The organism is Amycolatopsis sp. NPDC006125, assembly GCF_040614195.1.
GTDB classification, from domain to species: Bacteria; Actinomycetota; Actinomycetes; order Mycobacteriales; family Pseudonocardiaceae; genus Amycolatopsis_E; species Amycolatopsis_E tucumanensis.
Map to the genome: position 1 here is coordinate 1 of NZ_JBEXTZ010000048.1, position 54,638 is coordinate 54,638.

General features: G+C 73.2%; 54 protein-coding genes and 1 pseudogene (1 of these 55 running past the window's edge). 30 read left to right on the forward strand and 25 right to left on the reverse strand.

What is annotated here, in order from left to right; translation table 11 throughout:
- Positions 1-197: 197 nt before the first annotated feature.
- The 3 genes from ABZ193_RS23685 to ABZ193_RS23695 all read right to left on the reverse strand — a co-directional run bounded on the left by ABZ193_RS23685 (position 198) and on the right by ABZ193_RS23695 (position 5,346).
- Complete coding sequence (locus ABZ193_RS23685) at positions 198-1,235, reverse strand: alpha/beta hydrolase (RefSeq protein ID WP_354711472.1); 1,038 nt, start codon at positions 1,233-1,235, stop codon at positions 198-200.
- A 96-nt stretch (positions 1,236-1,331) separates the two neighbouring features.
- Complete coding sequence (locus ABZ193_RS23690; RefSeq protein WP_354711473.1) at positions 1,332-4,043, reverse strand: AAA family ATPase; 2,712 nt, start codon at positions 4,041-4,043, stop codon at positions 1,332-1,334.
- Between the two features lie 139 nt (positions 4,044-4,182).
- Complete coding sequence (locus ABZ193_RS23695; protein WP_354711474.1) at positions 4,183-5,346, reverse strand: acyl-CoA dehydrogenase family protein; 1,164 nt, start codon at positions 5,344-5,346, stop codon at positions 4,183-4,185.
- A 95-nt stretch (positions 5,347-5,441) separates the two neighbouring features.
- Here ABZ193_RS23695 and ABZ193_RS23700 point away from each other — a divergent pair, with 95 nt between their 5' ends.
- Both ABZ193_RS23700 and ABZ193_RS23705 read left to right on the forward strand, forming a co-directional pair.
- Complete coding sequence (locus ABZ193_RS23700; protein ID WP_020419291.1) at positions 5,442-5,873, forward strand: cupin domain-containing protein; 432 nt, start codon at positions 5,442-5,444, stop codon at positions 5,871-5,873.
- A gap of 74 nt (positions 5,874-5,947) precedes the next feature.
- Positions 5,948-7,570 (forward strand): tannase/feruloyl esterase family alpha/beta hydrolase, encoded by a 1,623-nt coding sequence (locus tag ABZ193_RS23705; RefSeq protein ID WP_354711475.1) that lies wholly within the window; start codon positions 5,948-5,950, stop codon positions 7,568-7,570.
- 108 nt (positions 7,571-7,678) lie between these two features.
- Here ABZ193_RS23705 and ABZ193_RS23710 read toward each other — a convergent pair whose 3' ends face one another.
- The 3 genes from ABZ193_RS23710 to ABZ193_RS23720 are packed head-to-tail and all read right to left on the reverse strand — an operon-like array spanning position 7,679 to position 10,140.
- Positions 7,679-8,569, reverse strand: a complete 891-nt coding sequence (locus ABZ193_RS23710) for a 2-dehydropantoate 2-reductase (RefSeq protein WP_354711476.1) — start codon at positions 8,567-8,569, stop codon at positions 7,679-7,681.
- Between the two features lie 7 nt (positions 8,570-8,576).
- Positions 8,577-9,167, reverse strand: coding sequence for a flavoprotein (locus tag ABZ193_RS23715; protein WP_354711477.1), 591 nt, complete (start codon positions 9,165-9,167; stop codon positions 8,577-8,579).
- A gap of 40 nt (positions 9,168-9,207) precedes the next feature.
- The gene (locus ABZ193_RS23720) at positions 9,208-10,140 is read right to left on the reverse strand and encodes an AraC family transcriptional regulator (protein WP_354711478.1); all 933 of its coding nucleotides are present in this window, start codon (positions 10,138-10,140) and stop codon (positions 9,208-9,210) included.
- A 46-nt stretch (positions 10,141-10,186) separates the two neighbouring features.
- On the opposite strand from ABZ193_RS23720, the gene ABZ193_RS23725 reads away from it, so the two are divergent.
- The 8 genes and pseudogenes from ABZ193_RS23725 to ABZ193_RS23760 all read left to right on the forward strand — a co-directional run bounded on the left by ABZ193_RS23725 (position 10,187) and on the right by ABZ193_RS23760 (position 17,250).
- Entirely contained in the window at positions 10,187-11,224 is a 1,038-nt protein-coding gene (locus ABZ193_RS23725) for a M28 family peptidase (protein ID WP_354711480.1), read from the forward strand.
- Positions 11,221-11,910, forward strand: coding sequence for an alpha/beta hydrolase (locus ABZ193_RS23730; RefSeq protein WP_354711481.1), 690 nt, complete (start codon positions 11,221-11,223; stop codon positions 11,908-11,910). Before ABZ193_RS23725 ends, ABZ193_RS23730 begins: the two co-directional genes overlap by 4 nt.
- A 10-nt stretch (positions 11,911-11,920) precedes the next feature.
- Positions 11,921-12,595, forward strand: coding sequence for a two-component system response regulator CseB (cseB, locus tag ABZ193_RS23735; protein ID WP_039791646.1), 675 nt, complete (start codon positions 11,921-11,923; stop codon positions 12,593-12,595).
- The gene (locus ABZ193_RS23740; RefSeq protein WP_354711483.1) at positions 12,592-13,821 is read left to right on the forward strand and encodes a HAMP domain-containing sensor histidine kinase; all 1,230 of its coding nucleotides are present in this window, start codon (positions 12,592-12,594) and stop codon (positions 13,819-13,821) included. The genes cseB and ABZ193_RS23740 overlap by 4 nt, the downstream gene beginning before the upstream one ends.
- A gap of 69 nt (positions 13,822-13,890) precedes the next feature.
- Positions 13,891-14,808 carry a serine hydrolase gene (locus tag ABZ193_RS23745; protein ID WP_354711484.1) on the forward strand — a complete coding sequence of 306 codons (918 nt, stop codon included), beginning with the start codon at positions 13,891-13,893 and terminating at the stop codon, positions 14,806-14,808.
- Between the two features lie 119 nt (positions 14,809-14,927).
- The gene (locus ABZ193_RS23750) at positions 14,928-15,578 is read left to right on the forward strand and encodes a hypothetical protein (RefSeq protein ID WP_354711486.1); all 651 of its coding nucleotides are present in this window, start codon (positions 14,928-14,930) and stop codon (positions 15,576-15,578) included.
- Between the two features lie 246 nt (positions 15,579-15,824).
- Positions 15,825-16,095 (forward strand): annotated as a pseudogene (locus ABZ193_RS23755) (cytochrome P450); the annotation flags it as partial.
- A 51-nt stretch (positions 16,096-16,146) separates the two neighbouring features.
- Complete coding sequence (locus ABZ193_RS23760; protein WP_354711487.1) at positions 16,147-17,250, forward strand: aldo/keto reductase; 1,104 nt, start codon at positions 16,147-16,149, stop codon at positions 17,248-17,250.
- 10 nt (positions 17,251-17,260) lie between these two features.
- Here the strand turns inward: ABZ193_RS23760 and ABZ193_RS23765 are convergent, their stop codons facing one another.
- On the reverse strand, positions 17,261-17,854 hold the full coding sequence (locus tag ABZ193_RS23765; RefSeq protein ID WP_354711489.1) for a TetR/AcrR family transcriptional regulator: 594 nt from the start codon (positions 17,852-17,854) through the stop codon (positions 17,261-17,263).
- Positions 17,855-18,063: 209 nt separating this feature from the next.
- Between ABZ193_RS23765 and ABZ193_RS23770 the strand changes: the two genes are divergently transcribed.
- The 4 genes from ABZ193_RS23770 to ABZ193_RS23785 all read left to right on the forward strand — a co-directional run bounded on the left by ABZ193_RS23770 (position 18,064) and on the right by ABZ193_RS23785 (position 23,194).
- Complete coding sequence (locus ABZ193_RS23770) at positions 18,064-19,581, forward strand: M1 family metallopeptidase (RefSeq protein WP_354711490.1); 1,518 nt, start codon at positions 18,064-18,066, stop codon at positions 19,579-19,581.
- A gap of 2 nt (positions 19,582-19,583) precedes the next feature.
- On the forward strand, positions 19,584-21,044 hold the full coding sequence (locus ABZ193_RS23775; protein ID WP_354711523.1) for an alpha/beta fold hydrolase: 1,461 nt from the start codon (positions 19,584-19,586) through the stop codon (positions 21,042-21,044).
- 211 nt (positions 21,045-21,255) lie between these two features.
- Positions 21,256-21,711 carry a hypothetical protein gene (locus ABZ193_RS23780; protein WP_354711491.1) on the forward strand — a complete coding sequence of 152 codons (456 nt, stop codon included), beginning with the start codon at positions 21,256-21,258 and terminating at the stop codon, positions 21,709-21,711.
- Positions 21,712-21,820: 109 nt separating this feature from the next.
- The gene (locus ABZ193_RS23785) at positions 21,821-23,194 is read left to right on the forward strand and encodes an FAD-binding oxidoreductase (protein WP_354711492.1); all 1,374 of its coding nucleotides are present in this window, start codon (positions 21,821-21,823) and stop codon (positions 23,192-23,194) included.
- Positions 23,195-23,570: 376 nt separating this feature from the next.
- Here ABZ193_RS23785 and ABZ193_RS23790 read toward each other — a convergent pair whose 3' ends face one another.
- On the reverse strand, positions 23,571-24,518 hold the full coding sequence (locus ABZ193_RS23790; RefSeq protein WP_354711494.1) for an AraC family transcriptional regulator: 948 nt from the start codon (positions 24,516-24,518) through the stop codon (positions 23,571-23,573).
- 81 nt (positions 24,519-24,599) lie between these two features.
- Between ABZ193_RS23790 and ABZ193_RS23795 the strand changes: the two genes are divergently transcribed.
- Positions 24,600-25,031: a nitroreductase family deazaflavin-dependent oxidoreductase gene (locus ABZ193_RS23795; RefSeq protein WP_354711495.1), complete on the forward strand. Its 432-nt coding sequence runs from the start codon at positions 24,600-24,602 to the stop codon at positions 25,029-25,031.
- A 330-nt stretch (positions 25,032-25,361) separates the two neighbouring features.
- On the opposite strand, the gene ABZ193_RS23800 is transcribed toward ABZ193_RS23795, so the two are convergent.
- Genes ABZ193_RS23800 through ABZ193_RS23810 form a run of 3 tightly spaced genes read right to left on the reverse strand, consistent with a single transcriptional unit; the run spans position 25,362 to position 27,769 of the window.
- Entirely contained in the window at positions 25,362-26,000 is a 639-nt protein-coding gene (locus ABZ193_RS23800; RefSeq protein ID WP_354711496.1) for a YigZ family protein, read from the reverse strand.
- Between the two features lie 9 nt (positions 26,001-26,009).
- A complete protein-coding gene (locus tag ABZ193_RS23805; protein WP_354711498.1) occupies positions 26,010-27,116 on the reverse strand; it encodes a HAMP domain-containing sensor histidine kinase in 1,107 nt (368 codons plus the stop codon).
- Positions 27,113-27,769, reverse strand: coding sequence for a response regulator transcription factor (locus ABZ193_RS23810; protein WP_237335453.1), 657 nt, complete (start codon positions 27,767-27,769; stop codon positions 27,113-27,115). Before ABZ193_RS23810 ends, ABZ193_RS23805 begins: the two co-directional genes overlap by 4 nt.
- A 125-nt stretch (positions 27,770-27,894) precedes the next feature.
- Here ABZ193_RS23810 and ABZ193_RS23815 point away from each other — a divergent pair, with 125 nt between their 5' ends.
- The 5 genes from ABZ193_RS23815 to ABZ193_RS23835 all read left to right on the forward strand — a co-directional run bounded on the left by ABZ193_RS23815 (position 27,895) and on the right by ABZ193_RS23835 (position 32,808).
- Complete coding sequence (locus ABZ193_RS23815; RefSeq protein WP_354711499.1) at positions 27,895-28,671, forward strand: cyclase family protein; 777 nt, start codon at positions 27,895-27,897, stop codon at positions 28,669-28,671.
- Positions 28,668-30,296, forward strand: a complete 1,629-nt coding sequence (locus ABZ193_RS23820) for a thiamine pyrophosphate-binding protein (RefSeq protein ID WP_354711500.1) — start codon at positions 28,668-28,670, stop codon at positions 30,294-30,296. Before ABZ193_RS23815 ends, ABZ193_RS23820 begins: the two co-directional genes overlap by 4 nt.
- Positions 30,297-30,392: 96 nt before the next feature.
- Complete coding sequence (locus ABZ193_RS23825) at positions 30,393-31,058, forward strand: DUF4097 family beta strand repeat-containing protein (protein ID WP_354711502.1); 666 nt, start codon at positions 30,393-30,395, stop codon at positions 31,056-31,058.
- A 242-nt stretch (positions 31,059-31,300) separates the two neighbouring features.
- Complete coding sequence (locus ABZ193_RS23830; protein WP_237335450.1) at positions 31,301-32,305, forward strand: TerC/Alx family metal homeostasis membrane protein; 1,005 nt, start codon at positions 31,301-31,303, stop codon at positions 32,303-32,305.
- 122 nt (positions 32,306-32,427) lie between these two features.
- Entirely contained in the window at positions 32,428-32,808 is a 381-nt protein-coding gene (locus ABZ193_RS23835; protein WP_039791641.1) for a nuclear transport factor 2 family protein, read from the forward strand.
- On the opposite strand, the gene ABZ193_RS23840 is transcribed toward ABZ193_RS23835, so the two are convergent.
- Genes ABZ193_RS23840 through ABZ193_RS23860 form a run of 5 tightly spaced genes read right to left on the reverse strand, consistent with a single transcriptional unit; the run spans position 32,793 to position 37,414 of the window.
- A complete protein-coding gene (locus ABZ193_RS23840) occupies positions 32,793-33,539 on the reverse strand; it encodes an aldolase/citrate lyase family protein (protein WP_354711504.1) in 747 nt (248 codons plus the stop codon). The genes ABZ193_RS23835 and ABZ193_RS23840 overlap by 16 nt on opposite strands.
- The gene (locus ABZ193_RS23845; RefSeq protein ID WP_354711505.1) at positions 33,536-34,300 is read right to left on the reverse strand and encodes an SDR family NAD(P)-dependent oxidoreductase; all 765 of its coding nucleotides are present in this window, start codon (positions 34,298-34,300) and stop codon (positions 33,536-33,538) included. The genes ABZ193_RS23840 and ABZ193_RS23845 overlap by 4 nt, the downstream gene beginning before the upstream one ends.
- Positions 34,285-35,586, reverse strand: a complete 1,302-nt coding sequence (hisD, locus tag ABZ193_RS23850; RefSeq protein ID WP_354711506.1) for a histidinol dehydrogenase — start codon at positions 35,584-35,586, stop codon at positions 34,285-34,287. Before hisD (ABZ193_RS23850) ends, ABZ193_RS23845 begins: the two co-directional genes overlap by 16 nt.
- Complete coding sequence (locus ABZ193_RS23855) at positions 35,571-36,260, reverse strand: alpha/beta hydrolase (protein ID WP_020419260.1); 690 nt, start codon at positions 36,258-36,260, stop codon at positions 35,571-35,573. Before ABZ193_RS23855 ends, hisD (ABZ193_RS23850) begins: the two co-directional genes overlap by 16 nt.
- Before the next feature lie 11 nt (positions 36,261-36,271).
- Complete coding sequence (locus tag ABZ193_RS23860; RefSeq protein ID WP_354711507.1) at positions 36,272-37,414, reverse strand: cupin domain-containing protein; 1,143 nt, start codon at positions 37,412-37,414, stop codon at positions 36,272-36,274.
- A 118-nt stretch (positions 37,415-37,532) separates the two neighbouring features.
- On the opposite strand from ABZ193_RS23860, the gene ABZ193_RS23865 reads away from it, so the two are divergent.
- Complete coding sequence (locus ABZ193_RS23865; protein ID WP_020419258.1) at positions 37,533-38,528, forward strand: LacI family DNA-binding transcriptional regulator; 996 nt, start codon at positions 37,533-37,535, stop codon at positions 38,526-38,528.
- Positions 38,529-38,531: 3 nt separating this feature from the next.
- Here ABZ193_RS23865 and ABZ193_RS23870 read toward each other — a convergent pair whose 3' ends face one another.
- Positions 38,532-39,395, reverse strand: coding sequence for a carbon-nitrogen hydrolase family protein (locus tag ABZ193_RS23870; protein WP_020419257.1), 864 nt, complete (start codon positions 39,393-39,395; stop codon positions 38,532-38,534).
- Positions 39,395-40,723 (reverse strand): histidinol dehydrogenase, encoded by a 1,329-nt coding sequence (hisD, locus tag ABZ193_RS23875; RefSeq protein ID WP_354711508.1) that lies wholly within the window; start codon positions 40,721-40,723, stop codon positions 39,395-39,397. Before hisD (ABZ193_RS23875) ends, ABZ193_RS23870 begins: the two co-directional genes overlap by 1 nt.
- Positions 40,724-40,795: 72 nt before the next feature.
- On the opposite strand from hisD (ABZ193_RS23875), the gene ABZ193_RS23880 reads away from it, so the two are divergent.
- Positions 40,796-41,749, forward strand: coding sequence for a LysR family transcriptional regulator (locus ABZ193_RS23880; protein WP_020419255.1), 954 nt, complete (start codon positions 40,796-40,798; stop codon positions 41,747-41,749).
- Positions 41,750-41,755: 6 nt separating this feature from the next.
- On the opposite strand, the gene ABZ193_RS23885 is transcribed toward ABZ193_RS23880, so the two are convergent.
- On the reverse strand, positions 41,756-43,093 hold the full coding sequence (locus ABZ193_RS23885) for an MFS transporter (protein ID WP_020419254.1): 1,338 nt from the start codon (positions 43,091-43,093) through the stop codon (positions 41,756-41,758).
- A 175-nt stretch (positions 43,094-43,268) separates the two neighbouring features.
- Between ABZ193_RS23885 and ABZ193_RS23890 the strand changes: the two genes are divergently transcribed.
- The 3 genes from ABZ193_RS23890 (at position 43,269) to ABZ193_RS23900 (ending at position 46,115) form a co-directional block, all read left to right on the forward strand.
- Positions 43,269-44,261, forward strand: a complete 993-nt coding sequence (locus tag ABZ193_RS23890; RefSeq protein ID WP_237335442.1) for an ester cyclase — start codon at positions 43,269-43,271, stop codon at positions 44,259-44,261.
- 86 nt (positions 44,262-44,347) lie between these two features.
- The gene (locus ABZ193_RS23895; RefSeq protein WP_027936054.1) at positions 44,348-44,785 is read left to right on the forward strand and encodes a DUF4383 domain-containing protein; all 438 of its coding nucleotides are present in this window, start codon (positions 44,348-44,350) and stop codon (positions 44,783-44,785) included.
- Between the two features lie 178 nt (positions 44,786-44,963).
- Positions 44,964-46,115: a metallophosphoesterase gene (locus ABZ193_RS23900; protein WP_020419251.1), complete on the forward strand. Its 1,152-nt coding sequence runs from the start codon at positions 44,964-44,966 to the stop codon at positions 46,113-46,115.
- A gap of 7 nt (positions 46,116-46,122) precedes the next feature.
- On the opposite strand, the gene ABZ193_RS23905 is transcribed toward ABZ193_RS23900, so the two are convergent.
- The 3 genes from ABZ193_RS23905 to ABZ193_RS23915 are packed head-to-tail and all read right to left on the reverse strand — an operon-like array spanning position 46,123 to position 48,491.
- Positions 46,123-46,743, reverse strand: coding sequence for a YwqG family protein (locus ABZ193_RS23905; protein WP_354711509.1), 621 nt, complete (start codon positions 46,741-46,743; stop codon positions 46,123-46,125).
- A 33-nt stretch (positions 46,744-46,776) separates the two neighbouring features.
- Positions 46,777-47,457, reverse strand: a complete 681-nt coding sequence (locus ABZ193_RS23910; RefSeq protein ID WP_354711511.1) for an NAD(P)-binding domain-containing protein — start codon at positions 47,455-47,457, stop codon at positions 46,777-46,779.
- Complete coding sequence (locus ABZ193_RS23915) at positions 47,454-48,491, reverse strand: LLM class flavin-dependent oxidoreductase (protein ID WP_354711513.1); 1,038 nt, start codon at positions 48,489-48,491, stop codon at positions 47,454-47,456. Before ABZ193_RS23915 ends, ABZ193_RS23910 begins: the two co-directional genes overlap by 4 nt.
- A 96-nt stretch (positions 48,492-48,587) precedes the next feature.
- Between ABZ193_RS23915 and ABZ193_RS23920 the strand changes: the two genes are divergently transcribed.
- Both ABZ193_RS23920 and ABZ193_RS23925 read left to right on the forward strand, forming a co-directional pair.
- Entirely contained in the window at positions 48,588-49,073 is a 486-nt protein-coding gene (locus ABZ193_RS23920; RefSeq protein ID WP_354711514.1) for a MarR family transcriptional regulator, read from the forward strand.
- Positions 49,074-49,144: 71 nt separating this feature from the next.
- On the forward strand, positions 49,145-50,242 hold the full coding sequence (locus tag ABZ193_RS23925) for an FAD-dependent monooxygenase (RefSeq protein WP_237335436.1): 1,098 nt from the start codon (positions 49,145-49,147) through the stop codon (positions 50,240-50,242).
- A 28-nt stretch (positions 50,243-50,270) separates the two neighbouring features.
- Here the strand turns inward: ABZ193_RS23925 and ABZ193_RS23930 are convergent, their stop codons facing one another.
- Together ABZ193_RS23930 and ABZ193_RS23935 are read right to left on the reverse strand one after the other, a co-directional pair.
- Positions 50,271-51,095 carry a thioesterase family protein gene (locus ABZ193_RS23930; protein WP_237335435.1) on the reverse strand — a complete coding sequence of 275 codons (825 nt, stop codon included), beginning with the start codon at positions 51,093-51,095 and terminating at the stop codon, positions 50,271-50,273.
- Positions 51,096-51,174: 79 nt separating this feature from the next.
- Positions 51,175-51,387 (reverse strand): hypothetical protein, encoded by a 213-nt coding sequence (locus tag ABZ193_RS23935; RefSeq protein ID WP_020419244.1) that lies wholly within the window; start codon positions 51,385-51,387, stop codon positions 51,175-51,177.
- A gap of 179 nt (positions 51,388-51,566) precedes the next feature.
- Here ABZ193_RS23935 and ABZ193_RS23940 point away from each other — a divergent pair, with 179 nt between their 5' ends.
- Entirely contained in the window at positions 51,567-51,899 is a 333-nt protein-coding gene (locus ABZ193_RS23940) for a metalloregulator ArsR/SmtB family transcription factor (protein WP_020419243.1), read from the forward strand.
- Positions 51,896-52,528, forward strand: coding sequence for a cation transporter (locus ABZ193_RS23945; protein WP_354711517.1), 633 nt, complete (start codon positions 51,896-51,898; stop codon positions 52,526-52,528). The genes ABZ193_RS23940 and ABZ193_RS23945 overlap by 4 nt, the downstream gene beginning before the upstream one ends.
- 1 nt (position 52,529) lies before the next feature.
- Here the strand turns inward: ABZ193_RS23945 and ABZ193_RS23950 are convergent, their stop codons facing one another.
- Positions 52,530-54,041, reverse strand: coding sequence for a helix-turn-helix domain-containing protein (locus tag ABZ193_RS23950; protein WP_020419241.1), 1,512 nt, complete (start codon positions 54,039-54,041; stop codon positions 52,530-52,532).
- A 70-nt stretch (positions 54,042-54,111) separates the two neighbouring features.
- Between ABZ193_RS23950 and ABZ193_RS23955 the strand changes: the two genes are divergently transcribed.
- On the forward strand, positions 54,112-54,638 hold the beginning of the coding sequence (locus tag ABZ193_RS23955) for an FAD-dependent oxidoreductase (RefSeq protein ID WP_051123566.1). Its footprint extends 763 nt past the window's final position; only the first 527 of its 1,290 coding nucleotides appear in the window; it begins with the start codon at positions 54,112-54,114; its stop codon lies off the right edge, out of view.

Sequence of the window (54,638 nt, forward strand, 5' to 3'; positions counted from 1 at the left end):
GCAGGGGTTGTCAAGGCTGGAAAGAGTACCTTGACAACCCCTGATCGGCCGCCGAACTGGGCTGGGGATCGGGGGTGGGGAGGGGCCTGGGCGGGCTGCTGAGGGCGTTGCGTTGGCGGCCGGCGGCGGGGTGCGGGTAAAGAGAAACGCTCGGGGCGTGGCGCCCCGAGCGTCTGTCCTCAGTAGACCGTCCAGCCCTAGAGGTGGTCCGCGTCCACGATCGCTCGCGTGAACGGTTGCGGCGCCTCCTGCGGCACGTTGTGCCCGATGCCGGCGAACACGCGGTGGTCGTACTTGCCCGTGAACTTGCTCCGGTACGCCGTGCCGTCCGCCGCCGCGCCGTCGAAGTCGCTGCCGATCGTGATCGTGGGGACCGTGATCGCCGGCGCGGTCTGCAGCTTCTGCTCGTAGACGTCGTACTGCGGCTCGCCCGGGGCCAGACTGAGCCGCCAGCGGTAGTTGTGCACCACGATCGCCACGTGGTCCGGGTTCTCGAACGCCGCCGCGCTGCGGTCGAACGTCGCGTCGTCGAAGTTCCACGCCGGGGACGCGTTCTTCCAGATCAGCTTGTTGAAGTCGTGCCGGTTCATCGTGTAGCCCAGCACGCCGCGCTCGGTCGCGAAGTAGTACTGGTACCACCAGCCCAGCTCAGCCGCGGGCGCCAGCGGCTGCTGGTTCGCCGCCAGGTTCGTGATCAGGTAGCCGCTCACCGCGACCAGCGCCTTGACCCGCTCCGGCCACAACGCGGCGATGATCGCGGCCGTGCGTGAACCCCAGTCGTAGCCGCCGAAGGCCGCCTTGTCGATCTTGAGCGCGTCCAGCAGGGCGATGACGTCGAGCGCGATCGCCGACTGCTGCCCGTTGCGCACGGTCTGCGCCGAAAGGAACGTGGTGCTGCCGTACCCGCGCAGGAACGGCACGATCACCCGGTAGCCCTGGGCGGCCAGCAGCGGCGCGACGTCGACATAGCTGTACGGGTCGTAGGGCCAGCCGTGCAGCAGCACCACCGGCTGCCCGGTCGCCGGCCCGAACTCGAAGTAACCCATGTCCAGCACCCCGGCGGTGACCTGCTTGACCGGGCCGAGCGAGGTGTGCTCGCCGGAGCCCGTCCGCAGGTCCGCGCCCGTCGCCGGAGCGGGAGCCGCGGCGGGCGCCCCCTTCGGCGAGCACGCGGCCAGCGACGCCGCCGCCGCGCCCGCCGCGATCGTCTGCCCGAACAGTCTCCTGCTGATCATCTCGAAACTCTCCCGTGCGAGGTACCCGTTGACGTCGACGACGCTAGGCACCACGCACGGGGTTCCGCGCCCGTCGGATGACGCTGCGCGTGTACGTCACCCCAGGTTTTCCAGGATCCCGGCCAGGTCGGCGCGGGAGCTCACACCCAGTTTCGGGAAGATCCGGTGCAGGTGGGTGCCGACCGTGCGGTGCGACAGGTACAGCCGCTGCCCGATCTCCCGGTTGGTCAGCCCCTGCGCGGCCAGCTCGGCGATGCTCAGCTCGTGCGGCGTCAGCTTCTCCCGCGCGTCCGGGCCGCGGTTCGGGCTCGACTCCCCCGCGCTGCGCAACTCCCGCCGCGCCCGCTCACCCCACGCGGTCATCCCGAGCGCGTCGAACGTCTCCCGCGCGGTCCGCAGGTGCGTCCGCGACTCCACCACCCGCCGCTGCCGCCGCAACCACTCCCCGAACGCCAGGTGCACCCGCCCGCGCTCGGCCGGCCACCCGGTCAGATCCGCCCGCAACGCCTCCAGGAACAGCTCCTCGGCGTCGTCGGTGGAGGCCAGCACCGCCCGCGCGTACCGCAGTCCGATGTGGAGCGCCGGGGACGAGGTCGTCTTCCCGAGCGGTTCCATCTCCGCCAGGATGTCCCGCATCGTGTCGCTCTGTCCGGATCGGACCGCCGCCTCGGTCAGCTCGGCGAGGAAGTACGCCCGCAACGCCAGCTGGTAGGCCGGATCGGCCGGGTCGAGCACGCGGCGCAGGTCGGCGAACGCGTCTTCGTAGCGGCCCTCGCTCAGCGCGGTGAGCCCGCGGGCGAGCTGGACGGTCGCCAGCACCGGCCGGGCGCCCGCGGCGAGCCCGGCCCGCTCGGCCTCGTCGGCCAGCGCGGTGGCCTGCTCGTGCTCGCCCCGCAACGCGGCGATCTCGGCCTGCACCGCTGTGGCCAGGCCGAACATGAACGGCTGCTGCGTCTCCTTGGCGAGCTGGGCGGCCTCGGCGGCGATCGGCACCGCGGTGGCCAGATCGCCGAGCCGGGTGCGGCTCCACGCCTGCACGGCCAGCGCCCGCGGCAGCAGCCCGAGCAGCCCCTGGGCCCGCAGCCCCGGCGCGGCCGCCGCGGAGAACCGCGCGGCCAGGTCGAACGCTCCGACCTGCAGGGACGCGCTGCCCAGGTAGCGGTCGACCGCGGAGTTCGCCCCCGCCGAGCCGGCCAGGGTGCGCAGCCCGTCGAGCACGGTCTCGCCGCGCTCGAAAGGTGCGACGTAGGCGGCGATCGCGACCTGACGTGGATCGTCGGCGGGCAGCGGCAGCCGGTCCGACACGGCCAGCAGCGCGCGCCGGGTCTCCGGGCCGGGTTCGGACCAGAAGCAGCGCATCGCGGTGCTCCACAGGATGCGCACCGCGGCTTCGGTGTGGCCGTCGCCGGCGACCTGCGCGGCCAGTTCGCCGAGTTCCGCGACGCGCGTGATGTCCTCGCGCACCCCGTCCTCGAACGCGCTGAGCAGCCACGCCGCGGCGACCTGCTGGCGCGGGGTGAGTTCCAGGGTCTGCGCCTCGCGGACCAGCCGGTCGACCGTCTCGCGCCGGCCGCAGTCACCTGCCAGCTCCGCGGCGCGCAGCAGGCGGACCGCGCGCCGGTCCGGCCGCTCGGACAACCGGGCGGCCTGTTCGAGCGCGGCGATCGCGGCCGTGGCCGCGCCGCGGCGGCGGGCCCGTTCGGCGACGTCGTCCAGTTCCCCGGCCACCGCCTCGTCGGCGCTCGTGGTCGCGGCGGCCTGGTGCCAGGCCCGCCGGTCCGGGTGCGCGACCAGTGTCGCCGCGAGCGCCAGGTGCGCTTGCCTGCGCTCGGCGAGCGTCGCGGCCGCCGGGATGGCCGACCGCATCAGCGGGTGCCGGAACGTCACCGCCCCCACCGCGACGTCGACGAGGCCGGCGGCCACCGCCGGGGTCAGCACGTCGACCTCGACGGTGTCCTGCAGGACGAGCCCGGTGGCGGACAGCGTTTCGGCGACCGAGTCGCTCTGCCCGAGCGCCGCGACCAGCAGCGCGGTGCGGGCCGGGGCGGGCAGGTCGGCGACCCGGGCGGTGAAGGCCCGTTCCAGGCGGTCGCTGAGCGGCAGCACGGGATCGAGCACGCCCGCTTCGGCCACGGCGGCGGGCAGTTCGGCCAGCGCGAGCGGGTTGCCCGCCGCCTGGGCGAGCACCTGCTCCCGCGCCGGCGGGTCCAGGTCCGGGGCGACCGAGTCGAGCAGGCCCACGGCGTCTTCGTCGGACAGCCGCTCGACCGGCATCGGGGTCAGCCCGGCGTCCTGCAGCGGTGAGCGGTCACCGTCGCGCAGGGTCGCGATCAGGGCGACCGGCTCGGCGTCGATCCGGCGGGCCACGAAGGCCAGCACGTCGACGCTCGCGCGGTCGAGCCAGTGCACGTCCTCGGCGACGAGCAGCAGCGGCCGGTCCGCGGCCTCCTCGGCCAGCAGGGTCAGCGCCGCCAGACCGACCAGGTAGGTGCTGGGCTCGTCCCCGTCGGCGAGGCCGAGCGCGGTCCGCAACGCGGCCTTCTGCGGCGCGGGCAGCGCGTCGATCCCGGCCCGCACCGGGTAGAGCAGCTGGTGCAGGCCCGCGTAGGCGAGGTTCTGCTCGGCCTCCACCCCGGTGGCGGTCAGCACGCGCACCCCGGCGACCGACGCGGCGGCGGCTGCTTCCGCGACGAGCGCGGACTTCCCGATGCCGGCTTCCCCGGTCAGCAGGAAACCCGTGCACCCCCCCGGGCCGTCCACGAGCTCGCGAAGTCTCTTGAGCTCGGTTTCCCGTCCGAACAACCCCATCCCGCCGCACCCCTGCCCTCGATGTCCCGACGGCGACGATACCGAAATCGGTGCGCTCGGCCCGGCTCAACCGGTTCGTCCAGGCAGCGACCCGCCACGCGGTGGTGGCTGCCCAAGGAGCGGGAAATCCCCGATGCCATCAGAACAGCGGCAGCCCGTGGTCCAGGCCCAGCCGCACCCGGCCCGAGCCGCCGAAGAACTCCGGCGCCTGGTTGACGTGCTGCAACGCGGCCATCCCGTCCCGGTGCAGCCGTTCCAGCCGGTTGCCCAGGTAGAGCGAGGTGGAGCTGCCCAGCTCGTACACCGCGACGAGGGCTTCCCGGCCGACCGTCGCGGCGTGGGCCATCGCCGAGTGCAAGTCGGCGTGCAGGTTCAGCGTGACCGGCGCGCCGCGGGCTGCGGTGTCGTCGATCCGCCTGGTCACGTCGAACAGGAACAGCCGCGCGGCGCGCACCGCGGTCTCGTGGCGGGCCAGCAGCTCCTGCACGCGGGGCTGCTCGGCGAGCAGGCCGCCGAACGCGGTGGTCTTTCCGGGGGCGAGCGCGACCAGCTCGTCGATCGCCTGCTGGACGGCGCCCAGCGCGACGGCGGTGCAGCCGGCGAAGACCAGCAGGACCGGGTTGACGCGGTAGAGGGGGCGGTCCAGGCGCAGCGGCGCGGCGATGTCCGCGGTCAGCTCGGCGGGGACGAAGGCGTCCTCGACGACGACGGTGTGGCTGCCGGTCGCGCGCAGGCCGCTGACGTGCCAGGTCTGCTCGATCTTCAGCTGATCGCGCGAGACGTGGAACAGGCGCACGTGCGGGGCGGCGGCCTCGGTCATCGCGGGCTGCTCGCCGTCCATCACGACACCGAGCGGGACGAACCACTCGGCGTGGTCGACGCCGCTGACGATGCGCCACCGGCCGGACAGCCGGTAACCGCCCTCGACCGCGACGGCGGTGCCCGGCTGGCCCGCGTTGGCGAACACCGGCTCGCCGCCGCCGGTCCAGATCTTCGCGGCGCCCGCCTCGCTCAGCATCGCGGCGGTGAAGCCGAAGTTGGCGTTCCAGACGACCCACGCGGTGGCGGGGTCGATCCGGGCGAAGTGCTCGTACACGGCCAGCGCGGTGGTGACCGGGACTTCCAGCCCGCCGTACGCGGCGGGGGTGAGCAGGCTGAAGGCGCCCGACGCGCGCAGTTCCGCGACGAGGTGGTCCGGCAGGTCGCCGAGCTTCTCGGCCTCGTCCCGGGCGGCTTCGATCGCGCCCCGCAGCAGGGTGGGCAGGGCGAGTGCCCGGGTCTCCCCGGAAGTGTTGTCCGACATGGCCGCCATGGTGCCGCCGCGGTGTGTACGCGTGATCGACGCACGTCGACACCGCGTACAGCCGCTGTTCACAGCGCCGCCCTAACTTCGGCCGCATGATCAAGAAAACCGCACTCGTCGTGACCGCAGCCGCCGGACTGGCGCTGACCGTCCTGCCCGGCACGGCCGACGCCACCCCCGGCCAAGGTGTCTCGGCCGTCACGATCTTCGACCACGTCATCGGGAACACCGACTACGTGCTGAAGGAGATCACCCTCGCGCCGGGCGGCAGCACCGGCTGGCACTACCACCCCGGCCAGGTCACCGGGTACGTCAAGCAGGGTGTGCTGAGCCACAACGACTCCAGCTGCGCCAGCGATGGCGTCTACCACGCCGGGCAGATCGTCTCCGAGGAGAGCGGACCCGGATACGTCCACATCGGACGCAACCTGGGCAGCACGCCGGTCGTGCTCGACGTGCTCTACCAGAGCCCGGTCGGTCAGCCGCTCGCCGTCGACGTGCCCAACCCCGGCTGTTCCTTCGAGTGACCTCCGTCCGCGGAACGTCCATCGATCGTCAACTTCCGGTTCCTAGGGTCGGGCCCGGAAGGAAGGTGCCAGAAATGCCAGAAAAACGAAGAGCCAGACGCCTGACCGGGCTCCTGGCGGCGGCCATGCCGCTGGCCGCGCTGATCCCCCTCGCCGCGAGCGCGTCGACCCAGCTCGCGCCCGCGCAGGCCGCGACCCCGGCCTGCGCGGCGGTGCCGGTCACCGCGCCGGAGGGCACGAAGATCGAGTCGGTGCAGGCGGAACACCACGACGGCGGGACCGTCTCGTTCCCCGCCACCCCGCTGGCCCCGGCCAGCGAGATCACCGGGGTGCCGGCGTACTGCCAGATCACCGTGACGGTCACCCACACCGGCAGCGACCACGTCAAGATCGCGGTCGCGCTGCCGGAGACCGGCTGGACCGGCCGCCTGCAGGGCGTCGGCGGCAGCGCCTACGCCGCGGGCAACTTCGGCCCGCCGCTGGTGCAGGCCGTGAAGGACGGCTACACGGGCGTGACCACCGACGCCGGGGTGCGCAGCGAGCTCGACACCAGCTGGGTGGTCACCGCGGACGGCACGGTCGACCAGGCCCTGCTGACCGACTTCGCGTCCCGCTCGGTGCACGAGTCGGCCGTGATCGGCAAGGACGTCGTGCGCGAGCACTACCAGCGCGGCGTGTCGTATGCGTACTGGAACGGCTGCTCGACCGGTGGCCGTCAGGGCTACGAAGAGGCCCAGAAGTACGCGAACGACTTCGACGGCATCCTCGCCAACGCGCCCGCGGTGAACTGGACGCAGTTCGCGGTGGCGACCCTTTGGCCGCAGACCGTGATGAACAACGACCACCACTTCGTCAGCAACTGCGTGCTCGGCGCGTTCCAGCAGGCCGCGATCCAGGCGTGCGATCCCCGCGACGGGGTCACCAACGGCATCATCGACCGGCCGGACGAGTGCAGCTACGACCCGCGCTCGCTCGTCGGCAAGAAGGTGCTCTGCGACGGCCAGGAGGTCACCGTGACCACCGCCGACGCGGACGTCATGCGCAAGATCTGGAACGGCCCGACCGACGAACGCGGACGGTCGTTGTGGTCCGGGCTGCCCAAGGGCGCGGACTACACGTGGCTGGCGGGCACCGCGCCCGGCCCCGACGGGCAGCTGACCGCGCCCGGGTTCCCGGTGGCCGTGCAGTGGGTGCAGGCCTTCCTGGAGAAGCAGCCGGGCTTCGACACGTCGAAGCTGACCTACGCCCAGTACCGCGACCTGTTCCGGCAGTCGGTGCGGGAGTACGACCGGGTCATCGGCACTTCCGACCCGGACCTGTCGGACTTCCACCGCTCGGGCGGCAAGCTGATCACGTTCGTCGGGACCGCTGACCAGCTGATCCCGCCGGGCGGCACGCTCGCCTACCGCTCGCAGGTCGAGTGGCGGATGGGCGGGGCGGAGCGGGTGAACGACTTCTACCGCCTGTTCCTCGCCCCGGGTGTGCAGCACTGCGGTGGTGGCGCGGGCGCGCAGCCGGTGAACGCGCTCGGCGCGCTGGTCGACTGGGTCGAGCACGGCAAGGCCCCGGCCACGCTGGCCGCGACCACGCTGGACGGTTCGGCGTCGCGGGACCTGTGCCCGTTGCCGCAGGTGTCGCGCTACAAGGGCTACGGTGACCCGGCGCTCGCGTCGAGCTACCGCTGCACGAGGTTCTGAACACACGCGTGAGGAACGCCGTCTGCGCCGGGTTTTTCCGGTGCGGACGGCGTTTTCGCGTTCTCAGCGCGGCAGATCGCGCGAGGGGAGCATCGCGCTCCCCACACTTCAGCTCGGCAGGCCGCGCAACAGGCGCAGGATCGTGGTCGTCACCGGCGCCGGCACCCGATACTCACCGGCCAGGGTCACGACCGGGCCGAGCAGGCCGTCGTGCTCCAGCGGGCGTCCGGCCTGGCGGTCCTGCAGCATCGAGGTGGTCATGCCGGGGTCCATCCCGCTGATCCACTCGACGATCTCCCTGGCCCGCGCGCCCGTCAGGCCCACCCCGGCCGCCCTGGCGACCGCGGCGGTCTCGGCCGCCAGGTCCATCGCGATGGCACGCAGCGCCGGGTCGCCCAGCATCTCCATGCGCCGCCCGGTCAGCGCGGTGAGCGAGTTGGTCACCACGTTGATGATCAGCTTCTCCCACGAGGCGAGCCGCAGGTCGGGGCTGGTTTCCACGATGAGACCGGAACCGTCGTAGAGCCGGGCCACCCCGCGGCCGCCGTCGTCGTCGGGCACCACGATCCCGCGTCCGGTGGTCCGGCTGCGGGTGTGGCCCGGCCCGACGAGCTCGCAGTTGAGCCACGCCAGCGCCGGGACCACCGTCGCGGCGGTCAGCGGGCCCACCCGTTCCCGCTGGTCGATGCCGTTCTGCGCGACGAGGACTCCCCCGTCGGCGGGCAGTTTCGCGAGCCAGTCCGCGGCCGAGGGCGTGGCCCCGATCTTCACGGCCAGCACGGCCCAGCGCACTGGGGGCAGGTCGCCGGGCGTGGCCACCCACTTCACCGGCTCCTCGCGGCTGCCGGTCTCGTCGGTCACCACGAGGCGGTCCACTTCGGACCGTCCGCAGACGATCACGGGGTGTCCCGCGCGGGCCAGGTGGTGGCCCAGGAACGTGCCGAGCGCGCCCGCGCCGATCAGCGCGACGGGCTCGGTCGTGTTGATGGTTGTCACCATGCCGACATTAGCCGTGTTCTGTTGACGGCACGTGAACGGACAGCTGGTCGCGCACGATCTCGGCGAACCGCGGCGGCGGTGGCGGCGCGGGGCTTTCCACGAACGCGCCGGCGGCGACGTCGTAGCGGGGCGCCGGGACCGGGTCGACGACGACGTGTCCGTCCTGTCGCAATTGTCCTACATTCCGCTGCACTGCCCGGTTTGCCCACATTTCCGCGGACATCGCGGGGAAGAACACGACGTGCGCGGGAGCGGCGGTGATCGCCGCGGTCAGGAGGCTGGGCGCGGCGCCCGTCGCGGCGGCGGACAGCACGTTGGCGGTCGCCGGCAGCACCACCATCAGGTCGTGGCCGGCCGCGAGGGTCTGGTGGTTGTCCCGCGCCCACGTCGTTCGGTCGCCCGCGGTGACGACCTTGTCGGCGAACAACGCGATCGTCGACGCCGGGACGAACTCCGCGGCGGTGTGGGTCATCAGGACCGTGACGCTCCCGGGAAACGAGCCGCGCAACGCGGAGATGTACATCGGCAGCAGGGCGACGGCGGCGGAACCGCTGACGCCGATCAGCAGGCGCCCGCTGGGGGAAGGGTTCTCGGACATGGGTCCAGTGTCGACGGCGGCGGCCGGGGCGGGCTGACGATCAGTGCCCGGGTCCGTGACGTCGCGTGCCACGGCGGTACTCGCCCGGGGTGACTCCGGTCAGCGCCTTGAACGCGCGGTGCAGCTGGGCCGCGCCGGCGAACCCGGACGCGCCCGCGACGACGTCGAGCGGCCAGGACGGCTTGGCGCGCAACAGCTCCTGGGCGCGGGTGACGCGGAGCCGGCGCAGCTGCGCGCCGAACGACTCGCTGCCCGCCAGCGCGCGGAACAGGGTGCGCCGGGAGACCCCGCACGCCGCCGCCACCGTCTCGGCGTCGAGCCCGGGATCGCCGGCGTGCAGCCGCAGGAATCGCTGGATCCGTTCCCGAACGAACTCCGCGTTGCCGTCCAAATCGGACCCGGCGGCCCAGCCGAGCGCGGTGCCGACCAGGCCCAGCGCATGCGGCACGAGGTCGCGCGCCTCGGGCGCGGCGAGGTCGCCGAGCCCGGAGAGGAACGCCGTCACGACCCCGGCCGGCCCCTCCCCCGGCAGCGCCACCGCGGTGGACGCGCGCAGGTCGCGCCGGGGCAGCTGGGCCTGCGGGATGCGGATCACCAGCTGCGTGAAGGCGCCGGTGAACTCCATCGCGTAGGGCTCGGTGCTGTCGACGAACACCAGCGAGCCCGGGTCCAGCACGGCGGCGCGGCCGTGCTGAGTCACCAGGCCGCGCCCGGTGAGCTGGATGTTGGCGAGCAGGTACCCGTCGTCCTCGCCCGCGATGAGCGCGCGGTCCCGGCGCACGCTCTGCGGCTGCGCGGCCAGCCGGGACACGCCGATCCCGCCGAGGTCGGTGTGGCTGACGGTGCCGGTGAACCCCTCGTCGGCCAGCGGGTCGACGCGGACCCGGACGAAGGTGGCGCACACGAGGTCGCGCCAGTACCCGGTGGCCTCGCGGGGCTCGACGTCCGAAGTGGACCACGTGACCTGCCGCACAGCCGCTCCCCCCGGGTTTCCGACACCACGACGGTACGCCCGCGCCGTGTACGTGGCGTATACGCGGCACGTCGACCGGACGTCGGCGGCGGCCGGTCAGGCTGGCCGGGTGAAACTGGACGTGAGCGTCGCGAGGCTGACCGCCGACGTGGCGGCGCTGGCCACGGAGCCGCGTGGTTCCGTCCACGCGCCCGCCGCGATGGACCGCGCCCGCCGCTACGTCGAGGACGAGCTGCGTGCCGCCGGCTGGTCCGTGCGCCGCGACCCGTTCACGGTGCGCTGGCGGTTCGGGGTCAGCGACCGGCCGGGCACGCGCGCGATGCCGCTGAAGGTGCGCCTGCACCGCAGGCTGAGCGGGACCAACCTCATCGCGCGCCTGCCCGGCGCGACCGGCCCGGCGCTGGTCGTCGCCGCGCACCTGGACACGGTGCAGGGCAGTCCGGGCGCGGACGACAACGCCTCCGGGGTCGCCGCCGCGCTGGAGGTCGCGCGGCTGGTGCGCGCGGCCGACGAGCACGCGCCCGTGACGCTGGTCTTCCCCGACATGGAGGAACTCGGGCTGATCGGCGCGAAGGTCGCCGCGCGCCGGCTGACCGGCGTGCGGGCGGTGGTGTGCCTGGAGTCGGTCGGCTACTACTCCGACGTGCCGGGCAGCCAGCGCCTGCCCGGCGGGATGGCGCTGGCCTTTCCCACGGCGGCGCGCGAGGTGCGTGCCCGCGGCCTTCGCGGTGACTTCGCGGCCGTGATCCACCGGCGCTCCTCCGCCGCGCTCGCGCGGGCCTGGCAGACCGCGGCCGCGGCACACGGGCTGCGGTCGGTGCTGCTGCGCGACCCGCGTCCGGACGGCCCGGCCGGCGTGGCACTGGGGGTGCTCGTCCCGGTGCTCAACCACCTCGGCCGCAGCGACCACGCTGCGTTCTGGAACCGCTCGGTGCCGTCGCTGATGGTCACCGACACCGCGAACTTCCGCAACGCCCACTACCACCGTGCCACCGACCGTCCGGACACAGTGGACTACGCCCGTCTCGCCGCGGTGGCCGCGGCGACCGCCCGGATTTGCCTGGAAGAAAGAAGGACGACATGACCGACGGAACACGGAACCTGGTGCTCGTGCACGGGGCTTGGCACGGCCCGTGGTGCTGGGAACTGTTCGGGCCCGAGCTGGAGAGCCGCGGGTGGGCGGTGTCCGCCGTGGACCTGCCGAGCACGTGGGGCGACCCGGCGGCCGGGATGCGCGACGACGCGGGGGCGGTGCGGGACCACCTGGCGGCGATCGACGGCCCGGTGACCGTGCTCGCGCACTCCTACGGCGGCGTCCCGGCCACCGAGGCCGCGGGCCCTGCCGTCGAACGGATCATCTACCTCGCGGCGCACATGCTGGCGGAGGGCGAGTCCGTGATCACGCCGCTGGGCGGGCCGTGGTTCCCGGCGGACGCGGACTTCGCACCGGGCCCCGACCCGGAGCAGGCCCTCTACCCCGACGTCCCGGACGACTGGACGCGCAAGGCCGTGGGACTGTTGCGCCCGCAGAGCGCGAGGGCGTTCACCGAGGAGCTGACCCGGGCGTCGTGGCGGACGATCCCGTCGGCCCTGGTCGTCTGCGACGACGACCTGAGCCTGCCCGGGCTGTTCGTCGACCGGGCCATCGCTCAAGGCATGGCGGACGTGGTGCGGCACCTGCCCGGCGGCCACTCCCCGTTCCTGTCCCGGCCCGCCGAACTGGCTGAACTGGTCGGCGAGGTGACGGCGGCACTGCCAGTCGTGGGGTAACTTGGCGGCGATGTCTGCTCCGGTCTCGGTTCTGCTCGTCGAAGACGACGAGGTCATCCGCAGGGCGCTCACGCTGGCGCTGTCGCGCTACGGCTACGCGGTGACCACCGCCGCGGACGGGCTGACCGGGCTGGAGGTGTTCCGCCGGGAATCACCCGGGCTGGTGCTGCTCGACGTCATGCTGCCGGGCCTGGACGGCATCGGCCTGTGCCGCCGGCTGCGCGAGACCAGCACGGTGCCGATCCTGATGATGTCCGCCCGCGGGGACTCCCTCGACGTGGTGTCCGGTCTGGAGGCCGGGGCCGACGACTACGTGACCAAGCCGGTCGACACCGCGGTGCTGGTCGCCCGTATCCGCTCGGTCCTGCGCCGGGCCGGCTACGAGGCGCCCGGCCCGGCCGGGGTGCTCACGGTCGGCGACCTCACCGTCGACACCGGCGCGCTGGAGGTCACCGTGGCCGGGGAGCCGGTCGCGCTGTCGGCGACCGAGCTGCGGCTGCTGCTGGAGTTCGCCGCGAACGCCGGCCTGGTGCTGGACCGGCCCACCCTGCTGCGCAAGGTCTGGGACTACGGGTGGGACGGCGACAGCCGGGTCGTCGACCTGACCGTGCAGCGGCTGCGCCGCAAGATCGGCGCGGAGCGGATCGAGACCGTCCGCGGCTTCGGCTACAAGATGCGCCCGTGAGCGCGCTGAAAGCCCTGCTGAACTGGCGGTCGCTGCGGTGGCAGACCGCAGGGCTGGCGGCGGCCGCGGCGAGCGTGGTCGCCCTCGTGCTCGGCGTGCTGGTGCACCAGAGCGCGACGGCGCGGGCCGAGACGTCGGGCCGCTCGCGTGCGGTGACCGCGTTGCAGGCCCTCACGGACACCTACCTGGCCACCGGGCAGCTGCCCAGCTACGCCGAGGACGCGCCCCCTGCCCTGCGGGAGCTCGCCTTGGCGACCCCGGACGAGGCCGTGACCTGGTACGACACGACCAGGCCCGCGGTGCCGTGGATGTGGGCAGCGCGGGACGCAGGCGGCGACGTGCTCGCCGTCCGCGTCGACATGGGCACCGACGTGCGCAACGTCGCGGCACAGGACCGGTTCGTGGTGAAGACCGCGCTGGTGACGGTCGCCGTGGTAATCGTGGCCGCCGCCCTGCTCAGCGAGCTGGTCAACCGGCGGCTGCGGCGCGTCGCGGGCACCGCCCGCTCCATCGCGGGCGGGGACCTCGACGCCCGCATCAACGCCCGCGGCGGGGACGAGGTCGCCGACATCGGGGCCGCGGTCGACACGATGGCGGCCGCGCTGCAGAACCGCCTGGTCAGCGAGCAGCGGTTCACCGCCGACGTCGCGCACGAGCTGCGCACACCGCTGACCGGTCTGGTCACCGCGGCCGAGCTGCTGCCCGACGGCGAGGCGACCGACCTGGTGCGCGACCGCGTGCGGGTGCTGCGCGGGCTGGTGGAGGACCTGCTGGAGATCTCCCGCCTCGACGCCGGGGCCGAGCGCGCCGAGCTGACCGCGGTGCCGCTGGGCGAACTGGTGGAGCAGACCGTCGCCCGCAGCGGGCTGACCGCGCGCGTCCGGGTCGCCGCGGCCCAGGTGGTGTGGACGGATCCGCGGCGGGCGGAACGGATCATCGCGAACCTGGTGACGAACGCGGTCCGGCACGGCGCCGCCCCGGTGGAGGTCACGATCGCCGGCACGGTGGTGAGCGTGCGCGACCACGGCCCCGGCTTCCCCGCCGCACTCCTGGCCGAGGGGCCGCAACGGTTCCGCACCGGGACCGCCGCGCGTGGCCGGGGCCACGGGCTGGGCCTGACGATCGCGCTGGGGCAGGCGCGGGTGATCGGCGCGGCGCTGGACTTCGGCATCGCACCCGGCGGTGGTGCGCTGGCGACGGTGCGGTTTCCGGTGATGCCGGACTGATACCCGGCCGCGCGGTGGCTGATGCACGGCTCCGCCGGTCCGGACACCTTCGGCGTCCACTGTGGGCACATGCGGGTTCTCGGGAAGTGGTGGGCGGCGGCCGTGGTCGCGGCCGTGGTCGCGGTGGTGGCCGGAGTCGTCGTCGTGCTGCGGGTGCACGACGACCCGTCGACGGCGTTCCAGCTGCGGGACGGGGTGCCGTGGCCGGCGGAAGGCCAGGCCGCCGTCGAGGTCGAAGGCGTGGGCAGCCTGGGGGTGTCCGGGGAGCAGACGCCGGTGCCGATCGCCAGTGTCGCCAAGGTGATGACCGCCTACGTGGTGTTGCGCGACCACCCGCTGGCGCCCGGTGACAGCGGTCCGGAGGTCGTCGTCGACCGGCAGGCGGAGGCCGAAGCCGGCAACGACGGCGAGTCGACGGTGTGGGTGGGCGCGGGCACGGAAGTGTCCGAACGGGACCTGCTGTCGCTGATGCTGGTGCCGTCCGGCAACAACATCGCGCGGCTGCTGGCCCGCTGGGACGCCGGGAGCGAGCAGGCGTTCGTGGCGAAGATGAACCGCGCCGCCGCCGAACTCGGGATGGCGGACACCACCTACACCGGCGCGAGCGGGCTGGAGGACTCGACCACGAGCACGGCCGCCGACCAGCTCCGGTTGCTGCGGGAGGTCATGCGGGACGAGGTGTTCCGGGCGATCGTCGCGCAGCCGAGCGTCGTGGTGCGCGGTGTGCCGGGCCGCTACGCGAACACGAACACGTTGCTGGGCAAGCACGGCGTGGTCGGGGTGAAGACCGGGTCGAGCACGGCGGCCGGGGGCGCGTTGATGTGGGCGGCGCGGGCGCCAGGAGTGCCGGGGCTGATCCTCGGGGTGGTGCTGGGCCAGGGCGTCGGCGGGCCGCCCGCGGCCGGGCTCGCGACAGCGCTGGCGACGTGTGAACCGCTCGTCGAAGGCGTGCAGGAGGTGCTGGCGCGGTCGGCGCGCGACAGCTGATCCGCTGCCCCATCGGGCGAGTGTTGCTGCACCAGCGCTTCGCCACCACGTGCCGCGCGCCGGAGGTGGCTAGTTTCGGCGGTGTGGAAGCTCGCGGGCGCGTTGCCGAGAAGAACCGCATGCACGACGAACTGCTCGCCGTGCACACCGTTCTGCGGCGGGCGGCCGCGCTGACCGCCGCCGCGATGTCCCGGCTGGCCACGGGCGAACCGGTCGACGTCGAAACCCTCGTGCGTGTCACGCACTGGCAGCACGAGTTCCTGCGGCGGCACCGGCGCCACGCGGAGGTGCGGTTCTGGCCGGTGCTGCGCGACCTGTTCCCCGGTGTGGCGCTGAATTCGCTGCGGACGAGCCGGACGGCGCTGGACGCGCAGCTGAGCAGGCTCGTGCAGGCCACCGACGACCTCGAACACGCCCTGATGTTCCCCGCGCCGCACCGCCTGGCCGCGGCGGTGGGCATCGCCGCCGCACTGGGCGAGCCGGCCGCGGCGCGGACGCGGGACCTGCTGATCGCGCACCTCGACCACGAGGAACTCACGCTGTGGGAGGTGTTCCCGAGGATTCCGGCGTACACGATCGAGACACTGCGCCGGGCCGTCGCCGACCTGCCACCGCGGTCGGCGCCCGAGCTGGTGCTCGGCCTGCTGAGCGACCCCCGCCCCGCGCCCGGCGCCGCGGCCGTGCTCGACCACCTCTCCGCGGCGATGCGGCCGGCCCGCCCCGCGATGGCCGAGCGCTACGAGCAGACCAAGCGGGACCTGGCACTGTGACCCGTCCACGGCGCGTCAACCATCCGTCAACGGAGGCGCCCTAGCGTGGCGGAGCACGGTCCCCCAGGCCGGACACGTCTCGCCACCGAGCCCTTGTGGCGAGACACCCGCCGGGCCGGAGAACCCCGACGGCGGTCATGGGATTCTCCGGCCCGGTTTTCCTTTGCCGAACCGGAAGAACACGTGAACGCCCCAGAACGGCCGGCTCACCGCCACCGCGACGAACTCGCTGCACGACGCCGGGAGGTTTCGGCCGGGCATGCCGATTGGGACGGGGCGCGCTTCGACGACCCGGACCGGCTCGACCTCACCCGCCGCGCCGGGCACGTCGCCTTCGGGCGCGGCATCCACCACTGCCTGGGCGCGCTGCCGGCCCGGCTGGAAGGACAGGTCGCGCTCGGCAACCTGGTCACCCGCTTCCCGGACCTGCGCCTCGACGCCGCCCCCGGACGAAGTGACCCGGCGGTTCAGCCTGCTCATGCGCGGTCTGGAGACGCTTCCCGTCCGGCTCGGCTGACGCCCCAGTTCTGTACTTGCGGGTCCATTTTTACGTCTCCATCCTGGGCTCATGTCACTGGATCAGTACTTCCTCCTCGGCCGGTCGGGCCTGCGCGTCAGCCGGCTGTCGCTGGGAACCATGAACTTCGGCAAGGACGGTTTCCACGCCCCCTACGGCAAGACCGAAGAGGAGGCCCGCCCGATCTTCCGGCGCTACCTGGAGGCGGGCGGCAACTTCGTCGACACCGCGGACTTCTACACCGCAGGCGAGAGCGAGCGGATCCTCGGCAGGCTCATCGCCGAAGCCGGGGCCCGCGACCGGCTCGTGCTCGTCAGCAAGTTCACCAACAGCGTCGGCCCGGGCGACCCGAACGCGGGCGGGAACGGGCGCAAGCACATGATCCGGGCGGTGGAAGCCTCGCTGCGCCGCCTCGGCACCGACTACCTCGACCTGTACCTGCTGCACACCTGGGACCGCATCACCCCGGTCGAGGAGGTGCTGCGCACGTTCGACGACCTGACCCGGGCCGGCAAGATCCGGTACGCCGGCCTGTCCGACGTGCCGGCCTGGTACGCCGCCCGCGCGCAGTCGCTCGCCGAGGCGAACTCGCTGGTGCCGCTGATCAACCTGCAGCTGCCGTACTCGCTCGTCGACCGGACGATCGAGACCGAGCACGTGCCCGCGGGGCAGGAACTCGGGATGGGCGTCACGGTGTGGAGCCCGCTCGCGTCCGGGTTCCTGACCGGCAAGTACCGCCGGTCCGACCAGGGCCTGGCCGGCGAGGGCAGGCTCAGCGGCGCGGGCGGCGCCGGTCTGCAATGGACGGACGCGCAGTGGAACGTGCTGGGGCCGCTGGAAACCGTGGCGGAGAAGCTGGGCGTGTCGATGGCTCAGGTGGCGCTCAACTGGGCGGCGACGCAGCCCGGCATCGCGTCGGCCATCGTCGGAGCGAGCAGCGCGGCGCAGCTCGACGCGTCGCTGGCGGCGCTCGACTTCGAGATCCCGGCGGAGCTGCGGGCCGACCTTGACGCGGCCAGCGCGGTGCCGCCGGGCAAGCCGTACGTGATGTTCACGCCGCAGTACCAGTCGTGGATCGTCAACCCGGGCACGAAGGTGGCGGACAAGCCGGCGGGTTACCGGCCGGACGTCCGCAACTGGGTTCCGGCGGACTGACGCGCCGCGCTCAGGCGGACACCGGCAGACGCAGGTAATCCAGGCACAAGTCCAAAGCGGACTTCAGGTGCGCGGCGGACCCGGTGGACATCAGGATCGTCACCCCGCCCTGGATGGCCGCGATCAGCGCGGCGGCGGCCCGGTCCGAGTCGATGTCGCGGCTGATCCGGCCGCTGTCGCGCATCGCGGTGATGCCCTGGCGGACCTCGTGCTGCCACTGCTCCAGCAACTGCCGCGTCACGGCCTGCGCGCCGGGGGTCTTCGGGCCGACCTCGGTGATCAGCACGCCGAGCGGGCAGTGGACGCCTTGGCGTCGGTAGCGCTCGACCACCACGTCCCGCCACCGGTGCCACGCCTCCCACGTGGTGAGCTGCCCGAGGTAGGGCTGCTGGTCCTCCAGCACGCGGCCGGCTTCCCACTGTGCCACCGCCAGCAGCAGCTGGTCCTTGCCGTCCGGGAAGTAGTGGAACATCTGGCTCTTGCCGGTGCCGCTGCGCCGCCCGATGTCCTCCAGCGTCGCCGCGGCCACGCCGTGCTCGCGGATCTCCGCCGCGGCGGCCTCGATGATCCGCTGCCGCGTGGCGGCGCCCTTCTTGGTCAGCACCGAACCTCCCGGAGGTGGAAACGCACCTGCGGGTCCAGTATCCCCTCCCGGGTGCCGCGGCCGTGCCAGGACCGGACGGGCACCGCACAGCGCCCGAACGGGCCGTCGGCCACCCGGCCAGGTGACGCCCGGCCGATCGGCCGATGCGGCGGGGCCGGGCCTGGTTGTCTGATGGGCAGCGATCACCGGAAGCGGAAGGGAAATCGAGCATGCGAGGCAGGACGTGGGCCGCGGCGGCGGTGCTGGTGGGGGCGGCGCTCAGTCCGGTCACCGCGGACGCCGCGACCGGCACGCCGGGGGCGACCAGCGCGGGTGAACGGCTGATCCCGACGCTGGGCAACGGCGGTTACGACGCCACGGGTTACGACGTGAGCTTCGACTACGACCCGGCCGTCACCACCATGCGGTCGTCGGTGGTGATGACGGCGCGCGCGACGCAGAACCTGTCGTCGTTCAGCCTCGACTCGGTCGGGCAGCGGATCGAATCGGTGACCGTGAACGGCGTCCCGGCCACGTTCACCGTCGACCCAGCGCACGAGAAGCTGCTGATCACCCCGGCGAAGACGCTGCGCGAGGGCCGGACGTTCGAGGTCCGCGTCGGCTACACCGCCGACCGCGCGCAGAAGCCGGTGCCGCCCTACTACGACTGGCCCGCCGACGTCCCCTTCACCTGGGAGAGCTGGGCCGGCACCGACTCCGGGTTCGCCCTGATGGGCCAACCGGACCGGGCGCACCTGTTCTTCCCGTGCAACGACATCCCGCGCGACAAGGCCCGGTTCACCTTCCGCGTCACGGTGCCGGGGGACCGGCAGGTCGCGGCCAACGGCACCCTGCGCTCGCTCAGCACCCACGACGACCGTTCGTCCTATGTGTACGGAACCGCGACGGACATCCCGACGAACGTGGTGCAGGTCGCGGTCGGCAAGTTCACCACGGTCGAGCAGACCGGGCCGCACGGGTTGCCGATCGTCAGCTTCGTCCCGTCGACGATGGGCGGCTTCCGCGTTCCGCCGCAGGCGACCGAGCAGTACGGGATCACCGACGCCAACGTCCTCCCGCGGATCACCGAAGCCGCACGGCGCACGCCGGAGCAGGTGCGGTGGCTGGAGGACACGCTGGGCCTGCCGTTCCCGTTCGAGAAGTTCGGCGTGCTCGGCGTGGTCGGCCCGTACGACGGCGTGGCGCTGGAGACGGCGACCCTGTCGACGTTCTCCGCGCCGGCACTGGCGCTGCCGCCGGAGCTGCAGTCGGAGACCATGGTGCACGAGCTGGCGCACCAGTACTTCGGCGACGCGGTGTCCCCGGCGTCGTGGGACGACATGTGGCTCAACGAGGGCCACGCGATGTACTACCAGAACGTCTTCGGCGCGTCGCAGGGCTACCGGAACCTGGTCGACACGATGCGTGAGCTGTACCAGCAGGACCAGTCCATCCGTGACCAGTCGGGCCCGCCGGCCCGCCTGACGAGCCCGGGCGGCATCCTGCTGGACACCGACCTGCCCGGCGCGCTCACGTTGTTCGCGCTGCACGAGACCGTGGGGCAGCAGACGTTCGAGCGCATCGAGCGCGCGTTCTACCTGGAGCACCGGGGCGGCTCGGCGACCACGGCGGACTACATCGCGACGGCGAACCGGGTGGCCGGCCAGGACCTCACCCCGCTGCTGCGGGAGTGGCTGTACGGCGCCAAGACACCCGCGATGCCCGGGCACCCGGATTGGCGGCCGTGACCATGCGCCGGTTCGTCACCCTCGCCCTGACCGCCGCGCTGGCCGTGTCCGCCGTTCCGGCGCAGGCCGATCCGCTGCGTGCCGTCGAGACCCAGCCGGTCGTGTGGGCGCCGTGCGCGGACCTGCCCTTGGAGTGCGCGACCATCGCGGTGCCGCTGGACTACGCGCATCCGGGCGGCCGTCGCATCAGCATCGCGATCAGCCGGCACCGGGCGACCGATCCGGCGCACCGCCGCGGGGTGCTGCTGACCAATCCGGGCGGGCCGGGCCTGTCCGGGCTGGCCTTCCCGCTCAGCTACGCGGACCAGGACCTCGCGCGGGTCTACGACATCATCGGCATGGATCCCCGTGGTGTCGGGGAATCGACCCCGCTGCGCTGCCTGCAGCCGCCGTTCCCGGCGCTGGACCGGCCGACCCGGCCCACGGACGCCGACATCGTGAAGATGGCCGACTTCGCGCGGCGCACCGAACAGGGCTGCCGGCAGATCAGTGGCCCGCTGCGGCCCTACATGAACACACCGAACACGGCGCGGGACATGGACGTCGTGCGGGCGGCGCTCGGCGAAGCGAAGCTGAACTACCTCGGCGTGTCCTACGGAACCACGCTCGGCGCCGTGTACGGCACGCTCTTCCCCGCTCACCTGGACCGCAGCGTGCTCGACTCGGCCCTGCACCCGACCGCGCCGTGGCACGACCAGGGCTACGCCGCCGCGGCCGCGCGCCGGTCCAATCTGGACGACTGGGCCGCGTGGACGGCCTCGCGGGACAGCGAGTTCCGGCTGGGCTCGACACCACGCGAAGTCGAGGAGAACGTCGAGGCGCTCGCGGCCGTGCTGGAGACCCGGTCGGCCGGCGCCTACCACACCGTCGCGGACCTGGACAGCAGCGCCGAGACGGGCTCCGAGTTCGTGCCCGTGGACGCGACCCGCTACCCCGGGCAGTGGGCGGAGCTGGCCCGGTCGATTCGTGCCGCGCTGGACTCCCCCGGCCCGGTGCGCGCCCCGTCCCCGGCGGCCGGCTCGGTCGAAGTGGTGGACAACGCCCACGACCCGGTGATCTGCGACTGGCGGTGGCCGGCCGACTTGGCGGTGTACGAGCGGGACCTGCGCTACTACCGCGAGGCCATGCCCTACGGCGCGACGGCGTCGGTCGCGGGTGAGCTCGCGCCGGGCCCGTGCGCCTACCGCTCGTTCCCGCGCACGCAGTCCCTGCCGAAGCCGGTCCGGGCCGGTTACCCGGCGGGCCTGGTGGTGCAGGGGCAGCGGGACACCACCACGCCGTACGTCAACGGTGTCGCGATGGCCGCCGCGTTGCAGGAGCCGCTGGTCACCGTCGCCGACGGCGTGCACGGCCAGTTCGGGCTGAACCCGTGCGTGAACGCGATCGTCAACCACTACCTGGTCGACGGCGTCCTCCCCGCGCCGGGCGCGAGCTGCCCCGCGGCGGGCGCGACTACCAGGTGACGGCGCTCCGCGCGTCATCGCCGACGGTCCGGCCGCCTTCGGCGGCAGGCTCGACCCGCCCGGACGCGGACCGCTAAGCGCTGCCCGACGAGCAGGCGGCGGTGCTTGCGAACGCGGACGAGCCGACGTACGCCCTGGGTTTCTTCCTGATGTTGTCCTCGCTCCACGGTGTCGAGGGCGCCCTGATCGAGGCCTTCCGCGCCGGCAGCGCGTGTGCCCGCCAGTTCGACGCCGCGTCTTCCGCCCCGGCTACGCGGCCGATCTCGTCACCGCCTGGCTGCCCGCGCTGGACGGGGTTGTCGCCAAGCTCGACCACGCGACGGTGGCCGACGAACCCTCGATCCACGCCGCCCGGCGGCTGAGCGCGGAGCAGGGGCTCGACGGTCGCGTCACCTTCGAGACCACGCTGGCCCCGGACGGCACCTGCCTGATCGTCGAACCGAACGCCTCCGCGGACGTGCTGGACGTGCACCCCGGCGGGCGCGCCTTCATGGCGACCTCCGTCGTCCTGTGCCTGCCCACCGCGCTCGCCCAGGACGGCGAACACGCCCTCGGCAACCACCCGGGCGAGGAGACCCTGCGCCGCCTGGCCGGCGAAGCGGGACTGTCCCGGTGGAAGTGCGTCGCCGAAACGCCGGTGAGCCGCGTGTACGAGGCGAGGCGGTAGCGCCACGGGTCCGAACCCGTGCCCGTAAGGGAACGCCGCCGCGATCCGCGGAACGGCCACCCTGCCGAGCGCGTGCCCATTGTGGAAACGCCTACGAACAGGGGAACTCATGACGCAGCCGAACACCGCGGAACTCGCCCGCGCCGTACAGGGGGCGGTGCTCCGGCCCGGCGATCCCGGGTACGCCGAGGAATGCGCCGGCTTCAACCCGATCCACCCGCTGACCCCGGCGATCGTCGTCGCCGCGGAGAGCGTCGACGACGTCCGCCACGCCGTGCGGTTCGCCCGCGACAACTCGATGCCGGTCGCGGTGAAGGCGACCGGGCACCAGGTCGTGGACCCGGCGGCGGAAGCGCTGCTCATCACGACCCGCCGGCTCGACGAGGTGACCGTGGCGGGCCGGGTCGCCCGCGCCGGCGGCGGGGCGCGCTGGCAGCAGGTGCTGGACGAGGCGGCGAAGTCCGGGCTGGCGCCGATCGCCGGGTCGGCGCCCTCGGTCGGCGTGGTCGGCTACTCGCTGGGCGGCGGGCTGAGCCCGGTCCTGGGACGGAAGTACGGCTACGCGGCCGACCACGTGCGCCGCATCGAGATCGTGACCGCCGACGGTGAGTTCCGCGTGGCGTCGGCGGAGTCCGAGCCCGAGCTGTTCTGGGCGCTGCGCGGCGGCATCGGCAACTTCGGGGTGGTGACGGCGATCGAGTTCGACCTGTTCCCGCACCCCCGCTTCTACGGCGGCGCCCTCTACTTCCCCGGCGCCGACACCGAAGCGGTGCTACGCGCGTGGCGGGAGTGGGTGCCGACGCTGCCGGAGGAGGCCACCACCTCGGTGATGGTGCAGCGCCTGCCCCCGATGCCGGAGCTGCCGGAACCGCTGCGCGGCGCGTTCGTGGTGCACCTGCGGTTCGCGCACCTCGGCGAGGCGGCGGAGGCGGAACGGCTGCTGGCGCCGATGCGCGCCGCGGCCCCGGCCGTGCTCGACCTGATCGGCGAGAAGCCGTTCACCTCGATCGCCGAGATCCACCTCGACCCGGTTGACCCGATCCCGCACTTCTCCGGGGGCGCGTCGCTGGGTGAGCTGAGCGACGCCACGGTCGGGAAGCTGGTGGAACTGACCGGCCCGGATTCGGATTGTCCCCTGCTGGGTGTGGAACTGCGCGCGCTCGGCGGCGCCTTCGACCGCGAGCCGGCGGTGCCGAACGCCGTGCCGAGCCGGGGTGTGCCGTTCGCCCTGTACGCGCTGGGCGTCGGCGGCCCGGACGCCATGCCCACGATGGAGTCCTACTTCGACCGCATCGTGGACGCCCTGCGCCCCTGGACGACCACCCGGCGCACCCCCACGTTCCTCGTCGAGCGCGACGCGACGCCCGGCGGCGTCCGCGCCGCCTACGGCGACGCCGTGCACGACCGCCTGGCCGCGGTGAAGCGCGCCTACGACCCGGCGAACACGTTCCGCTTCAACCACAACATCCGGCCCGGAGGCTGATCCGCGCCGGCGGTGGGCCGTCCGTCCGGCCCACCGCCGGTCACACCCCCACCGACCTCCGGTAGCTGCCTGGCGCGTGACCGCGAACCCGCCGGAACGCATACACCGAGGCACAGCCCACCGAACGGGCAACGACCTCCAATGCGTCGTCGGTGTCCCGCAACCACACCGCCGCCAGACCCGCCCTCGGCCGCCTCAGCCAGCCCCCGAAGGAACCGGCTTCCACACCCGCGCCGACCTCCGATAACCGCCCGGCGCGTGACCCCGATCCCGCCGAACGCATACACCGAGGAGCAGCCCACCGAGCGGGCAACGATTTCCAATGCGTCGTCGGTGTCCCGCAACCACACCGCCGCCAGACCCGCCCTCGGCCCCGTCAGCCAGCCCCCGAAGGAACCGGCTTCCACACCCGCGCCGACCTCCGATAACCGCCCGGCGCGTGACCGCGATCCCGCCGGAAGGCCCGGCTGAACGCGTACACCGAGGTGTAGCCGACCGAGCGGGCGACGGCCTCCAGCGCGTCGTCGGTGTCCCGGAGCCGCACCGCCGCCAGATCCATCCGCAGCCGCGTCAGGTAGCTCCCGAAGGACTCGCCGGCGACCGTGCGGAACCGGCGGGCGAGCGTGGTCCGCGACACCGCCAGCTCGGCCGCGAGCAGGTCGATCGTCCACCCCCGCGCCGGATCCTCGTGGAGCTTCGCGATCGCCGCGCCGACCAGCGGGTCGCACAGCACGCCGAGCCAGGACCCGCGTGCCCCGGCCGGGTTCCGCGCCACCCACACCCGCAGCAACTGCACGAGCAGGATGTCGACCAGCCTGCTGAGCACGACCGCGGTGGCGAGCTGGGGACGCGCGAGCTCCCTGGCCAGCAGGCGGACGGTGTCGTCGAGACAGCTGCCGCCGTTGTCCGCCCGGATGTGCACCACCTCCGGGAGCGAGGCGAGCACCTGGGTGGACACCGCCGGGTCGTACTCGTAGGAGGCGCTCAGGATGTGGGTCTGGACCTCGCCGGTGCCGAAGCGCAGCACGCCGCCGTCGGCCCTGGCCCGTTCCGCGGCGTCGCAGTCGCACGTGTCCGCCGGGGCGTCCGGCGCGCTGGTCAGGGTGTGCTCGGTCCCGGTCGGCAGCAGCACGACGTCCCCCGGCATCAGCTGCGCGGGCGGGCGGCCGGGCACGCCCAGCCAGGCGGTGCCCGCCGTGACGGCGTAGAACCCGGCGCCGCCGATCCGGCTCCACGAGATGCCCCACGTGCCACCGGCGGCGATGCGCGCGCCGAGGACGCCGCGGACTCCCGCGACCTCGAGCGCGTCAGCCAGCACGTCCATGCGCTCAACAGTAGCAGCGGATGACACGATCGGATATGAATCTGGCTCTTTCGAGCATCGATCGGGTCGTCACGCACGCTTATGATCGACGTCGTGACCGACATCGACTTCGACGCGATGAACCGCGACGTCATCGCCCAGTTCCGCGCCAACGGCGGCAAGGCCGGCGGCATCTTCGAGGGCGCCCCGCTGGTCCTGGTGCACCACGTGGGTGCGAAATCCGGCATCGAGCGGATCGCCCCGCTGGTCTACTACCGCGAGGGCGACCGGATCTTCGTCTTCGCCAGCAAGGGCGGCGCCGACGAGAACCCCGCCTGGTACCACAACCTGGTGGCGAACCCGAAGACGACGATCGAGCTCGGCGACGAGACCTTCCCCGTGATCGCCCGCGTCCTGGAGGGCCCCGAGCGGGACGAGATCTACGCGAAGCAGTCCGCCGTGCAACCCCAGTTCGCCGACTACCAGCGCAAGACCAGCCGGGTCATTCCGGTGATCGAGCTGGTGCGGGTCTGATCCGTCAGGGGAGGTAGAGGTCCAGGTCCCCCGGGTGAGGAGGTGCGTCGTGGCGGTGCTCGAAGACGTTCGCGCCTGGGCTCGGAGCTCGAGCGCTCCTACCCGGTCTACGTGCGCGGTCGACTGAAGTTCCGGGTCGGGCCGATCCTCTACGTCGCGTTCTCCGCCAATGAGACGGTAATTGAGTTCGCGTTCCCGAAGGAGGAGCGCGCCGCGCTGGAACCGGCCGAGGCCCGCGAACTCCTCGTGGACGCGTGCGCGTGGTGGTTCCGAAGAAGGTCTCCCGCGCCTACGACCCCGCCCATCCCGGTGTGGTGCGGGTCTGACGCGTCAGGGGAGGTAGAGGTCCCTCGTCCCCGCGTCGAGGGCCTCGGCCTCGCCGCCGGTGCGTTCGGCCAGCCACGCGCCGAACGCGTCCCGGTCGGCCTCGGTGACCGCGACCGTCAGCGTGACGTCCGCGCCGTAGTCGATGTCCTGCAGCCGGTACGGCGAGTTGCGCAGGTCGTGTTCGAGGCGGCCGGCGACGTCGTGCGGCACGGCGATCAGCAGTTCGCGGTGCCGCACCCGGCGCAGCGTCCCGACGGCATCCAGGGTTTCCGCCAGCGCGCCGGAGTAGGCGCGGACCAGGCCGCCCGCGCCGAGCTTGATCCCGCCGAACCACCGCGACACCACGGCGACGACGTCGGTCAGGTTGCGGCGCGCGAGCACCTCGAGCATCGGGACGCCCGCGGTGCCGGCGGGCTCGCCGTCGTCGTTGCTCCGGACGGTCATCTCACCGGTCTCCGGATCGCCGACCCGCAACGCCGTGCAGTGGTGGTTCGCGCCGGGCCCGGCCTTGCGCACCCGGGCGATCACCGCCGCGGCGGCCGCCACGTCATCGACCCGCGCGACGGTGCACACGAACCGGGACCGCTTGATCTCGACCTCGTGCTCCCCGTCGCGGGCGATCACACCGACCTCACCGTGCACCAGCCGATGCTATGCGGCGGGCAGCCGCACGGTGACGTCCAGCCCGCCGCCGGGGTTGGCGGCAGCCGTGAGCGTGCCGTCGTGGGCGAGCACCACGGCACGCACGATGGACAGGCCCAGCCCGGCTCCGCCGCGGCTGTTCTCACCACGCACGAACGGTTCCAGCAGGCGTTCCACGCGCTGGGCCGGCACGACGGCGCCGGTGTTGACCACACGCAGCACCACGCCGTCGGCACCGGCCCGGGTGGACACCGCCAGTGAGCCGCCCGGGTGGTTGTGGCGGACCGCGTTTCCTATCAAATTGGCCACCATCCGCTCCAGCAGCACCGGCTCGCCACACAGCCAGGCGGGGTGCAAATCCCGCTCCACCTCGATGTCCTGCGCGGACAGTCCACTCGCGACACCGGCCAGCGACTCGGCGGCGAGCGCGGCCAGGTCGAGCCGGCGGCGGTCGCCCGCGCCGGCCTGGCTGCGCGCCAGCGCCAGCAGCCCGTCGAGCGTGCGGCGGCTGTTCTCGGCCGCGTCCCGCACGTCCGCGGCCATCGTCAGCAGTTCGGCGCGCGTGGGTTCGCCGTCGAGCGTCACGTCGACCGCCGTGCGGATCGTCGTCAGCGGGGTGCGCAGCTCGTGCGCGGCGTTCGCGCTGAACAGCCGCCGGCTCTCCAGCGCGCGGTCGCGGTCGGCCATCCCCCGCTGGATCCGGTCCAGCATCCCGTTGATCGTCTCGGCGAGCGCGGCCAGCTCGTCGTGCGGCGGGCGCACCGGCACCCGGTGCGACAGGTTCTCCGCGGACAGCCGCCGCGCGGTGGCCGAGATCGTGCGGATGGGCCGCAGCACCCGGCCGGCCACGAGCCAGGCGACCAGCGCGGCCACCGCGGTGACGGCCGCCAGCGCGATCCACCCCTGCCCCAGCAGCGTCGCGAGGGTGTCCTCGCGCACCTCGCGGGCGAGCACCTCCACGTCCAGGGGCGGCGGGCCGGAGCCGGTGATCTGCACCAGGACCGCGCGCCGCCGCGTCAGCAGGTAGGTGACCACGGTCAGGACCGCGCCCGCGACCAGCACCAGCGCGGTGTAGACCAGGGTCAGCCTGCTGCGGGCGGACAGCCGCGCCGTCACGGCCGCAGCCGGTAGCCCGCGCCGGTGACGGTCTCGATCAGGGGCGGTTCGCCGAGCTTGCGGCGCAGGGTGCCGACGGTGATCCGCACCGCGTTGGTGAACGGGTCGGCGTGCTCGTCCCACACCTTGTCCAGCAGGGTCTCCGCGCTGACCACGGCGCCATCGGCGGCCAGCAGCTGTTCGAGCACGCCGAACTCCTTGGGCGCGAGCGACAGCAGCCGTCCGCCGCGTTCCGCGGTGCGCCGGCCCGGGTCGAGGGTCACGTCACCGGCACGCAGCACCGGCGGCCGGGCGGGGGCGCTGCGCCGGGCCAGCGCGTGCACGCGGGCGACGAGCTCGGTGAACGCGAACGGTTTACCGAGGTAGTCGTCCGCGCCGAGGAAGAGCCCGTCGACCCGGTCGCTGACCGAGCCGGACGCGGTCAGCATGAGGATGCGCGCGCCACCGCGATCGGCGAGGCGGCGGCAGACCGTGTCGCCGTGCACGACCGGCAGGTCCCGGTCCAGCACCACGACGTCGTAGGGCGTGAGCTCGCACTTCTCCAGCGCGGTGCGCCCGTCCCCGGCGAGGTCGACGGCGAAGCCCTGCTTGCGCAGACCGGTGACGATGTAGCCGGCCAGGGGCTGTTCGTCCTCCACCAAGAGCACCCGCATGGCGCGAGTATCGCGGGCGGGACCTATGGATTCCGTATGACCGGGACCGTTGCGCGGGTGGCTAGTCTCGTTCCGAGCGCGGGCCGCGCACGACCGCCGGAGCGCCACGATCCGAGGAGGTTCCGATGCCCGTCCTGGCCGATCTGCTGTCCGCGCTGCGGAGCAGCCGCGTCGACGTCGTCGACCTGACCGCGCCGCTGTCGGAGAGCACGCCGGTGCTGCAGCTGCCGCCGCCCTTCGCCAACACCACCGGCTTCCGGCTGGAGGAGATCAGCCGCTACGACGACCGCGGTCCGCGCTGGTACTGGAACGACATCCACACCGGCGAGCACGTCGGCACGCACGTCGACGCGCCCAACCACTGGCTGTCCGGCAAGGACGGCCCCAGCGTCGACCAGATCCCGCTGCGCACGCTCATCGGGCCGGCCGCCGTGCTGGACATGTCGGCGCGGGTCGACGACGATCCCGACTTCCTGCTGGGCATCGACGACGTCCGGGACTGGGAACGCGAGCACGGGCCGCTGCCCGAGGGCGGCTGGCTACTTTACCGGACCGGGTGGGACGCACGCTCCGGCGACCAGGACAGCTTCCTCAACGTCAGCGACGGCGCCTCGCACACCCCGGGCGTGTCGCCGGAGTGCGCGCGGTGGCTCGCCGAGGAAGCCCCGATCGCGGGGTTCGGCGTGGAGACCGTGGGCACCGACGCCGGCCGCGCCGCCGAGCTGGAGCCGATCTTCCCCTGCCACGACCGCCTGCTCGGCGCGGGCAAGTGCGGGCTGACCCAGCTGCGCAACCTCGCGCAGCTGCCGCCGACCGGCGCCCTGCTGGTGGTCTCGCCGCTGCCGATCGTCGGCGGGTCGGGCAGCCCGGCGCGCGTGTACGCGCTCGTGGAGCGGGCGTGATCGTCGCCGAGGCGGTCGGGCGGGTCCTGGCGGAGCTGGGCGCCGGTCCGGTGTTCGGCGTGGTGGGCAGCGGCAACTTCCACGTCACCAACGCGTTGCGGGCGGCCGGGGTCGCCTTCCACGCCACCCGCCACGAGGGCGGCGCGGCCACCGCCGCCGACGCGTGCGCGCGGATGAGCGGCCGGGTCGCGCTCGTGTCGACCCACCAGGGCTGCGGGCTGACCAACGCGGTCACCGGCATCGGCGAAGCGGCCAAGAGCCGCACCCCGCTGATCGTCCTCACCGCCGAGTCGCCCGCCGCCGATCCGCTCAACAACTTCCGCATCGACCAGGACGGGCTCGCCCGGGCGGTCGGCGCGGTCGCCGAGCGTGTGCACAGCCCGGAGACCGCGGTGGCCGACACGGTGCGCGCGTACCGGACCGCGCTGCACGAGCGCCGCACCGTAGTGCTGAACCTGCCCCTGGACGTGCAGGCCGAGCCCGCGCCGACGCTGGAAGCCATCGAGCCGGTGCCCGCCCCTCCCGCGCCGGAGCCCGATGCCGCCGCGGTGGCGGAACTGGCCGAGCTGCTCGCCGCCGCGGAGCGGCCGGTGTTCATCGCCGGCCGGGGTGGCCGGGGCGCGGCCGCGGAGATCCGGGCGCTGGCCGACGCGTGCGGCGCGCTGCTCGCGACGTCCGCGGTGGCGCACGGCCTGTTCCACGGCGACCCGTGGGCGCTGGGCATCTCCGGCGGGTTCGCCTCCCCGCTGACCGCGGAGCTCGTCCGCGACGCCGATCTCGTCGTCGGCTGGGGCTGCGCGCTCAACCGGTGGACCACCCGCCACGGCAAGCTGATCGGCCCCGGCGCCCGCCTCGCGCAGGTCGACCTGGAGGCGAGCGCGATCGGCGCGCACCGGCCGGTCGACGTCGGCGTCGTGGGCGACGCGGCGGTGACCGCCCGCGCGGTGCTCGCCGAGCTGGGCGACCGGAGAAAAGCCGGCTACCGCTCCCCCGCGCTGCGGGACCGGATCGCCGCGCGGGCCCGCTGGTCGGCGACCGACTACCGCGACGAGTCGACCGCGGACCTGATCGACCCGCGCACGCTGTCCGCGGAGCTGGACCGGATCCTGCCCGCCGAGCGCGTGGTGTCCGTGGACTCGGGCAACTTCATGGGTTACCCCAGCGCGTTCCTGGACGTGCCGGACGAGTTCGGGTTCTGCTTCACCCAGGCCTTCCAGTCCATCGGGCTGGGGCTGGCCACCGCGATCGGCGCGGCGATCGCCCAGCCCGGGCGGCTGCCCATCGCCGCCCTCGGCGACGGCGGGTTCCACATGGCGGCCCAGGAGCTCGACACGGCCGTGCGGCTGGGCCTGCCGCTGCTGGTGGTCGTCTACAACGACGCCGCGTACGGCGCGGAGGTGCACCACTTCACCGGCGACCACACGACCGTCCGGTTCCCGCCGACCGACATCGCCGCGATCGGGCGCGGGTTCGGCTGCGCCGGGGTCACCGTCCGCACCGTCGCCGACCTGCGGCAGGTCTCCGCGTGGCTGGCCGGCCCGCGGGAGAAACCGCTGGTCGTGGACGCGAAGATCATCGACGACGGCGGGTCGTGGTGGCTGGCGGAGGCCTTCCACGGCCACTGACGTCCCGTGTCAGCGGCCGCGTCAGCGCGGTGGCGGTCCGGTGTCAGTGCAGCGGGCGATGGTGTTCCCATCAAGCCGCTCAGCAAGGAGAGACCGATGCAGAACTTCGCCACCACCGCCCCGATCGCCGCCGTCCTGACCGTCCCCGCCGGGCGCATCCACCTGGCCGCCGCGGACCGCGCCGACACGACCGTCGAGGTCGCCCCGGCCGACCCCGGCAAGAGCCGCGACGTGCAGCTGGCCGAACAGACCACCGTCACCTACGCCGACGGTGTGCTGCGGGTCGAGGCGCCGGAGCCCGGCAACCGGGTCTTCGGCCCGTCCGGTTCGGTGGCGGTCACCGTGCACCTGCCCGCCGGCTCCCGCGTCGACGTCACCAGCAATGCCGCTGAGCTCCGCGCCACCGGCCGCTTCGGCAACGTCAGGGTGGCGGGCGCCTACCGCGACATCCACCTCGACGAGGCCGCGACGCTGCGGCTCACCGCGACCGACGGTGACGTGGAGGTCGGCCGGGTCGGCGGCGCCACGGAGATCACCACCGCCCGCGGCGACATCCGCCTCACCGAGGCCGTCAGCGGCACCGTCGTGCTGCGCACGCAGGCGGGCGACATCACCGTCGGCGCGGCGGCCGGTGTCTCGGCCACCCTGGACGCCGGCACCGACCACGGCCGGATCAGCAACGCGCTGAAGAACAACGGCAACCCGGAGCTGACCATCCGCGCCACCACCTCGCAGGGCGACATCGCCGCCCACAGCCTCTGACCGGGAAGGGCCGGCGCCACTGGGGCGCCGGCCCTGTTCAGTCCCATGTGGACGGTTCGGCCGGTTACCGCGTCCGGGTGACCCCCTTTACACGGTGTCCGATTTGTCCGATACTCGGTCCCGAGGGGAGTACTTCCCAAGGTCCCTGACCGGTCAGTACGGACACCCGGCGTGTCCCCGGCAGGGCGCCCGCGATGCGGGTGAAGGAGACCTCGAACGCTGACGGTGTTCGAGGAGGCCCCATGTCGCACCAGTCCGCGGTCGCCGCTGCCGCGCCCGCGTCGTCGATCGGCAGCCCGTGGTTGTGGGTGATCAGCATCGCCGTGCTGCTGGCCCTGCTGGCGGCCGATTTCCTCGTGACGCGGCGGCCGCACGAGGTGTCGCTGCGTGAGGCCGCCGGCTGGTCGGTGTTCTACCTGACGCTGCCGCTGGTGTTCGCCTTCTGGTTGTGGACCGCGTTCGGCGGCGCGCAGGCGCTGGAGTTCGCCACCGGGTTCGTCGTCGAGAAATCGCTTTCCGTCGACAACCTCTTCGTGTTCATGCTGCTGCTGGCGGCGTTCGCCGTGCCCGTCGAGGTGCAACAACGGGTGCTGCTCTACGGCATCGTCGGCGCGCTGGTGCTGCGTGGCATCTTCATCGCCGCCGGCGCCGCGCTGTTGCAGGCCGGCACCTGGGCGTTCCTGGTGTTCGGCCTGATCCTGTTCGCCTCGGCGGTGAAGATCCTGCACGAGGCCCTCAGCGGACCGGAAACGGATCCCGACGTGTCGCGGATGCGCTCGGTCCGGCTGCTGCGCAGGCTGATGCCGGTCACCGACGACTACCGCGGCACGCGCCTGGTGGTCCGCGAGCGCGGACGGCGGGCACTGACCCCGCTGACGCTCGTGGTGGTGGCCGTCTTCGCCACGGACGTGGTGTTCGCCGTCGACTCCGTGCCCGCGGTCTACGGCATCACCGAGGACCCGTACCTCGTCTTCACCACCAACGCGTTCGCCCTGCTCGGCCTGCGTGCGCTGTACTTCGTGCTGCACACCGCGCTGGCCAAGCTCACCCACCTCAACCACGGGCTCGCCGTCATCCTGGCGTTCATCGGAGTCAAGCTCGTGCTGCACTGGGCGCACGAGGTGTGGCCCGCGGTGCCGACCATCCCCACCCCGGTCTCGCTGCTGGTCATCGTGCTGATCCTGGCGACCGTGACGGTGACCAGCCTGCGGTCCGGCAAGCGCGCCGCCGAGCGGAGCCCGTCATGACCGGCCTGCTGGTCGACGCGGCCCTGATCACGCTGCTCGTCCTCGCCGCGCTCGTCACGGTCCTGGTGCTGCTGGACGCACGGCCGCCGCGCTGAGCCGCCGTCCGGTGCCACACTCACCGGATGGACGAGCGACGAGTGCGGTCCTGGGTCGACGGCTACGAGCGCGCGTGGCGGTCACCGGGCACCGGCGCCCTGGCGGAACTGTTCACCGACGACGCGACCTACCGGCAGTCCCCGTACCGCGAACCGGTGCGGGGACTGCCGGCCATCGCCGCGATGTGGGAGGCCGAGCGGACCGGCCCCGACGAGGACTTCCGGATGACCAGCGAACCGGTGGCCCTCGACGGGGACACCGCCGTCGTGCGGGTCGAGGTGACCTACGGCGAACCCACGCGACAGCAGTACCGGGACCTGTGGATCATCCGCTTCGCCGGGGACGGCCGGTGCCGGGCGTTCGAGGAGTGGCCGTTCTGGCCGGAGAAGTCCTACCGCCCGGACTGACCGGCCAGGTCGCGCAGCGTGTGGAGCAGCACGTGCGCCAGGTTGTAGATCACCGCGCCCGGCGGGGCCGCCACGGCCTGCGCCGTGCCGCCCACGATGCTCACCATCGGCTTGCCCGCCCGCTCCGCCGCGTTCGCGACCTCCGCCATCGCCTGGCGGACGCGGGGTTCGGCGGCGCCACCGGTCAGTCCCATCGCCACCGACAGGTCCGCGGGACCCACCAGCACCGCGTCGACGCCCGGCACGGCCAGGATCTCCGGCGCCGCCGCGCACGCCTCCGGCGTCTCGATCATCGGCACGACCAGCGTGGTCTCCGCGGAGCGCGCCAGGTGCTCGGCGATATCCCGGGCGCCGAACCGGCCTGCCCGGCTGTAGGTCGCGAAGCCGCGCTCGCCGAGCGGCGGGTAGTGCGCGGCCGCGACGACCGCCCTGGCCTGCTCCGCGGTGTCGACGTGCGGCACGATCACGCCATCCGCGCCCAGGTCGAGGACGCGCAGGACGAGCGCGGGCTCGGCCGCCCCGGCCCGGACCAGCACGCCCAGCCCGTGCGCCTGGGCCGCGACGACGTGCTGCTGCAGCGGCACCAGGTCGGCGGGCCCGTGTTCGCAGTCGAGCACGACGAAGTCGAGCCCGGCGACGCCGGCCATCTCGACGAGCGTTTCCGACGGCAGCCGCAGCAGGCCGCCGAGCAGCCGCTCCCCCGCCGCCAGGCGTTGTTTCAGCGTCCTCACCGCGCCACCATCCCTGCCGACAGGTCGATGTCCGCCGCACACAGCCCCGGCATCCGCAACATCGCCAGCACCCCGGCCGCCACCTCCGCCTCCGTCACCATCCGGCCCAACGCCGACCGCCCCACAAAAGCCCGCTCCGCCTCCTCGTAACTCACGCCGGTGCGCTCGGCCTCCAGCCGGAAGTTGCGTTCCATGCGCGGCCCGGCCACCGGCCCCGGCGACAGCGAGTTCACCGTCACCCCGTGCGGCCCGACCTCGCCCGCGAGCGTGGCCGTCAGCCCGATCACCGCCATCTTCGACGCGCAGTACGGGGTGCGCCGCAGCAACGGCCGCTTCCCGCTCACCGACGCGATGTTCACGACGTCCCCCGCCCCGCGCGCGACCATCGGCGGCAGGAACGCCCGGCACACCAGGTACACGCCGCGGACGTTGACCGCGAACACCTCGTCCCACTCGTCCGGCTCGACCTCGGTCAGCGGCTTGACCGGCCCCGCGACGCCGGCGTTGTTGACGAGCACCGAGATCTCCTCGTCCGCCAGCTCCGCGGCCAGCGCGGCGACCGAGCCGGGGTCGGCCACGTCGCACACCGCCGCCCGCCCCGGCCCGGGCAGGGCGGCCACCGTCTCGTCCAAACTGGACCGCCGCCGCCCGGTCACCACGACCCGCGCGCCGGCCTCCGACAGCGCCACGGCGATCGCCCGGCCGAGGCCGTTGCCGCCGCCGGTGACCAGCGCGGTGCGCCCGCTCAGGCCGGGTTCCACGCCAGCTCCCCCCGCCGGAACCCGGCCGCGCGCACGTCGCCGGACCGCGCGTGGCCCTCGAACAGCTCGACCCGCGCCGCCCGGCCGCACACCTCGCCCAGCCGCTCGCTCGACTCGCTGCTGGTGACCTCCTGGTAGGTCACGGTCTTGAGGTACTTGCCGACCCACAGCCCGCCGGTGTACCTGGCCGCGCCGCGCGTCGGCAGGACGTGGTTCGTGCCGATCACCTTGTCCCCGAAGGACACGCAGGTGCCCGGGCCGAGGAACAACGCGCCGTAGTTCCGCATCTTCTCCAGCGCCTGCCGCGGCTGCGCGGTGAGCACCTGGACGTGCTCGGACGCGTAGGCGTCGGCCAGCGCGAACGCCTCGTCGGCCGAGTCGACCACGTGGATCTCGCCGTGGTCGCGCCACGCCGGCTCGGCGAAGTCGCGGGTGGGCATGCCGGGCAGCAGCGCCTCGACGTGGTCGAGCACCTCCCGCGCGAGGTCCGCCGAGGTGGTGATCAGCACCGCGGGCGAGTCCGGTCCGTGCTCGGCCTGCGACAGCAGGTCCACCGCGACGACGAACGGGTCGGCGGTGTGGTCGGCGATCACCAGCACCTCGGTCGGCCCGGCGAACAGGTCGATGCCGACCTCGCCGAACAGCTGCCGCTTGGCCTCCGCGACGTAGGCGTTCCCGGGGCCGGCGATCAGGTCGACGCGCCCGATGGTCTCGGTGCCGACGGCCAGCGCCGCCACCGCCTGCACCCCGCCGAGCAGGTAGATCTCGTCGGCGCCCGCCAGGTGCATGGCGGCGACGGTGGCGTCGGGCACCTCGCCGCGGATCGGCGGCGTGCACGCGGCCACCCGCGGCACCCCCGCGACCTTCGCGGTCACGATGGTCATGTGCGCGGACGCGGTGAGCGGGTACCGGCCGCCGGGGACGTACGCGCCCGCCGCGGCGACCGGCACGTGCTTCTGTCCCAAGTGGACCCCGGGCAGGGTCTCGACCTCGAACTCGCGCATCGAGTCCCGCTGGTGCCGGGCGAAGGTGCGCACCTGGTCCTGCACGAACCGGATGTCGTCCAGCACCTGGGCCGGAACGCGGGCGACGATCTCCTCGATCCGCTCCGGGGAGAGCCGGAACGACTCCGGCGACCACGAGTCGAACTTCGCCGAGTACTCCCGGACCGCGGCGTCGCCGCGGTCCCGGATGTCGGTGATGATCCCGCGGACGCGGTCGGCGACGTCGTCGCGGTGGGCGGCGACCTGCTCGGCGGGGACGGCGGATTTCAGGACCTTGGGCATCGGAACTCCTTCGGTAGGCCGCGCAGCCAGTCGCGCAGCAGGGTGGTTGTGGTGTCCGGGGCTTCGAGCGTCAGCAGGTGCCCGGCCCCGGGGATGACGTGGCAGGTGGCGTCCCGCGCGTGCGCGGCGATCTTGTGGTGGAAGGCAGGCGGGCAGAGCGCGTCGCGTTCGCCGCACAGCACCAGGACCGGGCAGGACAGCGTCGCGATCGCGGCGTGGGCGTCGCGCCGGGTGGCTTGCGCGGCGAGCTGGGACCGGAACACGGCGGGCCCGACGCGACCGGCCATGCCGAGAAACCGTTGACGCAGCACGGGATCCGGCTCGGCGAACATGGTCGGCAGGATCCGGGCGACGGCCGCCTCGAACCCGCCGTCGGCAGTGAGCCGGTCGAGCTCCGCCCAGCCCGCCAGCTGCTCCCGCCGCGGCGCGCCCGCGTTGGTCGCCATGGCGCAGAACCCGGCCAGCCGCCCTGGCGCGCGCCGGGCGACCTCGAACCCGGCGATCGCGCCCAGGCTCAGCCCGGCGAGCACGAACGGGCCGTCGACCGCGGCGAGGATCTGCTCGGCCATGCCGCCGATGTCCGGCGCGGTGATCTCCGCGTGCACGACCGGCGACGGCACGTCGACATCGGCCCACAGGTCCGCGTCGCACAGCATGCCGGGCACGAGCACCACCGGCGGCGCCGTCACCGCCCGGCCGGCCGCGGCAGCAGGTGGTAGGGCGCGAGGTAGCCGTTGTGGTCCACGCCCACCCCGGCGTCGGCGGCCGCTTTGACGACCTCGTCGTCCCACTCCAGGCGCACGCGCCCGTCCCCGCTGTTGACGACGAGCAGGCTGGCCGTCGAGTCGGACACGTTGCGGATGCTGCGCCACGCCCCGCGCGGCACGGACAGCATGTCCCACGGGCCCAGCCGCACGCTCACCTCGTCGTGCCGGTTGAGCGTCACCTCCCACTCGCCGTCCTTCACCATCAGGACCTGCGTCTCGTCGTGGCGGTGCAGCAGCACGCCCTCGCCCGGCTCCGCCCGCAGCCATGCCACGTTGTGCCCGTGCGGCTGGTAGACGCGTGGTTCCTGGTCGCGGTCCTCGGTCATGCCGAACCCGATCACCGCGGCCAGTTCGGCGCGCCCGCCGGGCAGGACGCTGCCCAGCAGAGCCCGCGAGGACCACCGCAGGTCGCCGGCGGTGGCCACCCGCCGGCGCATCCGGCCGGCGTCGTAGGAGGGCAGTGCGTCGATGTCCTCGGCGGCCATCGGCCGGACCAGCTCGGCCGGGTCGGGCACCTCGTCGCCGGCGACGGTGTCGACGAGCCGGTTGTCCGCGGTCAGGTACAGGCCGTGGCCCTCGGCCTCGCGCAGCACCGACGGGCCCCAGATGATGCCGCCGGTGTCGTCGTGGCCGAGCACGGTGAACAGCCAGCCGTCGTCGGGGCCGATGTTGGTGAACCCGCGGAAGATCCACGTCGGGATCGAGGCGATGTCGCCCTCGCGGAGCACCAGTTCGCCCTCGTCGCCGTCGGCGCCCCAGCGGAGCAGGAACTCGCCGCGGAAGCACAGGAACACCTCGGCCGTGAAGTGCAGGTGCAGGTTGTTGGTGATGCCGTGCGGCATCGCCGCGGCACCGATGTTGAACCCGTGCGGCTCGCGCAGGTTCACCACCTGGTTCGGGTTCTGCGTCACCCCCGGGCCGATCATCGAGTAGTTCTCCTTGCGGTCCGAACCCGGGGTCCGGCAGTCGATGAACGCCTGGTTGCAGGACACGAAATCGGCCCGCCGGATCGTCCGGCGCCGCAGCTCCTCCGCCGTGACCCGCCCCTCGCCGTTGACCATGACACCCTCCGCAACGTCGTTGTTAATACGTATGCATGCCATCATCCCCACGGTTGCCTGTCAAGGGGTCGATTCGGCTAGGATGCGTATGCACAGGGCCGGACCGGGGAGGGCGCCGATGTCGATCACGAGCCATGACGTGGCCCGGCTCGCCGGGGTCTCCCAGCCGACGGTCTCGCGGGCGCTGCGCGGCGACCACCGGGTCTCCGCGGCCACCCGAGAACGGGTGCGCGAAGCGGCCGAAGCGCTCGGGTACGTGCCAAGCGAGGCGGGCCGGAGCCTGTCCACGCGCTCGACCCGCCGCATCGGCGTGGTGGTCACCGACCTGACCAACCCCTTCTACCCGCACCTGATCGGCCCGCTGCACGACACGCTCGAACGGCACGGCTACCGGATGATGCTGTTCACCGAGCGCAGCGAAACCGCGCTGGAGACCGAGCGGCTGCTGGACCGCTCCATCGACGGCGTCGTGCTCACCACGGCGGTCATCGGCTCCGCCCTGCCCGCCGAGCTGACCCGGCGCGGGCTGCCGTTCGTGTTCCTCAACCGGGAGACCGGCAACGACAAGGCCGACGCCGCGGTGGTGGACAACGAGGCGGGCGGGCGGCTCGTCGCCGAGGAGATCGTGCGGCTCGGCCACACCGACGTCGCCCTGATCGGCGGGCCCGCGGAGACCACCACCGGGCGGGACCGCGAACTGGGGTTCCGGGTGGGTCTGTCGGAGGCCGGGGTCGGCCTGCCGCGGCACCGCGTGCGGCGCGGGCCGTTCGACTACGGCACCGGCTACCAGGGCCTGCTCGACCTGATGGCCGGGGACTCCCGTCCCAGCGCGGTCTTCTGCGGCAACGACGTGATCGCGATCGGCGCGATGAACGCCGCGCGCCGCCTGGGGATCGACGTGCCCGGCGACCTGACCGTCATCGGGTTCGACGACCTGCCGATGGCGTCCTGGGAGACGTTCGACCTCACCACGGTCCGCCACGACCTCGACGGGATGGCCCAGGCGGCCGCGGACCTGCTGGTCGAACGCATCTCCGGCAGCGCGGAGGAGGCGCCGCGCCGCGTGACGTTCGCCCCGGAGCTGGTGCCGCGGGGGACGCACGCGGCGCGGTGACCCTCACGCCTCCGCGGTCCGCCGCTGTTCCGCCGCGGCCCAGGCCGCCGGCGTGAGCGCGCCGCCGTAGAGCGGCATCGGGATCGGCTCGTCGCCCTCCCGCAGCTGGTCCCACACGCGGGTGACGCCGAAGCTGCCGTGCCGCCGCACGGCGGTCACCGCGTCCAGGTCGACCACGGCGGTGAGCACCCCGGCGGCCGCGCCGGGCAACTCGGCGAGCACCTGCCCCTCCGGCCCGGCCAGCACCGAGTGCCCGAGACCGGTCGGGCCGGCCGCGTTGACGCTCGCGACGAACACCTGGTTGACGATCGCGTTGGCGCGGGCGAGCACGATCTCCTGGGCGCGGTCGGCGGTGTCGGTGCGCACCACGTTGAGCACCAGCTCCGCGCCCAGCCACGCCAGGTGCCGGGTGACCTCGGGGAACCAGGCGTCGTAGCAGACGGACAGCCCGACGCGACCGACGCCCGGGATGGCGAACACGACGAACTCCCGGCCCGGCCGGAACGGCTCGTGCGGGCGCCACGGGAACACCTTGCGGTAGGCGGCGGCCAGCTCACCCTCCGGCGAATACACCACCGCCGTGTCGTAGACGTGCCCGTCGTCCCCGAGCTCGGCGACGCTGCCCGGGCACAGCCACACGCCGAGGTCCCCGGCCAGCTCGGCGAAGCACCGGTGCCGTGGCCCGGTCAGTGGTTCCACGCTGTCCACTGTGTCCAATTCGGACTCGCCCGTGAGGTGCAGTTCCGGGTAGGCCAGCAGCCGGGTGCCCGGGAACCGCCGCATCGTGGCCGTGGCGTGCGCGGCGAGCCCGTCGAGATCGGTGCGACCCGGCACCTGGGCGAGCGCGAGGGTGAGCGGCCGTCCCATCAGGCCTCCTGCAATGCCAGCCGCTGCGTGCGCAGGGTGGCGGTGGCGCGGTGGGCCGCCATGCCCTCCGAAGCGGAGATCACCTCGACGGCGCCGGCGAGCGCGGGCGTGGCCTCGCGGGCGACCCGCTGGTAGGTCAGCGGGCGGAGGAACCGGGACACCGACAACCCGGCGCCGTGCCGGGCGCCGCCCGCGGTGGGCAGCACGTGGTTGGTCCCGGCCATGCCCTTGTCGGAGTAGGCGACGGTGCTCCACGGCCCGAGGAACAGCGAGCCGTAGGCGGTCAGGTGCTCGTGGTACCAGCCGTCGTCGGCGGTCTGGATCTCCAGGTGCTCCGGCGCGAGGTCGTCCATCAGCGCCGCCGCGGTCTCCCGGTCGGCGGCCACGGTGATCGAACCGTGGTCGCGCCAGGCCGGGCCCGCGATCGGCGCGGTGGCCAGCGTCGCGAGCTGGCGGTCGATCTCGGCGGACACCTGGGCGGCCAGGTCGGCGTTCGTCGTGATCAGCGCCGCGGGCGAGTCCGGGCCGTGCTCGGCCTGGCCGAGCAGGTCGGCGGCGACGAGCTCGGGATCCGCGGTCTCGTCGGCGATCACGGCCACTTCGGACGGTCCGGCGAGCAGGTCGATCGCGACCGTGCCGAACAGCTGGCGCTTCGCCTCGGCCACGAACGCGTTGCCCGCGCCGACGAGCATGTCTGCCGGCGCGTCCCCGACCAGGCCGTAGGCCATCGAGGCGAGCGCCTGCACCCCGCCCAGCAGGAAGACCCGGTCCACACCGGACACGTACGCGGCGTAGAGCACGGCGGGGTTGGGGCCGCCGTCCGGCTGCGGCGGGGTGCACGCGACGACCGACGGGACCCCGGCGGCCTTGGCGACGTTGACGGTCATGAACGCGCTCGCGGTCAGCGGGAACCGGCCCGCCGGGAGGTAGGCGCCGACGCGCTGCACCGGAACGTAGCGGTACCCGGCGACCAGGCCCGGTTCGAGCTCGACCTCCAGATCCTTCAGCGCGTCCCGGGACGCCTTGGCGAACGCCGCGGTGCGGGCGGCGCCGAGTTCGATGGCCGCGCGCAGGTCGCCGGGCAGCGCGTCGCCGCTGCGGCGCATCTCCTCGCGGGAGATCTCCAGCGGCCTGCCGTCGTAGCCGTCGAGTTCGGCGGCGTAGCGGGTGACGGCGTCGAGTCCCTCGGCGCGGATCCGGTCGAGCATGCGGGTCACGGTGTCGATGACGCCCGCGTCGCGCTGAGCCGGGGCGCCCCCGGCCGCGGGCTCCTTGACGACGGTGAACCGGCCGGCGAAGCGGCGCTGGGTGGCTTCGGTGAAGTACATGCCCGGAAAGCTAGCTCCACACCGGACACAGGACCACCTTGTCTTCCGTTGGGACACCTATAGGATTTCCTTGTGACTCTGACGCAGCTGCGCGCACTCGTCGCGGCGGCCGAACTCGGCTCGTTCACGGCGGCAGGCGCCGCGCTCGGCTACACCCAGGCGGCGATCTCGGAATTGGTGCGCAGGCTGGAGGAGGAGTGCGGGCTGCAGCTCTTCCACCGCGGCGGGCGTCGGCTGACGCTCACACCCGCGGGCGCGCAACTGCTGCCGCACGCGCAACAGACGGTGAGCGCGGCGCGCAACGCCGAGGACACGGTGAAGGCGGTGCGCGGGCTGACCGGCGGCGTGGCCTCGTTCGGCCTGTTCCGCAATGCCGACTTCTACCTGCTGGCCGAGCTCGGCGAGCGGTTCGCCGCCGCGCACCCGGACGTGCGGGTCCGGCTGGTCGGGGTCAACGCCGCGCTCGTCGCCGAGGCGGTCGCGGCCGGGGACCTGGAGGCGGGCATCGTCGTCCTGCCGGTCACCCCGGCCGGGCTGGAGATCACGCCGCTCGCCCGCGACGAGGTGCTCTACGTGTCGGCGGATCCCGACCACGTCGCGGCACCGGTGGACATCGAGACGATGGCGCGGCGGCGCCTCGTCCTCTACGACGCGCACGTGGGGCAGGCCGACCCGGACCGGCTGCAGCTGACCGAGCGGGCCCAGGTCGCCGGGGTGCGGATCGAGCCGTTCATCGAGGTCGAGCAGGCCCAGGCGGCACTGCACCTGGTCGCCCGCGGGCTCGGCGACACGTTCCTGTCCCGCGCGGTGGCCGAACGGCTCGTGCGCACCGAGGGCCTGCGCCTGCACACCACGACCTTCGACCCGCCGCTGCACAACACGTTCGCCCTCGTCCGGCGGGAGCACAGCAGGCTCTCCCCCGCCACCGAAGAACTCGCCCGACTCGCGGTGGACCTGCTGATGCGCAACGACATGCTCGAACACCGGCGGCCCCTCCCGGCACGGGAGGAGCCGCCGGTGTCCTGAGTGGACTCAGCGGGCGAACTTGTCCGCGGCGAGCTCGCTGCGGTAGGTCTCCGTCATGAAGAAGGTGATCACCACCAGCGCCAGCACCGCGGCCACCGCGAGGTAGACCCACACGGCGTAGATCGTGCCGAACGTCGACACCAGCAGCGTCGCGACGAACGGCGTGATGCCCATGAAGATCGAGAACGAGCTGTTGTAGGCGATCGAGCTGGCGCTGAACCGGGTGCGGGTCGCGAACAGCTCCGCCGCGCACACCGTGACGATGCCGGTCAGGAAGAACTCCGGGATGATGTAGATCAGCTGGCTCACCACCGCGGCGCCGAACGTGCCGTGCTGGCCCACCCAGAACGCCAGCGGCACCAGCACGATGCACGCCACCGCGCCGGTGATCAGCATCGGCTTACGCCCGATCCGGTCGGAGATCGCGCCGGCGACGGGCAGCAGCGGGATCAGCACGGCGACCGAGATCATGTTGGACAGCCACGCGGCCGACTTGGACAGCCCGAGCGTGTCGGACAGGTACTCCGGGTAGAAGGTGACCCAGGTGTAGGACAGGATCGCCAGCATGATCGAAGCGCCGCAGAACACCAGGATCGGCCGCCACTGGGAGCGCAGGGCCTCGCGGAACGGCGCCGCGACGACGTTGGTGCCGTGCTCGGTCGCGGCGACGAACTCCGGCGTCTCCTCGATCCGGCTGCGCAGCCAGACCCCGATCAGGCACAGCGGCAGCACCGCCAGGAACGGGATCCGCCAGCCCCAGCTGTGCAGCGCCTCGTCCGTGAACACCGCGCTCATCAGCGCGGCCACCCCGGCTCCGGCGAGGATGCCCAGGAAGCAGCTGTTGGAGGCGAACGAGGTGTAGAACCCGCGACGGCGCGGCTCGGCCCACTCGACCACGAACGCGACGGCGCCGACGTACTCGCCGCCGGCCACCATGCCCTGCACCACGCGCAGCAGCAACAGGATCAGCGGCGCGGCCAGCCCGATCTGGCCGTAGGTTGGCAGCACGCCGATCGCGGCCGTGGAGATGCCCATGAACACCACGGTCCACAGCAGGACCTTCTTGCGCCCGAACCGGTCGCCCCACCTGCCGAGCAGGGTCCCGCCGAGCGGGCGGACCAGGCAGGCGATCGCGATCACCGCGTACGCACTGAGCACGCTCGCGGTGTGGTCGCTCGCCGGGAAGAACGACGAGGCGAGGACGGGTGCCATGTAGCCGTACAACCCGTAGTCGAACTGTTCGACGAAGTTGCCGATGCTGCCGGCGATGATCGTGCGCCGGATCGTCTTCCGACGTCCGGGCGCGTCCGTGGACGCGGCTGTGGTCGGCGCGACGGTGGACATGACACCTCCATTGTGCCACAACGGCTGAGCCGTTTGCATACGTATGGACTGCAACATAGGTGGGCGAAGCGAAGCGGTCAAGACGCAGATCACAGCCGCTTGTTCGCTCTTGCCGACGATCATGCATACGGATACAGTCGGCGTGCCCCGGCCCAGCCACGGAAAGGACGACGCCATGCCCCTCGATCCGGTCGCCTACCAGCCCTACGAGGACCCGGACGACTTCATCCGCGAGGTGACCGACCGGATCTGGGTCCAGCGCGACATCTCCTACATCACCGACAACTACGAGCCGGACTCGATCGTCCACGGTGGCCTCGGCACGGTCGTCGGCAGGGACGGCGTGATCGAAGGCAGCCTGATGCGGATCGCGCAGGTGCCGCAGCACGTGGGCCAGGCCGAGGACGTGGTGTGGGAGGCCCGCGGCGACGACGCGTTCCTCAGCTCGCACCTCGTCTTCTCCGCGGACACGCACATCGTGAACGGCGTCGAGGTGCCGATCCGCAAGCGCACCATCGCCAACTGCCTCTACCGGCGCGGGCGGATGGTCGAGGAATGGGTAGTGCGGGACGATCTCGCCGACTGCCTGCAGCTCGGGCTGGACCCGGCCGAGGTCGCGCGCGGCTTGCGGTTCCGCGGGTACGAGGGCTCGATGACCAAGCCGGCGCCGGCGGACGTCCTGACCGCGGGCGACAGCGGCCCGCGCCCGGACGACCACCGGCCCGAGTGCGAGATGGTGCTGGAGTTCATCGAGGAGGTGTGGAACGCGCGGCGGCTGCACAAGGTCACCGATTTCATGCCGCGCGACCTGTTCCTGCACACGATCGGCGACCGGACGGTCCTGCGCCCCGACGGGTACCAGCGGGAGCTGCTCACCCAGATCGCGCCGTTCCCCGACGCGCGGTTCGAGGTGCGCGACATCCAGACCAACTACGCGGAGCGCTACGCCGGGCTGCGCATCGCCGTGCTGTGGGTGATGCAAGGGTCCTACCGGGGCGTGCCGGAGTTCGGGCCGCTCACCGGCCAGCCGGTGGACCTGCTCGGGGTGTCGCAGTTCCTGGTTCAGGGCGGGCGCATCACCCGCGAGATCCGCGTGTTCGACCAGATCGCGCTGCGGGCGCAGATCAACAGCCACGAGAGCTCGTTCACGGACACGAACATCTACTGACGCGCCGCGCCCCGGCACCCATCCGGACCACGGGGCGCGACGAATGGCTGGCGACCGATCCGATCCAGCCAGACGAGGTGAGCACCATGTCCCGATCCACCACTGCGTCCAAGACCAGCCCCGTGCGCGTCGCGGCGGGAGCCGTGGGGGCGGTGTTCCTCCTGGTCGGAGTGCTCGGCTTCGTCCCAGGCATCACCACCGGCTACGACGACCTGACCTTCGCCGGGCACCACTCCAGGGCGATGCTGCTCGGCGTGTTCTCGGTGTCGGTCCTGCACAACGCCGTGCACCTGCTGTTCGGGGTCGCCGGCCTGGCGATGTCGCGCAGCGCCGGTGCCGCCCGCGCCTACCTGGTCGGCGGCGGCGCGATCTACCTGGTCCTGTGGCTGTACGGGCTGGTCGTGGAAGAGGCGAGCGCGGCCAACTTCGTCCCGGTCAACAACGCGGACAACTGGCTGCACCTGGTCCTCGGCGTCGCAATGATCGTGCTCGGCGTCGTCACCACCCGAGGCCGCGGCGCTTGAGTCGGCGTAAAGCCGCACCCTTGATGGCCCGCCGCGGCCGGGCACGCGGTCCCGGAGGGCTGCTCCCCTGGCGCACCGGCGCGGACCACGCCGATACGGTTGACCCGTTCGTGTCCGTCCCAGCCGCCTGGAGCACGTCCTGACCGCCATCCTCTTCGGCCTCGTCGTCCTCGCCGCGATGCTCGTGCTGCACGGCTACCTGTGGTTCCGGCTGGTCCGCGCCACCACCGTCGCCGGGCGGGCGCGGCGGCGGCTGACCGTGCTCACCGTCGTCCTCGCCGTGCTGCCCGCGGCCGCCGTGATCGGGCGCCGCGTGCTGCCCTGGTCCGCGCAGGTTCCGCTGGACTGGGTCGCCTACAGCTGGCTCGGCCTGGCGCTCTACGCGTTCCTGGCGTTGCTGGTGCTCGAACCGGTGCGCTGGCTGCTGAACCGGCGGCGGCGCGCGATGCCCGCCGCGTCCGGCCCCGGTGCCGTGGAGGCGCCGCCGGACCCGTCGCGGCGGCTGTTCCTGGCCCGCTCGCTGGCGCTCACCGCCGGGGCTGTCGCGGTCGGCACCGCGGGCACCGGGGCCGTGCTGGCCAACTCCGCGCCCGTGGTGCGCCGGGTGCCCATCGCGATCGCCGGCCTCGACCCCGCGCTGGAGGGCTACCGCATCGTCACCTTCTCCGACGGGCACCTGTCCACCACCTACGGCGGCGGCCGGTTCGAGCGCCTGGTCGAGACGGTCAACGCCCAGCGGCCGGACGCCGTGGCCATCGTGGGCGACCTGGTCGACGGCGAGCTGCACGAGCTGCGCGAGGACGTCGCCCCGCTGGCCGACCTGGTCAGCGGGCAGGGCGTCTACTTCGTCACGGGCAACCACGAGTACTTCGTCGACACCGAGGCCTGGCTGCGGCACCTGCCGACCCTCGGGGTGGACGTGCTGCGCAACGAACGTGTCCCGCTCGGCCGCGGGGGCGTGACCTTCGACCTGGCCGGCATCGACGACCGCACCGCCGCGCGCTCCGGACTGCCCGGCCACGGCGCGAACCTCGACGCCGCGCTCGACGGCCGGGACGACAACGTCCCGCTCGTGCTGCTGGCCCACCAGCCGGTGCAGGTCGAACAGGCCCGCGCGGCCGGCGTGGACCTGCAACTGTCCGGCCACACCCACGGCGGGCAGCTCTGGCCCTTCGACTACGCCATCCGGCTGGACCAGCCGGCGGTCGAAGGCCTCTCCCGCCACGGCGACACGCAGCTCTACGTAACGGCCGGCGCGGGCTATTGGGGCCCGCCGATGCGCATCGGGGCGCGCCCGGAGGTCACGGTCATCGAGCTGACCCGCGGCTGAGCCCGGCCTACGCGCACTGCAGCACGAGCCAGCTCCGGTCCCACGCCCGCGCGAGCAGGTCCTCGTGCCTGACCCAGTAGAACGAGCGGCGGATGACCGGCTTCTCGTCGATGAACGTGCGCCTGGTCATCCCCAGCGAATCGGCGATGGCGGACTCCCAGGGCACGAACGTCCAGTCCGCCTGTGGCCGCAGTGGAACCGGCGAAAACCGCCCGTTCGCGGGCAGGTCCGACGGCGCCTGCCGGGTCTCCACCTCGGCGTCGCCGGGTGTGAACAGGACCGTCGCCGAGTCCCGGTGCGCCGGGTCGAAACCCCAGGGCTGATGGATCGCGTCGTAGAAGAAGGACAGCAAGCCGTCGGCCGGCAGGATGCCTTCCGCGTCGTACGGGGCCATCTCGGACAGGTCCAGCTGGGCGACGAAGCTGAGTGGCGTGTGGCCGGCACGCGGCCACGGCGTCGCGGGAGGCAGTTCGGGATCGCCGCCGAGCCGGGTGCGGTGCGGACCTCGGGCGGGCAGCAGCCGGACACTCGGCAAGGAAGCCACTACGAGCTCATCGGCGAACTCGCCCAGACCGGCCGCCCGGACTTTACGCCGGTGCGTTTCCCGTAGCTCCGCGAAGTCTGACACCTCGCCAGTTTCGCACGTAGGGCCCAACCGGGGTCACCCGTCGAGCCCGCGCGCCTTCGCGACCTGCCGTCCCCGTTCGGAGTCCGGGAAATGGTCGAGGATCGCGCGGAGTTCGGTGGCGGTGACGTTGGCTCCGAAGGCTTCCGAGCCCGGTTCGAGGCGCACACCCTCGGCGAGCGGCCCGGCGGTGACCGGGTCGAAGCCGAGTGCGTCGACCAGTTCCGCGACCGCCGCGACATCCGCCGGGTCGTCGCCGGCAATGGCGATCGCCTTGCGGTCCGCGGTTCCGGTGGGGCGGGCGCCGTCCTCCAGGTCGTGGTAACCCATGTGGTTGAAGGCCTTCACGACGCGAGCACCGGCCACAAAGGACTGCACTGTCTCGCTCGACGAGGTGCGCGGGTCGTCGAGGTCGTCGCGGATGCCGTCGACCTCCCACCAGTAGTTCATGGCATCCACGACCAGCTTGCCCGCCAGCGCCTCGGCGGGAATCTCGCGGTACTTGCCCAGCGGCAGAGCCAAGATCACGACATCGGCCTCGGCAGCCGCCTCCGCTGCAGTGGTCGCGATCGCGCCCGGCGTGAGGACGTCGACGGTCAGCGCGATCTTCTCCGGAGCGCCCGAACCGGCGATGAGCACGCGGTACCCGGCCGCGAGCGCGAGCCGCGCCAGCACCGTGCCCACCTTGCCTGCGCCGAGGATGCCGATGGTGGTCATTCCGCCTCCGACAGGATGTCGCGAACCATCGGGATCACCTTGGTGCCGTACAGCTCCACCGCCCGCAGGCGCGCGCTCGCCGGCTGCGAACCGCTGCTGTAGATCATGTCGAACCGGCCCACGCCCAGGTCCGTCACCGCGCGGGCGATCTTGCGGGCGACCGTCTCCGGCGATCCGATGTAGAGCGAGCCGTGCTCGATTTCGGCGTCGTACTCCTCGCGGCGGATCGGCGGCCAGCCGCGCTGGCGCCCGATCCGGTCGCGGATCACCCGGTACCGCGGCCAGAACACCTCGCGAGCCTGCTCGTCGGTGTCGGCGACGAACCCCGGCGAGTGCATGCCGACGGGGTGGGCGGTCGTGCCGAACTCCCCCGCCGCCCTGCGGTACAGGTCCAGGTACGGCGCGAACCGCTTCGGCGGGCCGCCGATGATCGCGAGCATCAGCGGCAGGCCGTAGTGCGCGGTGCGGACCACCGACTGCGGCGAGCCGCCCACCCCGACCCACGTCGTCAGGCGCCCCGACTCCGTCTTCGGGTAGACGTCGGCGTCCTCCAGCGCCGGGCGGAGCGTGCCGCTCCAGGTCACCGGCTTCTCGTCCAGCAGCCGCGCGAACAGCTCGATCTTCTCCTCGAACAGCTTGTCGTAGTCGGCCAGGTCGTAACCGAACAGCGGGAACGACTCGGTGAACGAACCCCGGCCGAGGATCACCTCGGCGCGCCCGTTCGACAGCGCGTCGACCGTGGCGAAGCGCTGGAACACGCGCACCGGGTCGTCGGAACTGAGCACGGTCACACCGGAGGACAGGTGGATCCGCGACGTGCGGGTGGCGATGCCGGCCAGCACCGTCTCCGGCGAGGAGATCGAGTACTCGGAGCGGTGGTGCTCGCCGAGCGCGATCACGTCCACGCCGATCTCGTCGGCCAGCACGGCCTCGTCCACGACCTGCCGGATCGCCTGGGCATGCGACAGCGGACGGCCGTCGTCGTCCTCGGGCACGTCGCCGAACGTGTCGAGCCCGAACACCAGATCAGACATCAGAAGGCTCCTCCGTGAGCGCCAAGTAATTGACACGTCAATCTGTCATCACCCGTCATACGCCGGTATGATTGACATGTCAATCAGGAGGTCGGAATGAGTCCAGCACGACGGCACCGGGTCCTGCCCACCACCGGCGAGTTGCGGGTGTGGCGCGGGTTCATCGAGACCGCGGAGGCGCTGCGCGGCGAGCTCGGCTCGCGGCTGCAGAGCGAGGCGGGCCTGTCCTCCGGCGACTACACGGTCCTGCTCGCCCTGACCGAGGCGGACGGGCAGCGGCTGCGGTCCTCGCAGCTGGCCGACGGCGTCGGCTGGGAACGCAGCCGGCTGTCGCACCACCTCGGCCGCATGGAACGGCGCGGCCTGATCCGGCGGGAGCACTGCGCCACCGACAGCCGGGGAGCCGAGGTCGTCCTCACCGCCGAGGGCGCGGCCGCCTTCCGCGCCGCCACGGTCCCCCACCTGACCGCGGTGCGCGAACTCTTCGTCGACGCGCTGAGCCCCGACCAACTCGCCGCGGCGGGCGAGATCGCAGCGGCACTGGGCGAGCGGCTCGCCGCCCGTCGCGGGCGTCGCCCGTGACCGCCTGGTAGTCCCGGTCCCAGGCAAGAACGGTCCTGCCACGGCGCGGGCCGCCGACGTTGACTGGGGGCATGCGCACCACTGATCACGCAGCGGCCGTCGTCGTCGGGGGGTCGCTCGCCGGCCTGATGGCCGCCCTGGGCCTGGCCAAGTTCGGCATCACGGTGACGGTCCTCGAACGCTCCGGCCCGCAGCCCCGCAGCGGCGCGGCCCTGGGCGGCGCCGAGAGCAACCTGCACCGGCTCCTCGGCCCGGACGGCCTCGCCGGCCCCGAGGCCACCGCCGCCGCCCTGGACGGCTCGCGCCTCCACCTGCAGAGCTGGGCACAGGCGCACGACCTGCTGCGCCGCGCCGCCGAGGCGGACCCGCACATCGACCTCGTCCACGGCGCCCGCGTCGTCGAGGCCGGCCAGGACGCGACCTCGGCGTGGGCGCGCACCGCGGACGGCGCGATCCACCGCGGCGATCTCGTGGTGGGCGCCGATGGGCACCGCAGCGTGGTCCGCCGCGCCGTCGCCCCCGAGCGCCCCGACGCGACCTTCGCCGGGTACGTCATCTGGCTCGGCATCGCCGAGGAAACGGAACTCGACCTGGAAGCCTGGCCGCCCGGCATGGACATCTTCGACGCAGGCACCGACTGCCTCCTCGGCTACCCGCTGGCCGAGTCCGCGCCGCCCGGCCGCCGTCGCCTGGGCTGGGCCTGGTTCGACCCGCGCCGCAACGACCTGCTGCGTGCCACCGGGTGCGTCGACGGCGACGTGGTCCAGCACTCGCTACGGCCGGCGGACCTGCCGGCGAGCCTGATCGCCGAACTCGACGCCGAGGCCGCGCAGTGGCCGGCGGCGTGGCGGGAAGCGGTGCGCGCCTGCCTGCGCCGCGGCGGGGTCACCGGCACCCCGGTCGCCGAGTACGTCCCGGACCGGCTCGTGCGCGGCCGGATCGCGCTGGTCGGCGACGCCGCGCACGTGTCCACCCCGATGACCGGCCGCGGGTTCGGGGTCGCGCTCACCGACGCCGAAGTGCTCGCCGACGAGGTCGCCAAGGCCGTGGCCGAAGCCCGCGCCGACGCGATCCCGGCCGCCCTGCGCAGCTACCAGGAACGCTCGCTGGGACGGGCGCGTGAACTGGTCGAGTCCGGACAACGGTTCAGCCGCTCGTTCGCCGGCTGAGCAGTGCGCATCGGCTGAAGAGGGCGCCTCAGGCGGGCGGGTCGAGGCGGATGCCGGCCAGCTGGGTGGCCTGGGCGACCAGGCGGCCGCGGCTGTCCCACACCAGGCACACCTCGTCGACGCGGTTGCCCTCGATCAGCTGCGCCTTGTGCAGCACCCGCACCGGCCCGGGGGCGGGCAGCGCACGCACGTAGGCAGTCAGCTCCAGCGTCGGCACCCAACCGGTGAGCGCGATGTCCAGCGTCGCGGGCGGGAAGGCGTCCACGGCGTAGAGCAGGGACAGCGGATCGAAGTCCGCGCCGCCGGGCAGGCCCAGCCAGCCACGCAGCACCCCGGCCCCGCTAGGGGCGCCCCGGCCGAAGCCGAGGTCCTCGGGCTGGATGCGCAGGTCGACCTGGTCCATGATGACCGGACCCGGACCACCCCCGGCCGGGCCGGTGACCGGCACGCAGTCGGCGTACTCGCGCCCCTCCGGCTCCGGCATGCCCTCGCTCCAGTACGGCTTCGACTCCGCGTCCAGCGCACCGAGCGTGAACATCGCCTCCACACACGGCGTGCCACCCTGGGTCAGGCGGGCCCGCACCTGGCTCGCCGAACGGCCGGTCCGCAGCACCTCCACACCCAGCTCCACCGGACCCGGCTCCGGCGCACGCAGGTAGTGCGCACTGGCCGCGAGCACGTCGCGGTGCGCCCCCGAGTAGGTCGCCGCGCGACCGAGCATCGCCAGGAGGTAGCCGCCGTTGGGCTTGCCGCCGATGGTCCACTCGGGGTGGGCGGCGGCGGTGAAGCGCCCCGGGGCGACCTCCTCGACGCGGCTGACGTCGGCGAAAGTGGTGGTGGCTTGGTCGGTCACGCTCGGTTCCTTCGGTGCTGGTGCGTTGGCTACCCGCAGCCTCGCACACACCGCCCGCGTGCCGGCAACGTCACGCCCGTCACGCGGCCGGGCCGTGCCGGGTGGCCAGGCCCGCCTCGACGAGCTGCTCCATCACCCGCCACACCTCGTCGGCGTCCAGACCGGTGAGGCTCGCCAGGTCGTCGACGGGGTACGGCCCGGCCCCGTGGCGGGCGACGACCTCCAGGATCGCCTCGACGACCTCCAGGTCGTGGTCGGCCGGGCTGGGGTGCGGTTCCGGTTCCTGCGTCACCCCACCAGCCTGATCCGCTCCCGGCTCGGCGACCACGGCCGTTGGACCCGGTACCTGACGGGACTTTGGTCAACGCCGCATCGCGGGGCCGCCCCGGCCGAGACCTTTGTAGACGGTCCTAAGTGGTCTCGATGACCCGGCGCTTCCAATAGGTCAGCGATCGCTGTACTGTTGTCCCCATGCTGACCTGTGAGACCCGCGGCGCGGCGCTGGCCCGGCTGGGCCGGGCGCTCGCCGACCCCACGCGGTGCCGCATCCTGGTGGCCCTGCTGGACGGCGTCCACTACCCCGGCCGGCTGGCCGGCCAGCTGAACCTGTCCCGCTCCAACGTGTCCAACCACCTGGCCTGCCTCCGCGGCTGTGGCCTGGTCGTCGCCACCTACGAGGGGCGGCAGGTGCGCTACGAGCTGGCCGACCCGCACCTGAAGAAGGCGCTGGGCGAGCTGGTGCACGTCGTACTGGCGGTGGATCCCGGCGAGCCCTGCCTGAACTCCGCGGGCGCCACCGGATGAGCGAGCACGCCGACCACTGCTGCGCCCCCGCGCCGACCGGGCGGCGGGCTGTGCTGTCCCGCCGGGTGCGGCTGCTCGTCGCGGCCACGATCACCTACAACGTCGTCGAAGCCGTGGTCGCGATCTCCGCGGGCACGGTCGCCTCGTCGACGGCACTGATCGGCTTCGGCCTGGACTCGGTGATCGAGGTCGCCTCCGCCGCCGCCGTGGCCTGGCAGTTCTCCGGCGCCGACCCGGAGGCCCGCGAGCGGACGGCGCTGAAGGTCATCGCGGTGTCGTTCTTCGCGCTCGCCGCCTACGTCACCGTCGAGTCGGTGCGCAGCCTGCTCGGCGCGGAACCGGCCGCGCACTCGACCGTCGGGATCGCGCTGGCCGCGGTGTCGCTCGTCGTCATGCCGTTCCTGTCCTACGCCCAGCGCCGCGCGGGCCGCGAGCTCGGCTCCGCCAGCGCCGTCGCCGACTCCAAGCAGACCCTGTTGTGCACGTACCTGTCCGGCGTGCTGCTGGTGGGCCTGCTGCTCAACTCGCTGCTCGGCTGGTGGTGGGCCGATCCGGTGGTGGCGCTGGTGATCGCCGCGGTCGCGGTGAAGGAAGGCCGCGAAGCCTGGCGCGGCGAGCACTGCTGCTGAACTACTCGTGCACGGCCATGGCGATCAGCATCGCCAGGCGCTGCGCCGGATCGTCCAGGTCCAGCCCCGGCACCGCCGCCGTGACGCGGCGCAAACGGTTGCGGACCGTGTTCTGGTGGACGCCCAGCACCGCGGCGGCGCGGCCGAGGTCGCCCTGCGCCTCCAGCCAGGCGCGCAACGTCGGCAGCAGCTCGGGCGCCTCGTGCCCGGCCAGCCGCGCCACCGGACCGCGGGCGGGAATGCGACCGGTCGCCGCGGCCGACCGCAGGCGTTGCAGCAGCACCTGGTGCCAGGATTCGTCGTAGCAGACGGCTTCCCCGTTGCCGCGCCGGTCGTGCAGGGTCAGGCACTCGTCGGACTCCCGGCGCCCGGACGGCAGCTCCGCGACCTCGCACTCCCCGGACACGCCCGCGACGATCCGCAGGTGCGCGGGCAGGCCGGCGACCAGCTGCCGCACCCAGTGGAACGCGGGCGCGGGATCGGCGGCGGGCAGCACGGTGTAGACGGTGTTGCCGAACAACGTGCTGCGCCCGACCCGTGACCACCCGAACCCGGTGGTGGCGCGCTCGAACGCCAGCAGCAGCCCGGCGTTGCGTTCGGCCTCGGTGTGCGCCCGCACCGCGACGACCCGCAGCCCGGACGCGGGCAGGCCCAGTTTCCGGACGACCGCGTCCGCGTCCGGGTCGCCTTCGAGGAGCTGGATGACCAGCTCGGACTCCACCTGCCGTTCGAGGTCCGCGCTGACCCGCCACCGCAGCAGGTGCAGCGCCACCGTGCGCGCCCCGTCGACGAGGATGCTCGCGCGCGCCGCGTCCAGCGGGGCGGTGCACGACACCCACAACGATCCCAGCAGCTCCCGGCCCGCGCGTACCGCGACGACCGAGCGGCCGTGCAGGCCGTGCTCGGGCGCGGCAGGCACGAACAACGGCTCGTCCGACCGCGCGAGGTGGGTGAACACGCCCTGCCGTTCGAACAGGGCCCGCACCCGGTCCGGCACGCGGCGGCCCAGGATCGTGTCCTGCCGCACCGGGTCGGCTTCGCGTTGCTCGCTGGAGTAGGCCATCACCCTGGACAGCTGGTCCTCGATGGTGACCGGCCCGCCGACCGCGGCGGCGATCGTGTCGGCCAGCGCGGACAGGTCGGCCGGGCCGCGGCCGGACTCGGTCTCCCGCCCCTCCAGCACCAGCCCGTAGACCACGCCGGCGACCTGGCTCCAGGACACGCTCGGCTCGACCACGAGCACGGCGATCCCGTCCGCGTTGCGCAGCAGGTCCGGCGCCGGGTCCTCGGTGGTCCGCACGACCAGCACGACCGCCCTGGCCTGCCGCGCGAGCCGGATCGCCTCGGCCACCGTCGGCACGCCGACGGCGAGGAAGATGTCGCCGACCGGGGACTCCTGCCGCACCGGGTCGTGCAGCGCGACGCTGCGCAGCCCGGCTTCGCGGTCGGCGGATCCGCACAGGCGGGCGCCGTAGCTGCCGAGGATCGTGATCAGGCGGTCGAGCTTGACCATGTGCCCACCCTACAAGCACAACCCGGCAACTTGTGCGATCCGGACACCCGGTGGCTTCCGCGGGCGGGCGATGCTCGGGGGGAGGCGAAAGTCAGGGAGGTTGCCGGTGGACGAGAGCGCTCAGGGACCACGCTCCGCCGTCGTGGTCGGCGCGGGGATCGTCGGGCTGTCGACGGCGTGGTTCCTGCAGGAACACGGGGTGCGGGTGACCGTGCTGGACCGCACGGGCGTCGCGGCCGGCGCGTCCCGGGGCAACGCGGGCTGGCTCTCGCCCGGGCTGGCGATCCCGCTCAACGAACCGGGGGTGCGGCGCACCGGGTTCGCCTCGCTCGTCCGGCGGGACGCGCCGCTGCACGTGCCGCCGTCCGCCGACCCGGCGCTGTGGTCGTTCCTGCTGCGGTTCGCCGCGCACTGCACCTGGCCGGCGTGGCGCCGGGTGGTGGCCGCCAACCTGGCGCTGAACGACGACTGCCTGGACGCCTTCGACACCCTCGTTCGCGGCGGCGTGGCGGCGGAGACCGTCGAGGCCCCGATCACCGCGGTGTTCGAATCCGCAGGCGCGGCCGCGGGACTGCTGGCCGAGCTGCGGCGCTTCAC

What these genes read in the sequence shown, in the direction of transcription:
- ABZ193_RS23685 (WP_354711472.1), bottom strand. Translation starts at nt 1,235, where the DNA reads ATGATCAGCAGGAGACTGTTCGGGCAGACGATCGCGGCGGGCGCGGCG.
- ABZ193_RS23690 (WP_354711473.1), bottom strand. Translation starts at nt 4,043, where the DNA reads ATGGGGTTGTTCGGACGGGAAACCGAGCTCAAGAGACTTCGCGAGCTC.
- ABZ193_RS23695 (WP_354711474.1), bottom strand. Translation starts at nt 5,346, where the DNA reads ATGTCGGACAACACTTCCGGGGAGACCCGGGCACTCGCCCTGCCCACC.
- ABZ193_RS23700 (WP_020419291.1), top strand. Translation starts at nt 5,442, where the DNA reads ATGATCAAGAAAACCGCACTCGTCGTGACCGCAGCCGCCGGACTGGCG.
- ABZ193_RS23705 (WP_354711475.1), top strand. Translation starts at nt 5,948, where the DNA reads ATGCCAGAAAAACGAAGAGCCAGACGCCTGACCGGGCTCCTGGCGGCG.
- ABZ193_RS23710 (WP_354711476.1), bottom strand. Translation starts at nt 8,569, where the DNA reads ATGGTGACAACCATCAACACGACCGAGCCCGTCGCGCTGATCGGCGCG.
- ABZ193_RS23715 (WP_354711477.1), bottom strand. Translation starts at nt 9,167, where the DNA reads ATGTCCGAGAACCCTTCCCCCAGCGGGCGCCTGCTGATCGGCGTCAGC.
- ABZ193_RS23730 (WP_354711481.1), top strand. Translation starts at nt 11,221, where the DNA reads ATGACCGACGGAACACGGAACCTGGTGCTCGTGCACGGGGCTTGGCAC.
- cseB (WP_039791646.1), top strand. Translation starts at nt 11,921, where the DNA reads ATGTCTGCTCCGGTCTCGGTTCTGCTCGTCGAAGACGACGAGGTCATC.
- ABZ193_RS23745 (WP_354711484.1), top strand. Translation starts at nt 13,891, where the DNA reads ATGCGGGTTCTCGGGAAGTGGTGGGCGGCGGCCGTGGTCGCGGCCGTG.
- ABZ193_RS23750 (WP_354711486.1), top strand. Translation starts at nt 14,928, where the DNA reads ATGCACGACGAACTGCTCGCCGTGCACACCGTTCTGCGGCGGGCGGCC.
- ABZ193_RS23760 (WP_354711487.1), top strand. Translation starts at nt 16,147, where the DNA reads ATGTCACTGGATCAGTACTTCCTCCTCGGCCGGTCGGGCCTGCGCGTC.
- ABZ193_RS23770 (WP_354711490.1), top strand. Translation starts at nt 18,064, where the DNA reads ATGCGAGGCAGGACGTGGGCCGCGGCGGCGGTGCTGGTGGGGGCGGCG.
- ABZ193_RS23775 (WP_354711523.1), top strand. Translation starts at nt 19,584, where the DNA reads ATGCGCCGGTTCGTCACCCTCGCCCTGACCGCCGCGCTGGCCGTGTCC.
- ABZ193_RS23785 (WP_354711492.1), top strand. Translation starts at nt 21,821, where the DNA reads ATGACGCAGCCGAACACCGCGGAACTCGCCCGCGCCGTACAGGGGGCG.
- ABZ193_RS23790 (WP_354711494.1), bottom strand. Translation starts at nt 24,518, where the DNA reads ATGGACGTGCTGGCTGACGCGCTCGAGGTCGCGGGAGTCCGCGGCGTC.
- ABZ193_RS23795 (WP_354711495.1), top strand. Translation starts at nt 24,600, where the DNA reads ATGATCGACGTCGTGACCGACATCGACTTCGACGCGATGAACCGCGAC.
- ABZ193_RS23810 (WP_237335453.1), bottom strand. Translation starts at nt 27,769, where the DNA reads ATGCGGGTGCTCTTGGTGGAGGACGAACAGCCCCTGGCCGGCTACATC.
- ABZ193_RS23815 (WP_354711499.1), top strand. Translation starts at nt 27,895, where the DNA reads ATGCCCGTCCTGGCCGATCTGCTGTCCGCGCTGCGGAGCAGCCGCGTC.
- ABZ193_RS23825 (WP_354711502.1), top strand. Translation starts at nt 30,393, where the DNA reads ATGCAGAACTTCGCCACCACCGCCCCGATCGCCGCCGTCCTGACCGTC.
- ABZ193_RS23830 (WP_237335450.1), top strand. Translation starts at nt 31,301, where the DNA reads ATGTCGCACCAGTCCGCGGTCGCCGCTGCCGCGCCCGCGTCGTCGATC.
- ABZ193_RS23835 (WP_039791641.1), top strand. Translation starts at nt 32,428, where the DNA reads ATGGACGAGCGACGAGTGCGGTCCTGGGTCGACGGCTACGAGCGCGCG.
- hisD (WP_354711506.1), bottom strand. Translation starts at nt 35,586, where the DNA reads ATGCCCAAGGTCCTGAAATCCGCCGTCCCCGCCGAGCAGGTCGCCGCC.
- ABZ193_RS23860 (WP_354711507.1), bottom strand. Translation starts at nt 37,414, where the DNA reads ATGGTCAACGGCGAGGGGCGGGTCACGGCGGAGGAGCTGCGGCGCCGG.
- ABZ193_RS23865 (WP_020419258.1), top strand. Translation starts at nt 37,533, where the DNA reads ATGTCGATCACGAGCCATGACGTGGCCCGGCTCGCCGGGGTCTCCCAG.
- ABZ193_RS23870 (WP_020419257.1), bottom strand. Translation starts at nt 39,395, where the DNA reads ATGGGACGGCCGCTCACCCTCGCGCTCGCCCAGGTGCCGGGTCGCACC.
- hisD (WP_354711508.1), bottom strand. Translation starts at nt 40,723, where the DNA reads ATGTACTTCACCGAAGCCACCCAGCGCCGCTTCGCCGGCCGGTTCACC.
- ABZ193_RS23885 (WP_020419254.1), bottom strand. Translation starts at nt 43,093, where the DNA reads ATGTCCACCGTCGCGCCGACCACAGCCGCGTCCACGGACGCGCCCGGA.
- ABZ193_RS23890 (WP_237335442.1), top strand. Translation starts at nt 43,269, where the DNA reads ATGCCCCTCGATCCGGTCGCCTACCAGCCCTACGAGGACCCGGACGAC.
- ABZ193_RS23895 (WP_027936054.1), top strand. Translation starts at nt 44,348, where the DNA reads ATGTCCCGATCCACCACTGCGTCCAAGACCAGCCCCGTGCGCGTCGCG.
- ABZ193_RS23900 (WP_020419251.1), top strand. Translation starts at nt 44,964, where the DNA reads ATGCTCGTGCTGCACGGCTACCTGTGGTTCCGGCTGGTCCGCGCCACC.
- ABZ193_RS23910 (WP_354711511.1), bottom strand. Translation starts at nt 47,457, where the DNA reads ATGACCACCATCGGCATCCTCGGCGCAGGCAAGGTGGGCACGGTGCTG.
- ABZ193_RS23915 (WP_354711513.1), bottom strand. Translation starts at nt 48,491, where the DNA reads ATGTCTGATCTGGTGTTCGGGCTCGACACGTTCGGCGACGTGCCCGAG.
- ABZ193_RS23920 (WP_354711514.1), top strand. Translation starts at nt 48,588, where the DNA reads ATGAGTCCAGCACGACGGCACCGGGTCCTGCCCACCACCGGCGAGTTG.
- ABZ193_RS23925 (WP_237335436.1), top strand. Translation starts at nt 49,145, where the DNA reads ATGCGCACCACTGATCACGCAGCGGCCGTCGTCGTCGGGGGGTCGCTC.
- ABZ193_RS23940 (WP_020419243.1), top strand. Translation starts at nt 51,567, where the DNA reads ATGCTGACCTGTGAGACCCGCGGCGCGGCGCTGGCCCGGCTGGGCCGG.
- ABZ193_RS23945 (WP_354711517.1), top strand. Translation starts at nt 51,896, where the DNA reads ATGAGCGAGCACGCCGACCACTGCTGCGCCCCCGCGCCGACCGGGCGG.
- ABZ193_RS23950 (WP_020419241.1), bottom strand. Translation starts at nt 54,041, where the DNA reads ATGGTCAAGCTCGACCGCCTGATCACGATCCTCGGCAGCTACGGCGCC.